The 57,549-nt window shown below is 67.0% G+C and carries 54 protein-coding genes (1 of these 54 cut by a window edge); 33 read left to right on the top strand and 21 right to left on the bottom strand.

Annotated elements, in window-relative coordinates:
* Nucleotides 1–6: 6 nt before the first annotated feature.
* On the bottom strand, nucleotides 7–867 hold the full coding sequence (locus FB459_RS11910) for a class I SAM-dependent methyltransferase (RefSeq protein WP_141928665.1): 861 nt from the start codon (nucleotides 865–867) through the stop codon (nucleotides 7–9).
* A gap of 164 nt (nucleotides 868–1,031) precedes the next feature.
* Here FB459_RS11910 and rpsA point away from each other — a divergent pair, with 164 nt between their 5' ends.
* The gene (gene rpsA / locus FB459_RS11905) at nucleotides 1,032–2,486 is read left to right on the top strand and encodes a 30S ribosomal protein S1 (protein WP_129625085.1); all 1,455 of its coding nucleotides are present in this window, start codon (nucleotides 1,032–1,034) and stop codon (nucleotides 2,484–2,486) included.
* 172 nt (nucleotides 2,487–2,658) lie between these two features.
* On the opposite strand, the gene FB459_RS11900 is transcribed toward rpsA, so the two are convergent.
* Entirely contained in the window at nucleotides 2,659–3,420 is a 762-nt protein-coding gene (locus FB459_RS11900; protein WP_141928664.1) for an SDR family NAD(P)-dependent oxidoreductase, read from the bottom strand.
* 42 nt (nucleotides 3,421–3,462) lie between these two features.
* Here FB459_RS11900 and coaE point away from each other — a divergent pair, with 42 nt between their 5' ends.
* Nucleotides 3,463–4,680: a dephospho-CoA kinase gene (coaE, locus tag FB459_RS11895; protein ID WP_141928663.1), complete on the top strand. Its 1,218-nt coding sequence runs from the start codon at nucleotides 3,463–3,465 to the stop codon at nucleotides 4,678–4,680.
* On the opposite strand, the gene FB459_RS11890 is transcribed toward coaE, so the two are convergent.
* Nucleotides 4,677–5,990: a cation:proton antiporter gene (locus FB459_RS11890; RefSeq protein ID WP_141928662.1), complete on the bottom strand. Its 1,314-nt coding sequence runs from the start codon at nucleotides 5,988–5,990 to the stop codon at nucleotides 4,677–4,679. The genes coaE and FB459_RS11890 overlap by 4 nt on opposite strands.
* Before the next feature lie 222 nt (nucleotides 5,991–6,212).
* Between FB459_RS11890 and uvrB the strand changes: the two genes are divergently transcribed.
* Both uvrB and FB459_RS11880 read left to right on the top strand, forming a co-directional pair.
* A complete protein-coding gene (gene uvrB / locus FB459_RS11885) occupies nucleotides 6,213–8,318 on the top strand; it encodes an excinuclease ABC subunit UvrB (RefSeq protein WP_141928661.1) in 2,106 nt (701 codons plus the stop codon).
* Between the two features lie 230 nt (nucleotides 8,319–8,548).
* A complete protein-coding gene (locus FB459_RS11880; RefSeq protein ID WP_141928660.1) occupies nucleotides 8,549–8,893 on the top strand; it encodes a DUF3817 domain-containing protein in 345 nt (114 codons plus the stop codon).
* On the opposite strand, the gene FB459_RS11875 is transcribed toward FB459_RS11880, so the two are convergent.
* The 4 genes from FB459_RS11875 to FB459_RS11860 are packed head-to-tail and all read right to left on the bottom strand — an operon-like array spanning nucleotide 8,894 to nucleotide 13,081.
* Nucleotides 8,894–9,784, bottom strand: a complete 891-nt coding sequence (locus FB459_RS11875) for an EamA family transporter (RefSeq protein WP_141928659.1) — start codon at nucleotides 9,782–9,784, stop codon at nucleotides 8,894–8,896.
* Nucleotides 9,781–10,509, bottom strand: coding sequence for a C40 family peptidase (locus tag FB459_RS11870; RefSeq protein WP_141928658.1), 729 nt, complete (start codon nucleotides 10,507–10,509; stop codon nucleotides 9,781–9,783). The genes FB459_RS11875 and FB459_RS11870 overlap by 4 nt, the downstream gene beginning before the upstream one ends.
* Nucleotides 10,499–11,161, bottom strand: a complete 663-nt coding sequence (locus FB459_RS11865) for an MBL fold metallo-hydrolase (RefSeq protein ID WP_141928657.1) — start codon at nucleotides 11,159–11,161, stop codon at nucleotides 10,499–10,501. Before FB459_RS11865 ends, FB459_RS11870 begins: the two co-directional genes overlap by 11 nt.
* Nucleotides 11,162–11,218: 57 nt before the next feature.
* On the bottom strand, nucleotides 11,219–13,081 hold the full coding sequence (locus FB459_RS11860) for a glycoside hydrolase family 15 protein (protein WP_141928656.1): 1,863 nt from the start codon (nucleotides 13,079–13,081) through the stop codon (nucleotides 11,219–11,221).
* A gap of 263 nt (nucleotides 13,082–13,344) precedes the next feature.
* Between FB459_RS11860 and uvrA the strand changes: the two genes are divergently transcribed.
* The 11 genes from uvrA (at nucleotide 13,345) to FB459_RS11805 (ending at nucleotide 26,026) form a co-directional block, all read left to right on the top strand.
* Nucleotides 13,345–16,389, top strand: coding sequence for an excinuclease ABC subunit UvrA (gene uvrA, locus FB459_RS11855; RefSeq protein WP_425472350.1), 3,045 nt, complete (start codon nucleotides 13,345–13,347; stop codon nucleotides 16,387–16,389).
* Between the two features lie 81 nt (nucleotides 16,390–16,470).
* Nucleotides 16,471–16,953: a Rieske (2Fe-2S) protein gene (locus FB459_RS11850; protein ID WP_211345185.1), complete on the top strand. Its 483-nt coding sequence runs from the start codon at nucleotides 16,471–16,473 to the stop codon at nucleotides 16,951–16,953.
* A gap of 90 nt (nucleotides 16,954–17,043) precedes the next feature.
* Nucleotides 17,044–19,041, top strand: a complete 1,998-nt coding sequence (uvrC, locus tag FB459_RS11845; protein ID WP_129625100.1) for an excinuclease ABC subunit UvrC — start codon at nucleotides 17,044–17,046, stop codon at nucleotides 19,039–19,041.
* 15 nt (nucleotides 19,042–19,056) lie between these two features.
* Nucleotides 19,057–19,983: an RNase adapter RapZ gene (gene rapZ, locus FB459_RS11840; RefSeq protein WP_141928655.1), complete on the top strand. Its 927-nt coding sequence runs from the start codon at nucleotides 19,057–19,059 to the stop codon at nucleotides 19,981–19,983.
* Nucleotides 19,980–20,918, top strand: coding sequence for a gluconeogenesis factor YvcK family protein (locus FB459_RS11835; protein ID WP_129625102.1), 939 nt, complete (start codon nucleotides 19,980–19,982; stop codon nucleotides 20,916–20,918). Before rapZ ends, FB459_RS11835 begins: the two co-directional genes overlap by 4 nt.
* Before the next feature lie 87 nt (nucleotides 20,919–21,005).
* The gene (gene whiA, locus FB459_RS11830; protein ID WP_129625103.1) at nucleotides 21,006–21,989 is read left to right on the top strand and encodes a DNA-binding protein WhiA; all 984 of its coding nucleotides are present in this window, start codon (nucleotides 21,006–21,008) and stop codon (nucleotides 21,987–21,989) included.
* Nucleotides 21,990–22,165: 176 nt separating this feature from the next.
* A complete protein-coding gene (gene gap, locus FB459_RS11825) occupies nucleotides 22,166–23,173 on the top strand; it encodes a type I glyceraldehyde-3-phosphate dehydrogenase (protein ID WP_141928654.1) in 1,008 nt (335 codons plus the stop codon).
* Between the two features lie 4 nt (nucleotides 23,174–23,177).
* Nucleotides 23,178–24,377, top strand: coding sequence for a phosphoglycerate kinase (locus FB459_RS11820; RefSeq protein ID WP_141928653.1), 1,200 nt, complete (start codon nucleotides 23,178–23,180; stop codon nucleotides 24,375–24,377).
* Between the two features lie 77 nt (nucleotides 24,378–24,454).
* Nucleotides 24,455–25,255: a triose-phosphate isomerase gene (tpiA, locus tag FB459_RS11815; protein WP_141928652.1), complete on the top strand. Its 801-nt coding sequence runs from the start codon at nucleotides 24,455–24,457 to the stop codon at nucleotides 25,253–25,255.
* Nucleotides 25,256–25,409: 154 nt separating this feature from the next.
* Nucleotides 25,410–25,655 (top strand): preprotein translocase subunit SecG, encoded by a 246-nt coding sequence (gene secG, locus FB459_RS11810; protein WP_129625107.1) that lies wholly within the window; start codon nucleotides 25,410–25,412, stop codon nucleotides 25,653–25,655.
* A 20-nt stretch (nucleotides 25,656–25,675) separates the two neighbouring features.
* The gene (locus tag FB459_RS11805) at nucleotides 25,676–26,026 is read left to right on the top strand and encodes an RNA polymerase-binding protein RbpA (RefSeq protein ID WP_141928651.1); all 351 of its coding nucleotides are present in this window, start codon (nucleotides 25,676–25,678) and stop codon (nucleotides 26,024–26,026) included.
* Between the two features lie 103 nt (nucleotides 26,027–26,129).
* Here the strand turns inward: FB459_RS11805 and pgl are convergent, their stop codons facing one another.
* From pgl to tkt, 6 genes are read right to left on the bottom strand one after another with little or no spacing between them, the layout of a single operon-like run.
* Complete coding sequence (pgl, locus tag FB459_RS11800) at nucleotides 26,130–26,894, bottom strand: 6-phosphogluconolactonase (RefSeq protein WP_141928650.1); 765 nt, start codon at nucleotides 26,892–26,894, stop codon at nucleotides 26,130–26,132.
* A gap of 32 nt (nucleotides 26,895–26,926) precedes the next feature.
* Complete coding sequence (locus tag FB459_RS11795; protein ID WP_141928649.1) at nucleotides 26,927–27,880, bottom strand: glucose-6-phosphate dehydrogenase assembly protein OpcA; 954 nt, start codon at nucleotides 27,878–27,880, stop codon at nucleotides 26,927–26,929.
* A complete protein-coding gene (zwf, locus tag FB459_RS11790) occupies nucleotides 27,877–29,421 on the bottom strand; it encodes a glucose-6-phosphate dehydrogenase (RefSeq protein WP_141928648.1) in 1,545 nt (514 codons plus the stop codon). Before zwf ends, FB459_RS11795 begins: the two co-directional genes overlap by 4 nt.
* Nucleotides 29,418–31,055, bottom strand: a complete 1,638-nt coding sequence (locus FB459_RS11785) for a glucose-6-phosphate isomerase (protein WP_141928647.1) — start codon at nucleotides 31,053–31,055, stop codon at nucleotides 29,418–29,420. The genes zwf and FB459_RS11785 overlap by 4 nt, the downstream gene beginning before the upstream one ends.
* On the bottom strand, nucleotides 31,052–32,167 hold the full coding sequence (gene tal, locus FB459_RS11780) for a transaldolase (protein ID WP_141928646.1): 1,116 nt from the start codon (nucleotides 32,165–32,167) through the stop codon (nucleotides 31,052–31,054). The genes FB459_RS11785 and tal overlap by 4 nt, the downstream gene beginning before the upstream one ends.
* A gap of 59 nt (nucleotides 32,168–32,226) precedes the next feature.
* Nucleotides 32,227–34,437, bottom strand: coding sequence for a transketolase (gene tkt, locus FB459_RS11775; RefSeq protein ID WP_141928645.1), 2,211 nt, complete (start codon nucleotides 34,435–34,437; stop codon nucleotides 32,227–32,229).
* Between the two features lie 223 nt (nucleotides 34,438–34,660).
* On the opposite strand from tkt, the gene FB459_RS11770 reads away from it, so the two are divergent.
* On the top strand, nucleotides 34,661–35,623 hold the full coding sequence (locus FB459_RS11770) for a heme o synthase (RefSeq protein ID WP_141928644.1): 963 nt from the start codon (nucleotides 34,661–34,663) through the stop codon (nucleotides 35,621–35,623).
* 18 nt (nucleotides 35,624–35,641) lie between these two features.
* Here the strand turns inward: FB459_RS11770 and FB459_RS11765 are convergent, their stop codons facing one another.
* The 4 genes from FB459_RS11765 to FB459_RS11750 form a co-directional block, all read right to left on the bottom strand.
* Nucleotides 35,642–36,130: a hypothetical protein gene (locus tag FB459_RS11765; RefSeq protein WP_141928643.1), complete on the bottom strand. Its 489-nt coding sequence runs from the start codon at nucleotides 36,128–36,130 to the stop codon at nucleotides 35,642–35,644.
* 150 nt (nucleotides 36,131–36,280) lie between these two features.
* Nucleotides 36,281–37,255: a COX15/CtaA family protein gene (locus FB459_RS11760; protein ID WP_141928642.1), complete on the bottom strand. Its 975-nt coding sequence runs from the start codon at nucleotides 37,253–37,255 to the stop codon at nucleotides 36,281–36,283.
* Nucleotides 37,256–37,285: 30 nt separating this feature from the next.
* On the bottom strand, nucleotides 37,286–38,029 hold the full coding sequence (locus FB459_RS11755) for an ABC transporter permease (protein ID WP_141928641.1): 744 nt from the start codon (nucleotides 38,027–38,029) through the stop codon (nucleotides 37,286–37,288).
* Nucleotides 38,026–38,751, bottom strand: a complete 726-nt coding sequence (locus tag FB459_RS11750) for an ABC transporter ATP-binding protein (protein ID WP_342771350.1) — start codon at nucleotides 38,749–38,751, stop codon at nucleotides 38,026–38,028. The genes FB459_RS11755 and FB459_RS11750 overlap by 4 nt, the downstream gene beginning before the upstream one ends.
* Nucleotides 38,752–39,002: 251 nt before the next feature.
* On the opposite strand from FB459_RS11750, the gene FB459_RS11745 reads away from it, so the two are divergent.
* The 11 genes from FB459_RS11745 to FB459_RS11695 all read left to right on the top strand — a co-directional run bounded on the left by FB459_RS11745 (nucleotide 39,003) and on the right by FB459_RS11695 (nucleotide 47,869).
* Entirely contained in the window at nucleotides 39,003–39,728 is a 726-nt protein-coding gene (locus FB459_RS11745) for a helix-turn-helix transcriptional regulator (protein ID WP_141928640.1), read from the top strand.
* Entirely contained in the window at nucleotides 39,725–41,143 is a 1,419-nt protein-coding gene (sufB, locus tag FB459_RS11740; protein ID WP_141928639.1) for a Fe-S cluster assembly protein SufB, read from the top strand. Before FB459_RS11745 ends, sufB begins: the two co-directional genes overlap by 4 nt.
* Nucleotides 41,144–41,191: 48 nt before the next feature.
* Entirely contained in the window at nucleotides 41,192–42,376 is a 1,185-nt protein-coding gene (sufD, locus tag FB459_RS11735; RefSeq protein ID WP_141928638.1) for a Fe-S cluster assembly protein SufD, read from the top strand.
* On the top strand, nucleotides 42,373–42,690 hold the full coding sequence (locus FB459_RS11730) for a non-heme iron oxygenase ferredoxin subunit (protein ID WP_141928637.1): 318 nt from the start codon (nucleotides 42,373–42,375) through the stop codon (nucleotides 42,688–42,690). Before sufD ends, FB459_RS11730 begins: the two co-directional genes overlap by 4 nt.
* A gap of 37 nt (nucleotides 42,691–42,727) precedes the next feature.
* The gene (gene sufC / locus FB459_RS11725) at nucleotides 42,728–43,486 is read left to right on the top strand and encodes a Fe-S cluster assembly ATPase SufC (protein WP_141928636.1); all 759 of its coding nucleotides are present in this window, start codon (nucleotides 42,728–42,730) and stop codon (nucleotides 43,484–43,486) included.
* Nucleotides 43,487–43,491: 5 nt separating this feature from the next.
* The gene (locus tag FB459_RS11720; protein ID WP_141928635.1) at nucleotides 43,492–44,802 is read left to right on the top strand and encodes an aminotransferase class V-fold PLP-dependent enzyme; all 1,311 of its coding nucleotides are present in this window, start codon (nucleotides 43,492–43,494) and stop codon (nucleotides 44,800–44,802) included.
* Nucleotides 44,802–45,287, top strand: a complete 486-nt coding sequence (gene sufU, locus FB459_RS11715; protein WP_141928634.1) for a Fe-S cluster assembly sulfur transfer protein SufU — start codon at nucleotides 44,802–44,804, stop codon at nucleotides 45,285–45,287. The genes FB459_RS11720 and sufU overlap by 1 nt, the downstream gene beginning before the upstream one ends.
* Complete coding sequence (locus tag FB459_RS11710) at nucleotides 45,284–45,610, top strand: metal-sulfur cluster assembly factor (protein WP_141928633.1); 327 nt, start codon at nucleotides 45,284–45,286, stop codon at nucleotides 45,608–45,610. Before sufU ends, FB459_RS11710 begins: the two co-directional genes overlap by 4 nt.
* A gap of 10 nt (nucleotides 45,611–45,620) precedes the next feature.
* On the top strand, nucleotides 45,621–45,908 hold the full coding sequence (locus tag FB459_RS11705) for a hypothetical protein (RefSeq protein ID WP_141928632.1): 288 nt from the start codon (nucleotides 45,621–45,623) through the stop codon (nucleotides 45,906–45,908).
* A 62-nt stretch (nucleotides 45,909–45,970) separates the two neighbouring features.
* On the top strand, nucleotides 45,971–46,756 hold the full coding sequence (locus FB459_RS11700) for a YidC/Oxa1 family membrane protein insertase (protein WP_170221893.1): 786 nt from the start codon (nucleotides 45,971–45,973) through the stop codon (nucleotides 46,754–46,756).
* A gap of 207 nt (nucleotides 46,757–46,963) precedes the next feature.
* Nucleotides 46,964–47,869, top strand: coding sequence for an intradiol ring-cleavage dioxygenase (locus FB459_RS11695; protein WP_141928630.1), 906 nt, complete (start codon nucleotides 46,964–46,966; stop codon nucleotides 47,867–47,869).
* An 81-nt stretch (nucleotides 47,870–47,950) separates the two neighbouring features.
* On the opposite strand, the gene ypfJ is transcribed toward FB459_RS11695, so the two are convergent.
* A complete protein-coding gene (ypfJ, locus tag FB459_RS11690; RefSeq protein WP_141928629.1) occupies nucleotides 47,951–48,883 on the bottom strand; it encodes a KPN_02809 family neutral zinc metallopeptidase in 933 nt (310 codons plus the stop codon).
* A 155-nt stretch (nucleotides 48,884–49,038) separates the two neighbouring features.
* Between ypfJ and abc-f the strand changes: the two genes are divergently transcribed.
* Nucleotides 49,039–50,637, top strand: coding sequence for a ribosomal protection-like ABC-F family protein (gene abc-f / locus FB459_RS11685; protein WP_141928628.1), 1,599 nt, complete (start codon nucleotides 49,039–49,041; stop codon nucleotides 50,635–50,637).
* Between the two features lie 82 nt (nucleotides 50,638–50,719).
* The gene (locus tag FB459_RS11680; RefSeq protein WP_141929518.1) at nucleotides 50,720–52,573 is read left to right on the top strand and encodes an ABC transporter ATP-binding protein; all 1,854 of its coding nucleotides are present in this window, start codon (nucleotides 50,720–50,722) and stop codon (nucleotides 52,571–52,573) included.
* Between the two features lie 29 nt (nucleotides 52,574–52,602).
* Here FB459_RS11680 and FB459_RS11675 read toward each other — a convergent pair whose 3' ends face one another.
* Nucleotides 52,603–53,400, bottom strand: coding sequence for an SURF1 family cytochrome oxidase biogenesis protein (locus FB459_RS11675; protein ID WP_141928627.1), 798 nt, complete (start codon nucleotides 53,398–53,400; stop codon nucleotides 52,603–52,605).
* Between the two features lie 110 nt (nucleotides 53,401–53,510).
* Here FB459_RS11675 and moaA point away from each other — a divergent pair, with 110 nt between their 5' ends.
* Complete coding sequence (gene moaA / locus FB459_RS11670) at nucleotides 53,511–54,512, top strand: GTP 3',8-cyclase MoaA (protein ID WP_141928626.1); 1,002 nt, start codon at nucleotides 53,511–53,513, stop codon at nucleotides 54,510–54,512.
* Between the two features lie 13 nt (nucleotides 54,513–54,525).
* On the opposite strand, the gene FB459_RS11665 is transcribed toward moaA, so the two are convergent.
* Together FB459_RS11665 and FB459_RS11660 are read right to left on the bottom strand one after the other, a co-directional pair.
* Nucleotides 54,526–54,729, bottom strand: a complete 204-nt coding sequence (locus tag FB459_RS11665; protein ID WP_141928625.1) for a hypothetical protein — start codon at nucleotides 54,727–54,729, stop codon at nucleotides 54,526–54,528.
* Entirely contained in the window at nucleotides 54,726–55,034 is a 309-nt protein-coding gene (locus FB459_RS11660) for a DUF3099 domain-containing protein (RefSeq protein ID WP_141928624.1), read from the bottom strand. Before FB459_RS11660 ends, FB459_RS11665 begins: the two co-directional genes overlap by 4 nt.
* A 114-nt stretch (nucleotides 55,035–55,148) precedes the next feature.
* Between FB459_RS11660 and fabG the strand changes: the two genes are divergently transcribed.
* The 3 genes in view from fabG to FB459_RS11645 are tightly spaced (at most 48 nt apart) and all read left to right on the top strand, a layout consistent with a single transcriptional unit that may run on beyond the window.
* Nucleotides 55,149–55,874 (top strand): 3-oxoacyl-ACP reductase FabG, encoded by a 726-nt coding sequence (gene fabG, locus FB459_RS11655; RefSeq protein WP_141928623.1) that lies wholly within the window; start codon nucleotides 55,149–55,151, stop codon nucleotides 55,872–55,874.
* Nucleotides 55,875–55,918: 44 nt separating this feature from the next.
* The gene (gene fabI, locus FB459_RS11650; protein WP_141928622.1) at nucleotides 55,919–56,680 is read left to right on the top strand and encodes an enoyl-ACP reductase FabI; all 762 of its coding nucleotides are present in this window, start codon (nucleotides 55,919–55,921) and stop codon (nucleotides 56,678–56,680) included.
* Nucleotides 56,681–56,728: 48 nt separating this feature from the next.
* A protein-coding gene (locus tag FB459_RS11645) for a tetratricopeptide repeat protein (RefSeq protein ID WP_141928621.1) crosses the window boundary here: on the top strand, nucleotides 56,729–57,549 show its beginning. The gene runs 1,354 nt beyond the window's last position; the window shows 821 of its 2,175 coding nt (coding positions 1–821); it begins with the start codon at nucleotides 56,729–56,731; its stop codon lies beyond the right edge, outside the window.

The following is a 57,549-nucleotide window of genomic DNA, read 5'->3' as shown; positions in this document are numbered from 1 at the left end:
TGTGCGTCAGGCGGTCCCGGCCTTCTTCGCGACGTAGATCGCGGTGCCCGGGATGACGCGTCCACGGGTGGGGCTCCATCCACCCCAGTTCTGATCGTTGCGTTCCGGCCAGGTGGGTTCGACCACGTCCTGCACCTGGAGGCCGGCGGCGACCAGTTCACGTATCCGTCCGCCCAAGGTGCGGTGGTGTTCGACATAGGTCACCAGGCCGCCGGCACGCTCGACGTACGGCGCGGTGTCGAAGTAGTCGTACTGCGCGACCAGGCCGGCCTCGTCCGGGACGTCGGGGAAGGCCCAGCGGGTCGGGTGCGTGGTGGAGAACACCAGTCGGCCGCCGGGCCGCAGCACGCGCGCCAGTTCGACCATGAGCGCGGCGGTGTCGCTGATGAACGGCACCGCGCCGTAGGCGGAGAACGCCAGGTCGAAGGACGCGTCCGCGAAGGGAAGTCGAGCCGCATCGGCCTGGACGAGGGGGAGTGCGCGCTCCTGACGTTCGTCGATCCGGCGGCCGACCTCGAGCATGCCCGCAGAGATGTCAGAGGCCACGACGCGGGCGCCCTGGTCGTGCATCCACCGCCCGCCCTGCGCGGCGCCGGCCCCGAACTCCAGGACGTCGAGCCCGTCCACGGGACCGATGATCCGAAGTTCCTCCTCGGTCCAGCCCTCCGGTCCCCAGACGAGGTGTTCGTCGCGCAGGAAGGCCCCGTGCTCGCGGTAGTAGTCGTCCGCTTCGCCGTCCCACCAGGCACGTTGGGCGCGGGCGCTCTCCCGGTCATCGACCGTCCGGGTGCCGTCGCGGCCCGCCGCCTCGGACGTCGTAGCGTCGTCTGTGTTGGTCCGGTCGTCGGTCGGGTCGTTGCTGCTCATGGGTCCTTTCGGAGTCGAAATCTGTGGTTTTGCCCACTTCTTGCACAGCCGGTAGGGTAGAGGTGCACTTTCTTGTGCGTGCTCGACCTGTTCGCTCGCCTCGGTGAGTGGCCAGGGATCCAATCATTGTCCAACTCAACCGTCCACCAAAGGTTTCCTACTACATGACTACCGCCACCACCTCCCAGATCGCGATCAACGACATCGGATCCGAGGAGGAGCTGCTCGCCGCGATCGACGCGACGATCAAGCACTTCAATGACGGCGACATCGTCGAAGGTGTCATCGTCAAGGTCGACCGTGACGAGGTTCTCCTCGACATCGGTTACAAGACCGAGGGCGTCATTCCCTCGCGCGAACTCTCCATCAAGCACGACGTCGACCCGACCGAGGTCGTTTCCGTGGGCGATGAGGTCGAGGCTCTCGTTCTCCAGAAGGAGGACAAGGAGGGCCGTCTGATCCTGTCCAAGAAGCGTGCGCAGTACGAGCGCGCCTGGGGCACGATCGAGAAGATCAAGGAAGAGGACGGCGTCGTCACCGGTACCGTCATCGAGGTCGTCAAGGGTGGCCTCATCCTCGACATCGGCCTGCGCGGCTTCCTGCCCGCCTCGCTGGTCGAGATGCGTCGTGTCCGCGACCTGCAGCCGTACGTCGGCAAGGAGGTCGAGGCCAAGATCATCGAGCTCGACAAGAACCGCAACAACGTCGTTCTGTCGCGCCGCGCCTGGCTGGAGCAGACCCAGTCCGAGGTCCGCACCACGTTCCTCAAGGAGCTGCAGAAGGGCCAGGTCCGCTCGGGCGTCGTGTCCTCGATCGTCAACTTCGGTGCGTTCGTCGACCTCGGTGGCGTCGACGGTCTGGTGCACGTCTCGGAACTGTCCTGGAAGCACATCGACCACCCGTCCGAGGTTGTCGAGGTCGGTCAGGAAGTCACCGTCGAGGTGCTCGACGTCGACATGGACCGCGAGCGCGTCTCGCTGTCGCTGAAGGCGACCCAGGAAGACCCGTGGCAGCACTTCGCCCGCACCCACGCAATCGGTCAGGTCGTCCCGGGCAAGGTCACCAAGCTCGTTCCGTTCGGTGCGTTCGTGCGCGTCGAGGACGGCATCGAGGGTCTGGTCCACATCTCCGAGCTGGCCGAGCGCCACGTGGAGCTGCCGGAGCAGGTCGTCACCGTCGGCACCGAGTTGTTCGTCAAGGTCATCGACGTCGACCTGGAGCGCCGCCGCATCTCGCTGTCGCTCAAGCAGGCCAACGACGACGCCGCCGGTGCGAACGACTTCGACCCGACGCTGTACGGCATGGCCGCCGAGTACGACGACCAGGGCAACTACAAGTACCCCGAGGGCTTCGACCCGGAGACCAACGAGTGGCTCGAGGGCTACGAGAGCCAGCGCGAGACCTGGGAGGCGCAGTACGCCGACGCCCACGCTCGCTACGAGGCTCACCAGGCTCAGATCGAGGCTGCACGCAAGGCCGACGCGGAGGCTGTCGCCACCGCGCAGACCGCGCCGACCTCGTACTCCTCCGGTGGCGAGCAGGCCGAGGTTCCGGCCGAGGGCACGCTTGCTTCGGACGAAGCACTTGCTGCTCTGCGCGAGAAGCTCACCGGCAACTGAGGCTGATCAACAGCTGGAAGCCACGAAGGCCCGCTCACCGTTTCGGTGGGCGGGCCTTCGCCTTCCCCGAAAGTCCGCAACCTTGTCGAGCTGACCCGCGAGTTTCGCGGACAGTCGATGGCGGGTGTCCGCGCGATGGCGGCGCTTACCCGCGTCCTGCGGACTTTCGGGGTCAGCCGCGGCCGAAGAGGGTGCCGCCGTTGACCTGGAGGATCTGTCCCGTGGTCCACCCGGAGTTGGGGGAGGCCAGGTAGGCGACAGCCTCGGCCACCTCCTCGGGAGTTCCCGGGCGCCTCATCGGGATCGGGGCGGTGCGGTTCTGCACGATGTCGGGATCGCGGGCGATGCGTCCGGCCCAGAACGGCGTTCCGGGAACGAACCCGGGCGCGACCGAGTTCACGGTGATTCCGTCGGCTGCGACCTGCGCCGCCAGGCTCAGCACCCAGGCGTTGACAGCGGCCTTGGCAGCGCCGTACGCACCCGAACCTCGAAGTGCGGCAATGGAACTCATCGCGATGATCCGTCCCCCTGGACGCGGCATGTGGTCGAGGAGCGCTTGGGTGATCAGGACGGCGGAAAGGACGTTGCCGTCGAAGTCGGCCCGCCACGCCTGTGCGGTCTCGGTGAGGGTCTTCGCGCCGAGCCCGTAGTTGCCGCCGGCGTTCGCGACCAGCACGCCGATCGGTGCTCCGGTCTTCAGTTCGTCCGCGAGCTGCTCGACCTGTTCGGGAACAGTCAGATCGCAGGTGCGGGTCGCGATGCGCGCTTTGGGTGCGGCAGATCGCAGTTCGGCTGCGGCCGCGTCCAGAGGTTCTGCGCGGCGTCCGACGAGCACGAGGTCGGGATCCTCCTGCAGGAAGCGCTGCGCGATGGCCTTGCCGATGCCGGTGCCTCCACCGGTGATGACGATGCGTCGAGACGAGCCAGAAGTCATGCCACCAACCTAGAACCTGAACAGCGTCGATAACCTCGGCCCATGCGAATCGGGCTGACCGGCGGGATCGGATCGGGTAAATCGACGGTGTCGAAACTGCTCGCGGAACATGGTGCCGTGATCGTCGACGCCGACGCGATCGCTCGCGAGGTGGTCGAGCCGGGGACACCGGGGCTGGGCCTGATCCGTGAAGAGTTCGGGGACGAAGTCATCACTGCGGACGGGGTACTCGACCGTCCTGCGCTCGGCGCGATCGTGTTCGCCGACAGCGAACGGCGTCGAGCCCTGGAGGCCATCACGCACCCGCTCATCGCGGAACGGACCGCCGAGCTGTTCGCCCGAGCGCCGGCGGATGCGGTGGTCGTCCACGATATGCCGCTGTTGGTCGAACTCGGTCAGACGGACGGCTATCACCTGATGGTGATCGTCGACGTGCCCGAGGAGGTCCGACTGGACCGGCTGGTGGAGCAGCGTGGGATGAATCGCGAGGACGCGCAAGCCCGGGTCGACGCGCAGGCCACCGATGCGCAGCGTCGCGCGGCGGCGGACGTGTTGCTCGACAACTCCGGTTCCCCCGAGGAGCTGCACACGACCGTGAATTCGCTGTGGGAGAACCGGATTCGGCCCTACGCAGACAACCTCACCGCCGTACGCGGCGTGCGGCGTCCGGACAGCGTCACCATCCGCGAACCGGATCCCGAATGGGCCGAGCAGGGGCGCCGCTGGTGCGCCCGCCTCGCGCACCAACTTTCGGCAGCAGGGATGAGCGAGGTGCAGGTCGATCACATCGGGTCGACGTCGGTGCCCGGGCTGGCCGCGAAGGACGTCATCGATCTTCAGATCCAGGTGCCGGATCTTGCTGTGGCACAGAGCGATTCGTTCGTTGGAGCACTCTGGGGAGCAGGCGTCGTCGAGGTGCGTTCGAACCACGATGCGCCCCAACCGTGGGCGCCGGATCCCGAGCAGTGGCGCAAGTTCTACGCCAACGGCGCCGACCCGGCGCAGGTCGTGCACGTCCATATCAGGACCAACGGCGGTCCTGCTGCGACGGCGGCCTTGCAGTTCCGTGACTGGCTTCGCGCGAACGACGAGGAGCGGGACGCGTACGCCGAGATGAAGCGAGCCGTGGCCGCTGAACACCCAGGCGGCACGCAGGAGACCAAGCAGGACTACGTCCAGGCCAAGGAGCCGTGGTTCGCCGAAGCACTGCCGAAGGCGCGGGCGTGGGCGCAGACGTCCGGATGGACGATGCCCGGCTAAGCCGGCTTGGCGCGCCGCGTGCGGTCGAGCCACTGCACGATCGGCGTGGCCGCCATGCCGTGCACGATCACCGACAGAGCCACCGTGAAGCCGGCGATCGACCAGAGTTCGGCCCCGTTGTCGACCTTGGCGTGCGAGGACGCGTAGGCGAGGTAGTAGAGCGTGCCGATGCCTCGCACGCCGAGGAAGGCAGTAGCCAATCGTTCGCGCGGCCCGAGCACTCCGTCGCCCGCTCGATCGACCTTGTGCGGACTCCACAGCGCTACCCAGGCGGTCACCGGCCGGATGACGAAGATGAGCAGCACCCCGACGAGCGCCCCGGCCCAGGTCAGGTGCGCCAACATCCCGTCAGTCAGTGCGGCCCCCAGCATCAGCAGCACGAGCAAAGTGAACAGGTGTTCCAGCCGGTCGATTACGCCGTGCATGTGTTGGTGGTACTCGTGCGTTCGATCGCTCGCGCGCATGCACAGCGCGCACACGAAGACCGAAAGAAAGGCCCAGCCGTGCACCAGTTCGCCCAGGCCGTACGCGATCAGTGGGGCGGCGACGATCAGCAGCGGATCACCGATGTCGGCGAATCGGACGCTTCGCGGTGCCCGAAAGGCCAACTTGCCGAGCAGCGTGCCGACGACCCATCCCACGAACACTCCGATGAGCGTTCGCCCCACCAGTTCCCACGCGATCCAGGACGGCGCCCATGACCAGACCGACCCCGCCCCGAGCAGGGAGAGTCCGGCGACGACGAACGGGAAGGCGGCACCGTCGTTCAGGCCGGCCTCGGACGTAAGCGCGAAGCGCATCTCGTCGTCCTCGTCCAGACGTTCCTCGTCGTCGACGTCGACCGTCGGACCTTCGACCTGAACGTCCGAAGCCAACACCGGGTCGGTGGGTGCAAGTGCGGCGGCGAGCACGAGCGCGGCGCCCGGCACGAGACCGGCGAGCCACCAGCCCAGGACGGCCGTGACCGCGATCGCCAGTGGCATGGCGATGAAGATCAACCGCCAGGTGCTGTTCCACCTCTTCCACGTCTCACGACTGCGCTGCAACGGGCGGTCGAGGGCCAGGCCCACGCCGGTGAGTGCGATGACGATCGTGATCGTGGTGATCTGTTCGGTCAGCGCGGGGTGCTTCATCGGGTCCAGACTCACGCCGTCCGGCAGCGGGAGCATCCCGGCGGCCAGCCCGATCGTGAGCAACACGATCGGGCTGGAGATCGCCCGGTTGGCCGTGATGCGGGGGAGCAGCAGACCGACGAAGAGGGCGATTCCGATGATCAGATATGCAGCTGCGATGTAGGTGGACGCACTCATGCGGGACGCAGCTGATCGGTCATTGGATCAGTCTGTCAGGTATGCCTCCTGCGTCCGTTCGAACGGAGCGAGCAAACCGGTGTACGCCTTGGTTTTTGGGGGGTGGTGCGAGCTCTTCTGCCGTCATCCGCGCGACGCTCGGTGGGCCATCAGGTGGATGGTGAGGTCGGTGCTCAGGACGTTGTCATCCTGCTTGTCGGTGCCGCGTCGTACGGTTGTTCCATGCGCCCGACCACCGATCTGCAACGCAGAGTCGCCCCGTTCGAAGTCGTCTCCGAGTTCTCCCCGAGCGGTGACCAGCCGACCGCGATCGCGGACCTCACCAAGCGGATCAACGCTGGGGAGCAGGACGTCGTCCTGCTGGGTGCGACGGGCACCGGTAAGTCGGCCACCACCGCCTGGTTGATCGAGCAGGTGCAACGGCCGACGTTGGTGATGGCACCGAACAAGACGCTCGCCGCGCAGTTGGCCAACGAATTCCGAGAACTGTTGCCGCACAACGCAGTCGAGTACTTCGTGTCGTACTACGACTACTACCAACCTGAGGCCTACATCCCGCAGACCGATACCTACATCGAGAAGGACTCCTCGATCAACGACGAGGTCGAGCGGTTGCGGCACAGCGCTACCAACTCGCTGCTGACGCGTCGCGACGTCGTCGTGGTCGCGTCCGTCTCCTGCATCTACGGTCTGGGCACTCCACAGGAATACGTCGATCGCATGGCCCGGCTCAAGGTGGGTCAGCAACTCGATCGTGACGACCTGCTGCGACGGTTCGTGCAGATGCAGTACACCCGCAACGACCTCGCGTTCAGCCGTGGCACGTTCCGGGTGCGTGGGGACACCGTCGAGATCATCCCGGTCTACGAGGAGCTCGCGGTGCGCATCGAGTTCTTCGGCGACGAGATCGAGCGGCTTTACACGCTGCATCCGCTCACCGGCGAGGTGATGCGCGAAGAGGACGAGATGTACGTCTTCCCGGCTTCGCACTACGTGGCCGGACCGCAGCGGATGGAGCGCGCGATCGGCACGATTGAGAGCGAACTCGAACAACGCCTGGCGCAGTTCGAGAAGCAGGGCAAACTGCTTGAGGCGCAACGACTTCGGATGCGCACCACCTACGACATCGAGATGATGCGGCAGGTCGGTTCGTGCTCCGGGATCGAGAACTACTCCCGGCACATCGACGGCCGTGCGCCGGGCACCGCGCCGAACACGTTGCTCGACTACTTTCCCGAGGACTTCCTGCTGGTCATCGACGAGTCGCACCAGACGGTGCCGCAGATCGGTGCGATGTTCGAGGGCGACATGTCGCGCAAGCGGATGCTGGTCGACCACGGCTTCCGGCTGCCCAGCGCGATGGACAACCGTCCGCTGAAGTGGGAGGAGTTTCTGGAGCGCATCGGACAGACCGTCTACCTGTCGGCGACGCCGGGCGACTACGAGATGGCGAAGTCCGACGGTTACGTCGAGCAGGTGATCCGACCGACCGGATTGGTCGACCCGCAGATCATCCTCAAGCCGACCAAGGGCCAGATCGACGACCTGCTGCACGAGATTCGTGAGCGCACGGCAAAGAACGAACGCGTGCTGGTGACGACGTTGACCAAGAAGATGGCCGAGGACCTCACCGACTACCTGCTGGAGAAGGACGTCCGGGTGCGGTACCTGCACTCCGAGGTCGACACGCTGCGGCGCGTGGAGTTGCTGCGCGAGCTACGACTGGGTGAGTTCGACGTGCTGGTGGGTATCAACCTGCTCCGTGAGGGCCTCGACCTCCCGGAGGTTTCGCTGGTCAGCATCCTGGACGCCGACAAGGAGGGCTTCCTGCGGTCGACACGCTCACTGATCCAGACGATCGGTCGCGCGGCTCGCAACGTGTCGGGCCAGGTGCACATGTACGCCGACAAGATCACTCCGTCGATGCAGGACGCCATCGACGAGACCCAGCGACGGCGCGACAAGCAGGTCGCCTACAACAAGGAACACGGAATCGACCCGACTCCGTTGCGGAAGAAGATCGCCGACATCACCGACTTGCTGCAGCGAGAGGACGCCGACACCGATGCCCTACTCGGCAGCGGTCGTACTCAGTCGCGGGGCAAGGGCCGCGGTGGTCGCGGTGCTGCGGCCGCCGACGCCGAGGTCGCCGGTGCAGGCAAGGCGGCGAACATGCCGGCGGCGGAGTTGGCGCAATTGATCCAGGAACTGACCGAGCAGATGCACCAGGCAGCCTCCGACCTGCACTTCGAGCTGGCCGCACGGCTGCGAGACGAACTGTCCGACCTCAAGAAAGAACTGCGTCAGATGACGGCGGCGACCAGCTGAAGTCGATGATGACTTGGTGGCCGGCGGTGGTGGTGGAAGTCCGTCGATGACCACCAACTCACCGGCGGCCACCAACCTGAGCGGAAAACTCGGTGAGATGCATCTGCGAGGCTCAGACGGAATCGACAAAGGAGTTAGGTCGGGTTTCTGCTGAGGTCGTCAGCTGGTGGGGGAGCTACGCCGGCTACCCCATGGACCGCGCGGGCGGGACGATTTCATAGGGTGAGACCGTGTCCGAGAACCTCACCACCACGCACCCCTCCGCCAAACTCTTCAAGGTCGCAGCCGTCCTCGAAGCACTGTCCTGGATCGGTCTACTGACCGGGATGTTCTTCAAGTGGATCCTCGAGACCACGGAGAAGGGCGTGCAGATCATGGGACCGATCCACGGTGGGATGTTCGTGCTCTACGTGATCAGCTGCCTGTGGGTGGCGATGGTGCACAAGTGGACGCCCAAGCACCTGGTCCTCGGCCTGGTCAGCGCCGTACCGCCGCTGATGACGCTCTGGTTCGAGAAACACGCCGAGCGTCACGGCCTGCTGGGCGGCGCCGCAGCCGACACCCAGCGGGTCTGATCAACCGCCGTCCTGAGGCTCGGCGCAGCGACGGCGACTCATCACCGTCACGCTCGCGAGCACGACGAGCGACATCCCGACGAGTTGGATCGGGCTGAGCGTCTGCGACAACACCACCAGACCGGCGAGCGCAGCGACGGCGGGTTCGAGGCTCAGCAACACTCCGAACACCCCGGCCGACATCCGGCCGAGAGCCAGGAGCTCGAGGCTGTACGCGATCAGTGACGAGAGCATCGCGATGCCCAGACCCTTGAGCAGAATCGCCGGCTCCAACAACGTCGTGCCGGCCGTGGCGAAGCCGAGCGGCAGCAGCACGACGCTCCCGAGCGCCAGCGCGATGGCCAGTCCGTCCAACTGTGCGAAGCGCGCGGCCGTGCGTCCGCCGGCCAGGATGTACAGCGCCCACATGGCGCCGGCGAGCAACGCGAACACGATGCCGACGAGGTCGAGCTCCGACCACGGCGTCCACAAGGCCCCCGAGATCAGGACGACTCCGATCGCGGCGGCCAGGACGGCGATCAGATCGCGGCCCTTGCGGGACAGCACCGCCGCCAGCACGAGCGGTCCGACGAACTCGATCGTCACCGCCACACCGATCGGCAACCGGGCCAGCGACTCGTAGAAACTGAGGTTCATCAACGCGAGTGCGGCCGCGTACACGCCGACGATGCGCCAATCGGATGCCGTGCGTCCGCGCAAGCGTGGGCGCACAACAGGCCACAGCACCAGTGCCGAGATCACCATGCGCAGCGCAACCGTGCCCGGTGCTCCCACCTGCGGGACCAGCGTCGCGGCGAGCGCGCCGCCGAACTGCACCGACACGACCGCGGAGAGGACCAAGACGACCGGGGGCACCCGATCGACGGACGAGCCGATGGACGTTCGGCTCAACGGGTGATGCGTCCGGCTCCGACGAGGGTCCGCAAGCGATCCTCGCCGAGGTCCTCCTCGACGACGCGGGCACCCGACTCGGGGGCGTGCAACATGAAGCCGGGCCGGATCACGATGCCGACGTGGTGGACGTGCTTGCCGGGGTGGGCGAAGAAGTAGAGGTCACCCTCGCGCACCTGATCCAGGTCGACCGGTTCGGCCGCGAGTTGCTGGTCGCCGGCGTCACGGGGCACGACGACACCGAGGCTGCGCGCGCTGAAATGCACCAGACCCGAGCAGTCGAGGCCGGCGGGGGACAGGCCACCCCAGAGGTAGCCCAGGCCGAGGTACTTACGCGCCTCGGCGACGAACTCCTTCGCATCGAGACGGTCAGGGGACGCCGTTTGCGGCTGCTGCGGGGCGTCGTGGCTCAGGTGCGCGCGCCGTACCCAGCCCTCGTAAGGCTGCAGCGACTTGCCTGCCGGTTGGAGCGGACAGGTCACCCGCACCCACCCGTCGAGTTCCTCGCGAACCTCGACCGGTTCACCGTGCAGCACTTCGGAGTCGAGTCGGTCCAACAGCCCGACGCGACTGTCGTGATGGTCGACCGGGTGCTGATCCATCGCGGCGAGCCAGCCGGTGTGGTCCGGATCGTCCTGCAGCGCAGGGGTATCCACCGCTCTGGGTGCCTCCGGCGAACGCCACAGCCCGGCGACCGGGACGGCCACCCATGCCTCACCAGCCACGGTTCCTCCACTCGTCCAGGGACGGCCGCTCGGTGCCGATCGTGGTGTCGTCACCGTGACCGGGGTAGACCCACGTCTCGTCGTCGAAGCGTCCGAACAAACGCTCCTCGACGTCGTCGATCAACTGGGGGAATGACTGATAGTCATAGTGATTCGTCGCCCCGATCCCGCCCGGGAACAGCGTGTCGCCGGAGAAGAGGTGGCTGTGCCCGTCGGCATCGGTGAACGAGAAGGCGATCGACCCAGGGGTGTGCCCACGCAGGTGGGCGCAGTCGATCCTCAGGTCGCCGACCTCGATCGTGTCGCCGTCCGACAGACGGGTCGTCGTGGGTTGTTCGATCGCATCCGCATCGTCGGCGCCGGCGTAGGTAGGGACATCGAGTGCGGCGACGGCGTCGGCCAAGGCCCCGGTGTGGTCCTGGTGACGGTGGGTGGTCGCAATACCGACGACGTTGACCCATGACACCATCTGCTGCAGCTTGGGCCAGTCGGCTGCGGCGTCGATGAGCAGGGCGTCGCCCGTCGCTTTCGACTCGATCACATAGGCGTTGTTGCCCATCGATCCGACATTGCGTTTGTGGATGCGCGCATTGCCGACATCTCGGATCTGGACGTCGCCGCCCGGCTGTACCTTGCCGTCGTAACGGGTCATCGTTTCCTTCGCTTGCTGTCGATCGAACGGCTCTGCCCCGGGCCGCTCGAGATCACACTATGCCGGACGCGTGCCTGCCGTTGTGGCCGCAGCGCCCTTCTCCGCCCGGGCGAGTTCGACGGCGGCGCCGACGAGGGTGAGGTGACTGAATGCTTGCGGGAAGTTGCCGACCATCCGGTCGTTGTCGACGTCGTACTCCTCGGCGAGCAGACCGACGTCGTTGCAGAGGCCGACCAGTCGCTGCATCAATCGGTGTGCGTCGTCCAGGCGTCCCGCCTTGGCGTACGCCGACACCAGCCAGAAGGAGCAGGCCAGGAACGGGTGTTCGTCGCCGGGGAGTCCGTCGATGCCGGCTTCGGTGCGGTAGCGCAGCAACAGTCCATCCCGCATCAGGTCCTGCTCGATGCGCTCGATGGTGCCGAGCACCTTCGGGTCGTCGCCCGGCAGGAAGCCCACCAACGGGATCAGCAGCAGGCTCGCGTCGACCTCGGTGGTGTCGTAGTGCTGCACGAAGGAGTTGATGTCGCTGTTGAACCCGCGCTCCATGATCTCGGCACGAACACGGTCGCGCAGTTCGCGCCAGTGCTTCACCGGGCCATCGGCGCCGTGGTCCTCGACCGCACTGATCGCACGGTCGAACGCCGCCCAGACCATCACCCGCGAGTGAGTGAAGTGCCGTAGCGGACCGCGGATCTCCCACAGCCCGTTGTCGGCCTGGTCCCAGTGTTCGGCGAGGTTCTCCACCAGAGCGCGCTGGACTGCCCAGGACCGTTCGGACTCCGTTAGGCCCATCGTCCGGGCGTCCTCCAGCGCGATCATTACCTCGCCCAGGACATCCGTCTGGCGTTGGTCGACCGCGCCGTTGCCGATCCGTACCGGTTTGGAGTCTGCGTAACCGGGCAGGTGGTCGAGTTCTCGCTCGGGGAGTTCACGTCCGCCGTCGACCGCGTACATGATCTGCATGTCCTCGGGGTCACCGGCGATCGCGCGGATCAGCCAATCGCGCCACAGGTCGGTGGCCTCGACGAAACCGGCGGCGAGCAGTGCCTCCAGCGTGAGCGCTGCGTCGCGCAGCCAGCAGTAGCGGTAATCCCAGTTGCGTACCCCGCCGAAGTCCTCCGGCAGGCTCGTGGTCGGAGCGGCCACGATTCCACCGCGACGGGTATCGGTGAGCAGCCGAAGGACGAGCAGCGATCGCACGACCGCGTCTTCGTACGGGCCCTCGTAGGTGCAGGCCGAGGCCCACGCCTCGGAGGTGGCGAAGGTCTTCGCGACCCGCTTTTCGACATCGGTCGGGGGCGGGATCGGCTTCCACGACGCGTGCCAGTTCATGACGAACTCCTCGCGGTCACCGGCCCGCATCGTCCACCGGTCGCGGTGCGTGCCGTCCTCGGCCTGTGGGCCGCGCGAACTGCGCAGCACCAGCATGTCGGGGCCGGCGATCGCGATGAGCGCGTCCTGGTCGGGTTCGAGGTTGGGGTGGTGCGAGACCCAGGGGCGGGTGCGTCCGTAGTTGAAGCGGACGATCCACTCGTGCTGCATCTCGACCTCGCCCTCGATGCAGTCGACGATCCGGACGAGGTCGGCGCGTTCCATGCCGAGCGGCATGAGGTCGGTGATCTTGACGATCCCGGTCGCAGTGCGGTGTGTGGTCTCGAGGATCGAGGTGTTGCCGACGTACCGACGTGTGGCCTCGGACGGACCGAACGGTCGCAACAGCCAACGACCGTGTTCGGGGGTGCCGAGCAGATTGGTGAAGCAGGAGCCGCTGTCGAACCGGGGGAGGCAGAGCCAGTCGATCGAACCGAACCGGCTCACCAGTGCGGCGGTCTCGGTGTCGCCGATGATCGCGTAGTCCTCGATCGGGGTGTGAGCGGGTTCGCGAGCGCGTTCGACGCCCACCGGCAGGTCTTCGAGCATCGCGCCAGACTAGATCAACGGCGCGGCTGCCTCGGGAACCGCGCCGTTGCCTGTTCGTGCTCGTCAGCCGAGGCCCGCGAAGTCCTGGGTCTTGGCCGCACCGCAGGTGACATCGGTGATGGCCAATCCGTACTGCTGCGCCATGAGTCGCCCGGGGTTCACAGCGGAGCGCAAACACAGCGCGGCGCCATCAGTGAGAACGTGACGCAGTCGTTCGGCTCGCGAAGCGGAGGTTGTCGGTGGCGCGGCTTAGCATTGCGGTCGTGCCTGCACAGACCCCTTCGAACGCTTCCGCCCGCCCCACGCACGATCATCTTCGGATCAGTGGTGCGCGCGAGCACAACCTCAAGAACATCAGTGTCGACCTGCCCCGCGACAGTCTCGTCGTGTTCACCGGCCTGTCCGGCTCGGGCAAGTCGTCGCTGGCTTTCGACACGATCTTCGCCGAGGGCCAGCGCCGCTATGTCGAGTCCCTGTCGGCGTACGCGCGTCAGTTCCTCGGCCAGATGGACAAGCCGGACGTCGATTTCATCGAGGGGCTGTCGCCCGCGGTGTCGATCGATCAGAAGTCCACCAACCGCAACCCGCGCTCGACGGTCGGCACCATCACCGAGGTCTACGACTACCTGCGTCTGCTGTATGCGCGTGCCGGTCGCCCGCACTGCCCGATCTGCGGCGAGCCGGTCGGTCGCCAGACCCCGCAACAGATCGTCGACCAGTTGATGCAGCTGCCCGACCGCACCAAGTTCCAGGTGTTGGCGCCGGTGGTGCGCGAGCGCAAGGGCGAGTACCTCGACCTGTTCGCCGAACTGCAGGCCAAGGGCTACTCGCGCGCCCGGGTCGACGGCGAGGTGGTCATCCTCTCCGAGGCGCCGAAGCTGGAGAAGCAGAAGAAGCACTCCATCGATGTCGTCGTCGACCGCTTGGTCGCCAAGGGACCGGACGACCGCACCGGCAAGCAGCGACTCACCGACTCCATCGAGACCGCACTCGGTCTCGCCGGCGGCATCGTGCTCATCGAGTTCGTCGACAAGGAGGCCGGCGACCCGGAGCGCGAGCGCCGCTTCTCCGAGAAGATGGCGTGCCCGAACAACCACCCGCTCGGCATGGACGAGATCGAGCCGCGGTCGTTCTCCTTCAACAGCCCGTTCGGTGCCTGCCCTGCGTGCACCGGTCTGGGCACCGAACTCGAGGTCGACCCCGAACTGGTCGTGCCCGACGAGGACAAGTCGATCGCCGAGGGCGCGATCCTGCCGTGGACGACCAGCGGCACGTCGAGCGACTACTTCACCCGAGTGATCGGCGCGCTGGGCAAGGATCTCGGGTTCTCCCTGGACACGCCCTGGCGCGCGTTGCCCCAGCGGGCGCAGGAAGCGCTGCTGCACGGCCAGAACTACAAGGTGCACGTGAAGTTCCGGAACCGCTACGGCCGCGAGCGCTCGTACACGACGGGGTTCGAGGGCGTCGTCCCCTTCATCAAGCGCCGGCACAGTGAGACCGAATCCGACTGGAGCCGCGACAAGTACGAGGGCTACATGCGTGAGGTCCCGTGCCCGACGTGCAAGGGGTCGCGCCTCAAGCCCGAGACGCTCGCGGTCACCGTCGGCGGGCATTCCATCGCCGAGGTGTGTGCGCTGCCGATCTCGGAGTCCGCGACCTTCCTCGAGAGCGTCGACTTCACGCCCCGCGAGCGGCAGATCGCCGAGCAGGTGATCAAGGAGATCAACGCGCGGCTGGGCTTCCTGCTGGACGTCGGACTCGACTACCTGTCGCTCGACCGTCCTGCCGCGACGCTGAGCGGGGGTGAGGCACAACGAATTCGGCTCGCCACGCAGATCGGATCCGGTCTGGTCGGGGTGCTGTACGTGCTCGATGAGCCGTCCATCGGTCTGCACCAGCGCGACAACCACCGGTTGATCGAAACGCTCACCCGCCTACGCGACCTCGGCAACACGCTGATCGTGGTGGAACACGACGAGGACACGATCGCCACCGCCGACTGGGTCATCGACATCGGTCCGGGGGCGGGCGAGCACGGCGGCGAGGTCGTGCACGCCGGATCGGTCAAGGATCTGCTCGCCAACAAGAAGTCGATCACCGGCGACTACCTGGCCGGTCGCCGCCAGATCGAGACGCCCGCAGTGCGTCGTCCGCAGGACGGCCGCACGGTCGTCGTCCGAGGCGCCCGCGAGCACAATCTGCAGAACGTCGACGTGTCGATCCCGCTCGGCAATCTCGTTGCTGTCACAGGCGTTTCGGGCTCCGGCAAGTCCACGTTGGTCAACGAGATCCTCTACAACGTCCTGGCCAACCAACTCAACGGAGCGCGCCACGTCCCGGGGCGTCACCGCACGGTCGAGGGCCTGGACGAACTCGACAAAGTGGTGCACGTCGACCAGAGCCCGATCGGCCGCACGCCGCGCAGCAACCCGGCCACCTACACCGGTGTGTTCGACAACATCCGCAAACTGTTCGCCGAGACCACCGAGGCGAAGGTGCGCGGCTACATGCCCGGCCGGTTCTCCTTCAACGTCAAGGGCGGTCGCTGCGAGGCTTGCTCGGGTGACGGCACGCTCAAGATCGAGATGAACTTCCTGCCCGACGTCTACGTGCCGTGCGAGGTCTGCCACGGGGCGCGGTACAACCGCGAGACGCTCGAGGTGCACTTCAAGGGCAAGACGATCGCCGAGGTGCTCGACATGCCGATCGAGGAGGCGAAGGACTTCTTCGCCGCGGTGCCCGCCATTGCCCGGCACATGAACACGCTGGTCGACGTGGGACTCGGTTATGTCCGTCTCGGACAGCCGGCACCGACGCTGTCCGGCGGTGAAGCACAGCGCGTAAAGCTCGCCTCCGAACTGCAGAAGCGATCGACCGGCCGCACGATCTACGTGCTCGACGAGCCGACCACCGGTCTGCACTTCGAGGACATCCGCAAGCTGCTGCTCGTGCTGCAGGGTCTGGTCGACAAGGGCAACACGGTGGTGGTCATCGAGCACAACCTCGACGTCATCAAGTCGGCCGACTGGCTCGTCGACATGGGTCCCGAGGGCGGTTTCCGCGGTGGCACCGTCGTCGCCGAGGGCACGCCCGAGGACGTCGCCGAGGTCGCCGAGAGCCACACCGGCCGATTCCTCAAGCCGCTGCTCGCCGCGTCCGGCGCTGCTCGTCCGTCGCAGACCCGGTCGGCCAGTTCCTCGAGCAAGGTCCTGACCAAGCCGGCGACGAAGAAGGCTGCGCCCAAGAAGTCACCGGTGAAGAAGGCGGCCACGAAGAGGACGACCACGAAGGCCACCTCGAAAAAGTAGGTGAATTCACAGGTCGCGCGTGCTGTTGCCCGGTCAACCTTTTGTCAGGATGGGCAAACACCCCGACGACTGGAGGTAGCGATGACCGACAAGAAGCCCTTCGACGCGGACCGACGCTCGGTTCTTCGCGGTATGAGCATCGTGGCTGCAGCCGGCGGCCTGGCCGCGTGCAGCAAGGAGGACCAGGAGGCGGCGAAGTCCACCGCGTCCGATCTCGGCGCGAAGGCGAGTTCCGGCGCCGGAGAGGTTTCGCAGAGCGCGTCCTCGGTCGTCGCCGACGCAGCGGTGATCCCGAATTCGCAGGTGCCGGTCGGCTCCGGATTCGTCGACAAGGCGAAGTTGGTCGTCGTCAGTCAGCCGACCGAAGGCCAGTTCAAGGCGTTCAGCAACATCTGCACGCACCAGAAGTGCCCGATGACCAAGATCGACGGTGACCAGATCAAATGCGCCTGCCACGGCAGCGCCTTCTCCCTGGCCGACGGCTCGGTGAAGAACGGTCCGGCCGAGAAGCCGTTGGACGAGAAGAAGGTCAGTGTGGAGGGCGACGACCTCAAGGTGACCTGAGACCTCCTTGTTCGGCAGACCACCCCACCGACGCGCAGACGCCTCGGTGGGGTGGTCTGCGATGTCGGTGGCCCTCCTTAGAGTGGATACGTGGCCAACCCCTCCTCCTACCGACCGAAACCGGGCGACATCCCGATCGACCCGGGTGTCTACCGCTTCCGCGACAAGGACGGACGGGTCATCTACGTCGGCAAGGCGAAGTCTCTGCGTAGCAGGCTGTCCTCCTATTTCCAGGACATCACCGCTCTTCACCCGCGCACCCGGACGATGGTCACCACCGGCGCATCGGTCGAGTGGACGGTCGTCCGCAACGAGGTCGAGGCCCTGCAACTGGAGTACTCCTGGATCAAGGAGTTCGACCCGCGGTTCAACGTCAAGTACCGCGACGACAAGTCCTACCCCTATCTCGCGGTGACGATGGGCGAGGAGTTCCCGCGTGCTCAGGTGATGCGCGGCGCCAAACGCAAGGGCACTCGCTACTTCGGTCCGTACGCCCACGCCTGGGCGATCCGGGAGACCCTCGACCAGCTGCTGCGGGTCTTTCCGATCCGCACCTGCAGCAGCGGTGTGTTCAAGCGGGCCGGCCAGGTGGGTCGTCCGTGCCTGCTGGGTTACATCGAGAAGTGCTCGGCGCCGTGTGTCGGCGACGTCAGCGCCGAAGAACACCGGGAGATCGCGGAAGAGTTCTGCGACTTCATGGACGGCAACACCACGCGCTTCGTCAAACGCCTCGAGCAACAGATGAACCAGGCGTCCGCCGACCTCGACTACGAGACCGCCGCGCGGCGCCGCGACGACATCATGGCGTTGCGAAAGTCGTTGGAGCACAGCGCGGTTGTGCTCGGCGACTCCACCGACACCGACGTCTTCGGCATGGCCGACGACGACCTCGAAGCAGCCGTCCAGGTCTTCCACGTGCGTGGTGGTCGCGTCCGCGGCCAGCGCGGCTGGGTCGTCGACAAGGAGGCCGAGGGCGATGTGGGGCTCGCGGACGTCGTCGAGCGCCTGCTGCAGCAGGTGTACGGCGAGGAGAGCGGCCAAGGTCTTCCGCGCGAGGTGCTCGTGCCGGTGTTGCCGACCGACGCCGACGCGATGAGCGAATGGCTCACCGAACGACGCGGCGCGCAGGTCTCCCTGCGGGTGCCGCAGCGTGGCGACAAGAAGACGCTGATGGAGACGGTCACCCGCAACGCCACCCAATCGCTGGCCAGGCACAAGGTCGCGCGCGCCGGCGATCTCACCGCGCGCAGCAAGGCGCTGGAGGAGTTGCAGGAGTACCTCGATCTCGGTCAGGCGCCGCTGCGCATCGAGTGTTACGACATCAGCCACGTCCAGGGCACGAACGTCGTCGCCGGCATGGTCGTGTTCGAGGACGGTCTGCCGCGAAAGGGGGAGTACCGCAAGTTCCTGGTGCGCGGCACGCCCACCGAGTCCGGCGAACTCCGCCTCGACGACACCGCCGCCATGGACGAGGTGCTCACCCGCCGCTTCAAGCGTTACCTGTCCGATCGGCAGGATGCCGGCGACGTCGAGCTCGGTGACGTGGACGACGAGGAAATGACCTCCGGTCCGATCGACGAGATGACCGGCAGACCGCGACGGTTCGCCTACCCGCCCCAACTCGTGGTCGTCGACGGCGGAAAGCCGCAGGTGACCGCGGCCGTCCGCGCCCTGCGCGCCCTCGGCATCGACGACATCCCGGTGGTCGGGTTGGCCAAACGACTGGAGGAGGTCTGGGTCGAAGGCGATGACTTCCCGGTCATCCTGCCGCGCACCAGCGAGGGTCTCTACCTGCTGCAACGGGTCCGCGACGAGGCTCACCGGTTCGCGATCAGCTTCCATCGGCAACGCCGCAGCAAGTCGATGACCGTCTCCGCGCTCGATGAGATTCCCGGGCTCGGTGAAGTGAAACGCAAGGCGCTGCTGAAGAAGTTCGGGTCGGTGAAGAAGATCCGTGCGGCCACCACCGCCGAGATCGAACAGGTTGAGGGGATCGGTCCTCGACTTGCGGAGGCAATCTCCTCCCGTCTGCGCCAAGATGAGAGTGCGCCGTCGGTCAACGTGACCACGGGCGAAGTCCTGGACTAGGAGCAGTAGGAACGCATGCCTGACTCGACCGCACCCACGGCCGACCACGACGACGTCGGCGAGAGACCTGCCGACAAGAACGAGTTCCTGATTCTCACCGGCATGAGCGGCGCAGGACGCACCTCCGCGGCGAACGTCCTGGAGGACGCCGGCTGGTACGTCATCGACAACCTCCCGCCGCAGATGCTGTCCGCGATGGCCGAGCTCCTGGCCGGCGGTCAGGCCCGCAAGCCGGCCAAGCTGGCGGCCGTGGTCGACATCCGAGCCCGCACCTTCTTCACCGATTTCCGAGACGGGCTCGACCGGCTGCGCGACGGCGGATGGCGTCCGACGGTGATCTTCCTCGACGCGACCGACGAGGCGCTCGTGCGCCGCTTCGAGTCGGTACGCCGTCCCCACCCGTTGCAAGGGGAGGGACGTCTGCTCGACGGCATCCAGTCCGAGCGTGAGGCGCTAGGGGAGTTGCGCGCCACCTCCGATGTTCTGATCGACACCAGCGGCCTCAACGTGCACCAGCTGACTGCGAAGGTGAAGCAGTTCCTCGGTCCGGACGGCACCGAGGTCAGGATGCGCGTGGCCGTCCTGTCGTTCGGGTTCAAGTACGGCATCCCGCTGGATGCCGACATCGTCCTGGACATGCGCTTCCTGCCCAACCCGTTCTGGAACCCCGACCTGCGGCCGTTCACCGGTCAGGACGCGGTCGTCTCCGACTTCGTGCTGTCCCAGCCGGGTGCCGCCGAGTTCCTCGACCGCGCGGAGGCGATGCTCGAGCCGATGCTGCAGGGCTACCTGCGAGAGGGACGCAGCTATGTGACGATCGCGTTCGGCTGCACCGGCGGAAAACACCGTTCGGTCGCGATGGCCGAGGCGTTGCGCGGCCGGTTGGACGACGTCCCCGGGCTGCGTGCCGTGGTGGTGCACCGCGATCTGGGGCGCGAGTGAGCGGCCGCCCCAGGGTCGCCGCACTCGGCGGGGGCCACGGCCTGTCGGCTTCGCTGCAGGCGCTGCAACTGGTCACCGACCGGATCACCGCGATCGTGACGGTCGCCGACAACGGTGGCTCGAGCGGACGCTTGCGCGAGGAGTTCGACATCCTTCCGCCCGGTGACCTGCGCATGGCACTCACTGCCTTGTGTGACTCCACCGAGTGGGGCCTGCAGTGGCGGGACGCGTTGCAACACCGGTTCGCCGGCGACGGTCCGCTCGGCGGGCATGCCCTCGGCAACCTGATCATCGCCTCGCTGTGGGATTTGCGCGGCGACCCGGTCTCCGGTCTCGATTTCGTCGGTCGCCTGCTGGGAGCGCGTGGCCGCGTGCTGCCGATGTCGACCGAGCCCCTCGAGATCCGCGCGATGGTGCAGGGCGCCGAGCCGGGTTCGGACGAGGTCACCGAGGTCGTCGGTCAGGTGCAGGTCGCCACGACACCGGGACGCGTTCAGTCGATCCGGCTGTTGCCCGACCCCCCGCTGGCGTGCCGCGAGTCGCTCGACGCCGTTCATGACGCGGACTGGGTGGTGCTCGGTCCGGGCTCCTGGTTCACCTCTGTGATGCCGCACCTCGCGGTGCCCGATCTGCGCGAGGCGCTGGTACAGACCCGCGCCCGCCGGTTGCTGACCCTCAACGTCGTCAACAGTGGTGAGACCGAGGGCTTCACCGCCGCCAACCACCTCGAGGTGATGGTCGCTCACGCCCCCGAACTGCACTTCGACGCCGTGCTCGCCGACGCCGAGGCGGTGGTGGGTCAGGAAGACCTCCTACGCCGCGCGGCCGAGTCCGTCGGGGCGGAACTGATCCTCAAATCGGTTGCCAACCGTGACCACTCGAGCACACACGACGTACTGTTGCTCGCTGCTGCCTATCGAGACATCCTCGGTTGACCTTGCCGACGGACCTGAATCGAACCTGAGGGACGCTGCCCAGTTCGGCCACGAGCCGGTCTGGACAGCGGTGAGAGGATTGCCGCCATGGCGATGACATCCGCGGTCAAGGACGAACTGAGCCGGTTGCCGGTCACGAAGACCTGCTGCCGCAAGGCGGAGGTCTCCGCGATCCTGCGTTTCGCGGGAGGTCTGCACATCGTCGGTGGTCGCATCGTCATCGAGGCGGAGCTCGACACCGCGAATGCCGCCCGCCGGTTGCGCCGCGACATCGCCGACCTCTACGGGCAGGTGCCCGACGTCGTCGTGATGAGCGCCGGCGGCATCCGGCGCACCAGCCGCTACGTGGTCCGGGTCAGCCATGACGGTGAGGCCCTGGCCCGCCAGACTGGGCTCATCGACAACCGGGGCCGCCCCGTTCGGGGCCTGCCGCCGCGCGTGGTCAACGGCGCGATCTGCGACGCCGAGGCGGCGTGGCGCGGGGCGTTCCTGGCTCACGGTTCGCTTACCGAACCCGGACGCTCGTCGGCGCTCGAGGTCACCTGCCCTGGGCCGGAGGCCGCGCTGGCGCTCGTCGGGGCCGCTCGCCGGCTGGGTATCGCCAGCAAGGCACGCGAGGTTCGCGGCGTCGACCGCGTGGTGATCCGCGACGGCGACGCGATCAGCCAACTTCTGACCCGCCTGGGCGCGCACGACTGTGTGCTGTCCTGGGAGGAGCGCCGGATGCGCCGCGAGGTGCGCGCGACCGCCAACCGCCTGGCCAACTTCGACGATGCCAACCTGCGTCGCTCGGCGCGTGCCGCGGTCGCCGCCGGGGCACGGGTGGAGCGGGCGCTGGAGATCCTCGGCGACGAGGTGCCCGAACATCTCGCACATGCGGGCCGACTGCGGCTGGAGCACAAGCAGGCCAGTCTCGAGGAGTTGGGCCAACTGTCCCAGCCCACGATGACCAAGGACGCCGTCGCCGGACGCATCCGCCGTCTGCTGGCCATGGCCGACAAGAAGGCCGAGGAGATGGGCATCGAGGGCACCGAGGCCGGCTTGACCCCGGACATGCTCGACGGCGAGTGAGTGCGTCTCACGACTCGTTCCGCCTGCTGATTTCCGGTGCGGCCTGATTGCAGTTACTTCCCGGTCATCCCATAGGGTCGAAGGTGACACCTCGTGAGGTTCTCGCAGCACTGGATCCTCTCGGGGGAGCCCGTCCGTAAGTTCGGATACCGCCTCCCAGAAAGGGATGTTTCACTGTGACCGTCCGCGTAGGAATCAATGGCTTCGGCCGCATCGGCCGCAACTTCTTCCGGGCCGTGGTGGCCTCGGGTGCTGACGTCGAGGTGGTGGCCGTCAACGACCTCACCGATAACAAGACGCTCGCCCACCTGCTCAAGTACGACTCGATCCTCGGACGCTTCGACGGCGAGGTGACCTACGACGACGAGTCGATCACCGCCGATGGCAAGAAGATCCGTGCCTTCGCCGAGAAGGACCCGGCCAACCTGCCGTGGAAGGACCTCGGAGTCGACGTCGTCGTCGAGTCCACCGGCTTCTTCACCGACGCCGAGAAGGCCAAGGCGCACCTGGACGCAGGCGCCAAGAAGGTCATCATCTCCGCCCCGGCGAAGAACGAGGACATCACGATCGTGATGGGTGTGAACGACGACAAGTACGACCCGAAGTCGCACAACATCATCAGCAACGCCTCCTGCACCACCAACTGCCTGGCGCCGATGGCGAAGGCCCTGAACGACTCGATCGGTATCGAGAAGGGCCTGATGACCACCATCCACGCCTACACCCAGGACCAGAACCTGCAGGACGGCCCGCACAAGGACCTGCGCCGCAGCCGCGCGGCAGCCCTGAACATGGTGCCGACCACCACCGGTGCGGCCAAGGCCGTCGCCCTGGTGCTGCCGGAACTGAAGGGCAAGCTGGACGGTTACGCGATGCGCGTGCCGACCCCGACCGGCTCGGCCACCGACCTCACCTTCGAGGCTTCCAAGGAGGTCACCGTCGAGGAGGTCAACGCTGCGGTGAAGAAGGCCGCCGAGGAAGGCCCGCTCAAGGGTTACCTGGTCTACACCGAGGACGAGATCGTCTCCAAGGACATCGAGACCGACCCGGCGTCCTGCATCTTCGACGCCGGCCTGACCAAGGTCACCGGCAACATGGTCAAGGTCGTCGGTTGGTACGACAACGAGTGGGGCTACTCCAACCGCCTCGTCGACCTCGTCGAGCTCGTCGGCAAGGACCTCTGAGACTATGCGCACGATCGATGACCTGGGCGACCTCTCGGGCAAGAAGGTGCTGCTGCGCAGCGACCTCAACGTCCCGCTGGACGGCAAGAAGATCGGCGACGACGGACGCATCCGCGCCTCGGTCCCGACGATCAAGAAGCTGACCGAGCAGGGCGCTCAGGTCATCGTGTGCGCGCACCTCGGCCGCCCGAAGGGCGAGCCGGAGGACAAGTACTCGCTCGCACCCGTCGCCGAGCGCCTCGCCGAATTGCTCGGCAGCTCCGTCGAATTCGCCACCGACACGGTGGGGGAGTCGGCGAAGGAGAAGGTTGACGCGATGAAGGACGGCGACGTCGTCCTGCTGGAGAACCTGCGCTTCAATGCGGGTGAGACCAGCAAGAACGAGGCTGAGCGCGGCAAGTTCGCCGACGAACTCGCTTGCCTCGCAGACGTTTTCGTAAGCGATGGGTTCGGTGTGGTGCACCGCAAGCAGGCGTCCGTCTACGACGTGGCGCAGAAGCTGCCGCACGGCGCCGGCGACCTGGTGCAGGACGAGGTGAAGGTGCTCGAGCGTCTCACCAAGGACCCCGAGAAGCCGTACGCGGTCGTGCTCGGTGGCGCCAAGGTCAGCGACAAGCTCGGCGTGATCGACAACCTGCTCAAAACCGCCGACATGCTCGTCATCGGTGGTGGCATGGTCTTCACCTTCCTCGCGGCCCAGGGTCACGAGGTCGGCAAGAGTCTGCTGGAGAAGGACCAGATCGACACCGTGAAGGGCTACCTGGAGCAGGCGGAGAAGGACGGCGTCGAGATCGTGCTGCCCACCGACGTCGTCGCGGCCACCGAGTTCTCGGCGGACGCCGACCACGAGGTCGTCGCTGCTGACGCGATCCCGTCCGACCGGATGGGGCTGGACATCGGACCGGAGTCGGCGAAGGTCTTCGCCGAGAAGGTGAAGTCGGCCAAGACGGTCTTCTGGAACGGCCCGATGGGCGCGTTCGAGATGGAGCCGTACGCGGCCGGCACCAAGGAGCTCGCGGGCGCGCTCGTGGAGGCGACCAAGAACGGCGCGCTCACCGTCGTCGGTGGCGGCGACTCTGCGGCTGCCGTCCGTCAGCTCGGTTTCGAGGACTCCGACTTCACGCACATCTCCACCGGTGGTGGCGCGAGCCTGGAGTACCTCGAGGGCAAGGAACTGCCCGGCCTGTCCGTGCTCGAAAGCTGAGAAACCCGAACCAAAACGCCTGAGGCGGTGGGCGATTCGATCGTCCGCCGCCTCATGCTTCTACCGAAGGAATCGAAGTGGCAGATACCCGCACTCCGCTCATCGCCGGCAACTGGAAGATGAACCTCGACCACCAGCAGGGCACCGTGCTGGTGCAGAAGCTGGATTGGACGCTGCGCGACGGCAAGCACAACTACGAGGAGGTCGAGGTCGCGATCATCCCGCCGTTCACCGACCTGCGCTCGGTGCAGACGCTGATCGACGGCGACAAGCTCAAGCTGAAGCTCGGGGCACAGGATCTCAGCCCGCACGACGAAGGCGCCTACACCGGCGACATCGCCGGGGTGTTCCTGAAGAAGCTCAGCTGCACCTACGTGGTCGTGGGCCACTCCGAGCGTCGTGAGTACCACGACGAGACCGACGAGGTCGTGGCAGCAAAGGTGAAGGCTGCCTACAAGAACGATCTGACCCCGATCCTGTGCGTCGGCGAGAAGCTCGAGACCCGCAAGGCCGGCGAGCAGGTCGAGTTCGTTCTCGGGCAGGTGCGTGCCGCCCTCGACGGGCTGGCCGCGACGTCCGCCCAGTCGATCGTCATCGCCTACGAACCCGTATGGGCGATCGGCACCGGCGAGGTCGCGACCCCGGCCGACGCCCAGGAGGTCTGCTCGGCGATCCGTGGTGAGCTGGCGAAGCTGTACGACCAGAAGCTGGCCGACGGCGTCCGCGTCCTTTACGGCGGCTCGGTGAAATCGGGCAATGTCGCCTCGATCATGGCGGAGGCCGATGTCGACGGTGCGCTCGTCGGCGGCGCAAGCACCGACCCGGTCGAGTTCGCCACCATCTGCCGGTACAAGCAGCACCACGGCGGCGGCAACTGAGCACCGTTGGCTTGCGGTAACGCGTACGCCGACCCGGCCATCACGGCGGGTCGGCGTACGGCTGCTCGGAGCGGCCTGGTCCATGCCGTAAAGTTGGACGGGTTGTCGCCGTTCGGCGACTGCCGAATGTTCCCGACGAAGGTGAGTTCCCGACGTGGATGCGGTGCGGATCGCGTTGCAGGCAGTGGTCGTGCTCAGCAGCCTGTTCCTGGTGCTGTTGATCCTCATGCACAAGGGCAAGGGCGGTGGCCTGTCCGACATGTTCGGCGGCGGTGTCAGCAGCAACCTCGGCGGCTCCTCGGTCGCCGAGAAGAACCTCAATCGCCTCACGGTGATCGCCGGTCTGACCTGGATCACGGCGATCGTCGGGCTGGGGCTCGTCGCGCGCTTCAGCGCCTAAGCACCAGAAGGAGAACGATCGTGGCAGGTGGAAACGCAATCCGGGGTAGCCGAGTCGGCGCCGGACCCATGGGCGAAGCGGAGCGCGGCGAGTCCGCACCCCGAGTCGTCATCTCGTACTGGTGCTTCAACGGGCACGAGACCAAGCCGAGCTTCGCGCAGGAGCCGGGCATGGTCGTGCCGGAGCAGTGGGACTGCCCGCGCTGCGGTTTTCCGGCCGGTCAGGACCAAGAGAACCCTCCTTCTCCGCCGAAGGCCGAGCCGTACAAGACGCACCTGGCCTACGTGAAGGAGCGTCGTAGCGACGCCGAAGGGGCCGTCATCCTGGACGAGGCGCTGGAGACCTTGCGCAACCGCGGTCTGATCAAGTAGCTCGAACGAGGTTGCCGCCCGAACCACGGTTCGGGCGGCCCCGTCGTTTCCGGGGCCTCTCATGACCGGTTGCAGCGCCGGCGCACCTACTCGACCACCGGGATCAGCTTTGCTCGACCTTCGAGGCTGCTGCGGTGTCGAGCCACCAGGTCGTGCTCACCTGGCCGCCGACGACGGAGGCCGGGCACTCCACCGGGTCGCTGGAACTGAAGGCAGTCGCGACGGCGTCCGCCTTGTCTTCGCCGGCCACCATGAGCCAGACCTCGCGCGCCTCCGCGAGCGCGGGGAAAGTGAGGCTGAGGCGAGTGGGCGGCGGCTTCGGGGCATCCTGCACCGCAACGACCGTGACCCGGTCCACCAACTGGTCGCGGTGGCCGGGGAACAAGGACGCGACGTGACCGTCCGGCCCGACACCGAGCATCAGGACGTCGAAGGTCGGCATCTGAGGCTTCTCCGGCAGACCGACCGCAGTCACGTCGGTGAACACCGCCAGCTCCTGAGCGTATGCCTCGGCTCCCGCGGCAGCGTCACCGTCGTCGCTCGAGGGCATGCGGTGCACGTTGTTCGCCGGGACGCCCAGCTTCTTCAGACCCGCGTCGTCCGCCTGCTTGTCGTTGCGGTCATCGTCGCCGGCGGGCACGAAACGTTCGTCGCCCCACCAGATGTGCACGCGCGTCCAGTCGCGCTCGTCGTCGGCCCGGGCGACCCAGGCCTTCATGAGTGCCTCACCCATCGACCCGCCGGTCAGCGCGATGTGCGCGTTCCGTCCGCGTTGCAGTGCCGCGTCGACCGCCTGCTCGAGGGCTTCGGCGACCGCTGCTGCCAGTTCGTTCTTGTCGGGACGAATCTCGATCGTGCGGTCGCTCACGGCGCTCCTCGTTGTGCGTGCGGGGGAGAGGGTTACGTGCTCTTGCTCGATGATGTCTGCTTCGCCGCCGGAGTTGTTCTCATCAGCCCGATGTTCTGCAGCGCGAGTCGGTAGACCTCGTCCTTGTCCAGGTGCCGCAGTTCCTCGCTGAGCGCCTGGGCCGTGGTCGGCCGGGGCAACGGGAACGGACGCGGTTGGTGACCCGGTTGGGTGAGCGTCGCCTGGTCGTCGCTCGCGCGTTCCAACACGATCGGTCCACTCTCACGCTCCATCCGGACGCTGACCAACCCGCGACCGGCCGCAGCAGACACCCGTCGGACCGGGCAACGCAACCGGACGGCGAGCCACGCACCGAGCAGGTCGGCACTGGCTGAGTCGGACGCACCCGTCACCGTCACCGAATCGACCGATTCGAACGGAGGGTGGTCCAATGCCGTCGCGAGCAGCGCCCGCCACCTGGTCGTGCGCGACCACGCCATGTCGGTGTCACCGGGTGTGTAGTTCTCGGCTCGACGGGCCAATGCCCGACGTGGGTTCTTGTCCAAGGACACATCGGTGATCCGTCGTCCGGCCAGCGAGCCGACGGACGAGCCGGCCAGGTCGGTCTCCCCGGCACCCGGCCACCACGCGACGACCGCCGAGTCGGGCAGCAGGAGCGGAGTGACGATGCTGCCGCCGTGTCGAGCGAGTTCGCCGTGCATCCGCATCACCACAAGCTCGCTGACACCGGCCTCGCCGCCGACGCGCACCTGCGCGTCCAGCCGGCTGGCGGCGCGACGGTGTCCGCGGACCAGAGCGAGGATGCGGCTCGGGTGCTCCCTGCTGGCCTCCGCGGCGGCGTCGATCGCGGCGTCCGCGTGGGCCTCGTCGGTGACGACGATGAGCGTCATCACCCGACCGAGAGTCACCGCACCGACCTGCGAACGCAGCCTGAGGAGTTGCTTGGAGATGTCGCGGGTGTTGCAGCTGGGCAGGTCGACGATCACGGGATCCTCCAGGAGCGGCCGTCGAGTTTCATCATCGTGTCGGCCGTCGTCGGTCCCCACGTACCGGCCTCGTACGGTGCGGGCTTGCCATGCCGTTCCCAGTACCGCTCCACCGGGTCGAGGATCTGCCAGGACAGGTCGACCTCCTCGTGTCGCGGGAACAGCGGCGGGTCACCGAGCAGGACGTCGAGGATGAGTCGTTCGTAAGCCTCGGGGCTCGACTCGGTGAACGCGGTGCCGTAGCCGAAGTCCATCGTGACGTCGCGCAGTTCCATCGAGCCCGCGCCGGGCACCTTCGACCCGAAGCGGATGGTGACGCCCTCGTCGGGCTGCACACGGATGACGATCGCGTTCTGGCCCAGTTCCTCGGTCGAGTTGTCATTGAAGGGTAGGTGCGGGGCACGCTTGAACACGACGGCGATCTCGGTCACCCGCTTGCCGAGTCGCTTGCCGGCGCGCAGATAGAACGGCACGCCCGCCCAGCGGCGGGTGGCCAGTTCGAGCTTCATCGCGGCGTACGTCTCGGTTGTGGAACTTTTCGCGATGCCGTCCTCGTCGAGATAGCCGATGACCTTCTCCGAGCCCTGCCAGCCCGCGGTGTACTGACCCCGCGCGGTGTGCTTGCCGATGTCGGCGGGCAGCTTCACCGCGGCGAGGATCTTCTCCTTCTCGGTGCGAAGAGCCTTGGCGGAGAACGAGTTCGGCTGCTCCATCGCGGTGATTGCGAGCAACTGCAGCAGGTGGTTCTGGATCACGTCGCGGGCGGCGCCGATGCCGTCGTAGTAGCCGGCGCGACCTCCGATGCCGATGTCCTCGGCCATCGTGATCTGTACGTGGTCGACGTAGTTGCCGTTCCAGACCGGTTCGAACAACTGGTTGGCGAAGCGCAGCGCCAGGATGTTCTGGACGGTCTCCTTGCCCAGGTAGTGGTCGATCCGGAAAACAGAGTCGGTGGGGAAGACCGCACCCACGATCTCGTTCAGCTTCCGGGCGCTTTCGCGGTCGTGACCGAACGGCTTCTCGATGACCACGCGACGCCAGGTGTCCGGCTTGGGCGTCGACAGGCCGCAGCGTTCGAGTTGCTGGCAGACGGTGCCGAACGCGGCCGGTGGGATCGACAGGTAGAACGCGTGGTTGCCGCCCGTACCGCGCTCCTGGTCGAGTTCCTCCACGGTGCGGGCCAACTTGTCGAAGGCTTCGTCGTCGTCGAAGGCACCGGGCACGAATCGCAGGCCCTTCGACAGGTCACGCCAGACGTCCTCGGAGAAGCCCGTGCGGGCGCCCTGCTTGACCGCGTCCTTGACGATGCGTCCGAAGTCCTGGTCCTCCCAGTCACGCCGGGCGAAGCCGACGAGGGAGAAGCTGGGGGACAGCAGACCGCGGTTGTAGAGGTCGTAGATCGAGGGCAGCAGCTTCTTGCGGGCGAGGTCTCCGGTGACACCGAACATCACCAGACTGCACGGACCCGCGATGCGCGGGAGGCGGCGGTCGGCCGCCTCCCGCAACGGGTTGATCCCGCGTGCGACGCGAGCAGTGGTCACGAGCCGCCCTGCGAACCCGCGTGCGAACTCGTCGCGGTGCGGATCGCCTGAGTGAGATCGCTCATGCCCTGCTCGGTGTCGGTGAGGTGCACACGCAGCACCGGACGTCCCTTGTCGGCCAACACCTTGGCGTCGCCGGCGGCCTGCGCTGCGACGAAGTCACCGAAGGTGAAGTCGCGGCCGGGCACCGACAGATCCTCGCGGGGCTCGGTGGTGATCTGCAGGTACACACCGAACTCCGGTCCGCCCTTGTGGTACTGCCCGGTGGAGTGCAGGAAGCGCGGGCCCCAGCCGAACGTGACCGGACGGTGCAACGAACGGACGAACAGTTGCCGGACGTCGGCCAGCGACCGGTCGGCGATGCGGTCGAGGTAGGCCATGATCGCCAGGTAGCCGTCCTTCGGCACCTCGCGCAACAAGGCTGCGATCGCGTCCGCTGCCGTCGAAGCGCTGCCCAGGAAGTCGCCCGAAGCGCGCACCTCGATGGAACCGTCGGTGAACGCCGGGTCGTCCACCGCACCGGTGCCCGACTCGAGCATCGAGCGGGCCGCTTCCTTCGCCGATTCCACATCGGGCTGGTCGAACGGGTTGATGCCGAGCAACCGCCCGGCGACCGCCGTGGCGACCTCCCACAACAGGAACGTGGCGCCGAGCGTGCCCGAGACGGCGACGGCGTCGCCGCTCAGCGTGCCGGGGTCACCGGAGGTGAGGTGGACTACCAACTCGTCGTCCGTCTGCCCGTCGGTGTCGACCGATGCCTGACCGGCGACCACCGGAAGCAGACCCTTGCCCTGCTTGCCGGTGCTCTCGGCGATCAACTGCTCGACCCAGTCGCCGAACCCGACGGCTTCGGTACCGGCATCGACGAAGACCAGCTTGTCGCGCAACGGCTGCGTGCCACCGATCGCGGCGCCCAGACGTAGGCCCGGGTTCGAGTCGTCGTCGGCACCCAATCGCTCTGTAACAGAAGCAGCTTCGTCCAGCAGTGTTGAGATGTCGGCACCGGCCAGACCGCTCGGCACCAGTCCGAACGCGGTGAGAGCCGAGTAGCGACCTCCGACGTCCGGGTCGGCGTTGAACACCCGGTAGCCGTCCTTGCGGGACTGCTCGTCGAGCGGGCTGCCCGGGTCGGTGACCACGACGATGCGTTCGGTCGGGTCGATGCCCGCCTTCTCGAACGCGTCGACGAACGCCCGGCGCTGGGAGTCGGTCTCGACCGTGCCGCCCGACTTCGACGACACGACGACGACGGTCTGGTCGAGCTGCTCCTGGACGGACGCGCGCACCATGTCCGGCTGCGAACTGTCCAGAACGGTGATCGGCACCCCGGCCGTTGCGCAGATGACCTCGGGAGCCAGCGACGATCCGCCCATGCCGCACAGCACGACTCGACTGACGCCCTTGTCTTGCAGCGACTTTCGCAGGTCCTCGATCTCGGCGACCAGCGGACGCGAGGACTCGGCGAGCCCTACCCAGGCCAGTCGCTTGGCCGATTCGCTCTCGGCGTCCTTGCCCCAGAGCGTCGCGTCCTGCGCGAACAGGCGGCTCGCGACATTGTCCTGGACGAGTTCGGGCAGGTGCCGTTCGATCGCGTCGGCGGCAGCGCCCACCGGCAGCACCTCGAGGTTGCTCATTTGGCGGCCGCCTTGTCGAGCTCGCCCTTCACCGAGTCGAGCAGCTCGCCCCAGGAGCCCTCGAACTTGCTGACGCCTTCGTCCTCGAGCACCTTCACGACGTCGTTGTAGTCGACGCCCACGGCGTCGAGCTGGGCGAGCACTTCGCGGGCACCGTCGTAGCCACCGGTCACCTGGTCGCCCGCGACCTCACCGTGGTCGGCGAGCGCGTCGAGCGTCTTGGGCGGCATCGTGTTGACCGTGTCGGCGACGGCGAGGTCGACGACGTACATGGTGTCCTTGTACTCCGGGTTCTTCACACCGGTCGAGGCCCACAACGGGCGCTGGACGTGGGCGCCGTCGTCGGCGAGCGACTGCCAACGCGGGGTCGAGAAGACCTCTTCGAAGGCCTGGTAGGCCAGCCGGGCGTTCGCCACACCGGCCTTGCCCTTGAGCGCCTTGGCCTCGTCCGTACCGATCTCGTCGAGGCGCTTGTCGATCTCGGAGTCGACGCGGCTGACGAAGAAGGACGCGACCGAACGGATCTTGGACAGGTCGTGTCCGTTCTTGTCGGCCTGCTCCAGACCCTCGAGATAGGCGTTCATGACTGCGCGGTAGCGATCGAGGGAGAAGATCAACGTCACGTTGACGCTGATGCCCTCGGCCAGAACGGCGGTGATGGCCGGCAGGCCTGCCTGCGTCGCAGGGATCTTGATCATCGCGTTCGGGCGGTCGACGCTCTTCCAGAGTTTCTTCGCGCTCTCGATGGTGCCGTCGGTGTCCTTGGCCAGTCGCGGGTCGACCTCGATCGACACGCGTCCGTCCTTGCCGTCGGTGCTGTCGTAGACCGACATCAACTGGTCGCACGCGTTGCGGACGTCGTCGGTGGTGATCAGGAAGACCGCCTCGTCGACATCTGCTCCGTCGGCAGCGAGCAGTTTCACCTGCTCGTCGTAGGCAGCGCCGTCCGACAGTGCGGTGGCGAAGATCGTCGGGTTGGTGGTGACGCCGACGACGTTCTTCTCCTCGACCAGCTTGGCCAGCTCGTCCTGCTCGAGCATCGTGCGGTTCAGGTCGTCCAGCCAGATCGAGACTCCGACCTCGGACAGTGCCTCGGTGTTGCTGTTGGTCATGTCATTCCTCTCGGGAATCAGCTGTATGTGCTTGTGACGGAACGAAGTTCAGGCGGCGCTCAGTGCCGCTTCGACAGCGGCCAGACGGGCACCTCGACGTCGACCCCGGGGACAGCGTCACCGCTCGTGGCGTCCTTGATCGACTCCTGCGCCGCCGAGACGACGTGGTCGGGAGTGATGCCGAAGTTCTTCAGCACCAGTGCGCCGTCGGCGGACGAACCGAAGTGCTCGATCGACACGCAGCGGCCGGCATCGCCGACGTAGCGGTGCCAGGGCATCGAGATCCCGGCCTCGACGCTGACGCGCGCCTTGACGGACGGCGGAAGCACCTGGTCGCGGTAGCTCTTCGGCTGCTTCTCGAACCATTCGAGGCAAGGAGCGGAGACGACTCGGGCAGCAACGCCCTTGCCCTCCAACGCCTTTCGCGCCTGGATGGCCACGGACACCTCGGAGCCGGTGGCAATGAGGATCACGTCCGGCGTGCCGTCGGTGTCGGCCAGCACGTACGCACCCTTGGCGACGTTGTCGGCAGACGCGTACTCGCTACGGTCGAGCGTCGGCAGCGCCTGACGCGACAGCGCCAGACCGGCGGGGTGGTCGGTGGTCTCCAGGATCGTGCGCCATGCGACGGCGGTCTCGTTGGCGTCGGCCGGGCGGACGACGTCCAGCATCGGGATCGCGCGCAACGCGGCGAGGTGCTCGATCGGCTGGTGGGTCGGACCGTCTTCGCCCAGACCGACGGAGTCGTGGGTCCAGACGAACGTGACCGGGATGTTCTGCAGGGCAGCCAGGCGCACCGCCGGACGCATGTAGTCGGAGAACACCAGGAAGGTGCCGCCGTACGGACGGGTCAATCCTTCGAGGGCGATTCCGTTGAGTGCCAGGCCCATTGCGAATTCACGAACACCGAAGTGCAGTGTGCGTCCGTACGGGTTGCCCTTCCACTCCTCGGTCTGCCGATCGGCCGGGATGAACGAGGGCTGGCCGCCCATCGTGGTGTTGTTCGACTCGGCGAGGTCGGCCGAACCGCCCCACAGCTCCGGCATGATGTCGGCCAGCGCGGTGAGGATCTTGCCGGACGCCGCACGGGTGGCGATGCCCTTCTCGTCGGCCTCGAAGGTGGGGAACGCCTTCTCGAAACCTTCGGGCAGCTTGCGGTCGACCAGGCGGTCGAGCAACGTTGCGTTGTCCGGGTTGGCCTTGCGCCAGGCTTCGTACTTGGCGTCCCAATCGGCGCGCGCCTTCTTGCCGCGCTGCACGACACCGCGGGCGTGGTCGATCACGGCGTCGCTGACCTCGAAGGTCTTGCGGCCGTCGAAGCCGAGCAGCTTCTTCAGACCGGTGACCTCTTCGTCGCCGAGTGCCGAACCGTGCGACTTGCCCGTGCCCTGCTTGGTGGGCGATGGCCAGGCGATGACCGTGCGCAGAATGATCAGGCTCGGCTTGTCGGCCTGCGTCTTGGCCTTCAGCAAAGCGGCGTAGAGGGCGTCGACGTCCTCGACGTATCCGGGGTCGGTGGTGCCGTGCTGCTTGCGCCACGGGACCTCGATGACCTCCCAGCCGTAGGACTCGTAACGGCCCTTGACGTCTTCGGTGAAGGAGACGTCGGTGTCGTCCTCGATGGAGATCTGGTTCTGGTCGTAGATCGCGATCAGGTTGCCGAGCTTCTGGGTGCCGGCGAGCGAGCTGGCCTCGCCGCTGACGCCCTCCATCAGGCAGCCGTCACCGGCGACGACGTAGATGTGGTGGTCGAACGGGCTCTCGCCCTGCGGTGCGTCGGGGTCGAGCAGACCGCGCTGACGGCGCTGGGCCATCGCCATGCCGACCGCTGAAGCGAAGCCCGAGCCGAGCGGACCGGTCGTGATCTCGACACCGGTGGTATGCGTGGTTTCCGGGTGGCCGGGCGTCGCCGACTCCCAGGTGCGCAGTGCCTCCAGGTCGGACAGCTGCATGCCGTAGCCGCTGAAGTAGAGCTGGATGTACTGGGTCAGGCTGGAGTGTCCGGCCGACAGCACAAACCGGTCCCGACCCAACCAGTGCGGGTCGGACGGGTCGTGGGTCATCACGTTCTGGTAGAGCAGGTACGCCGCCGGCGCGAGGCTGATCGCGGTGCCGGGGTGACCGTTGCCGGTCTTCTGCACCGCGTCGGCCGCGAGGAGGCGCGCGGTGTCGACTGCGCGGACGTCGAGGTCGGTCCAGCCGACCGCGTCGGCCTTCGGCAGGGTCAGGCTGTCGTCTCGACCGGCGATGGGGGAGGCGTCCGTGGTCACGTGTGAGGGCTCCTTCGAAACGGAGGTTTGGGTTCGTGTTCGAGCCTAGACCTGACGCACGCGTCGGTGTCGGCTGCGTGCGGGTCGACTGGGGCGCCGTGGGATGGCGAGTCTCACTCGCGTCGGTCGCCGGCACATCGGGTGAGCGTTCGGGCGGCCGGAACCGAAGGGATAGACTTGAGTTCGTGCGCGTTCACCGCACGAACCATCGTCAAGGAGCATCGTGACCACGATCGAGCCGCGTACGGCCGGCCGTACGAACGACGCCGGATCGACCGATCGCTCCACCCGCCAGGTGATTGCCGACTACGTCGCCCTCACCAAACCGCGGATCATCGAACTGCTGTTGGTGACCACCTTCCCGGTGATGTTCCTGGCCGAGCGCGGTATCCCGAATGTCTGGCTGATCCTGGCCACCCTTGTCGGCGGCGCGTTGTCGGCCGGTTCCGCGAACGCGTTCAACTGCTACCTCGACCGTGATATCGACAAGCTGATGCACCGGACCGAGGGTCGCCCGCTGGTCACCGGCGCGATCTGCCCGCGCAACGCGCTGATCTTCGCGTCCGTGCTTGGTGTGACCTCGACGCTGTGGCTCGGTCTGCTGGTCAACTGGCTGTCGGCTGCACTGTCGGTGGGCGCGATCGTGCTCTACGTCGGCTTCTACACGATGCTGCTGAAGCGCCGCACCTCCCAGAACATCGTCTGGGGCGGCGTCGCCGGCTGCATGCCGGTGCTGATCGGCTGGTCCAGCGTCACCGACTCGCTGTCGTGGTCGGCGCTCGTGCTGTTCCTGGTCGTGTTCTTCTGGACGCCGCCGCACTACTGGCCGTTGTCGATGCGCTTCAAGGACGAGTATGCCAACGCCGGTGTGCCGATGCTCCCGGTCGTCGCGCAGGACACCGCGGTCGCCAGGCAGATCGTCATCTACTCCTGGGTGACCGTGCTGACCACGCTGGTGCTGATCCCGGTCGCCCCGATGGGATGGATCTACACCGTGCTCGCCGTGCTGTCCGGCGCACTGTTCCTGGTCGAGGCGCACAAGCTGCAGGCGCGCGCCAAGCAGGGAGTGCCGTACTCGGTGCTGAAGCCGATGCGGCTGTTCCACTACTCGATCAGCTACCTGACGCTGGTCTTCCTCGGTGTCGCCCTCGACCCGATCCTGTACGCCGCCCTCCCAGGTCTGTAGTCGCCACCGGCGACCGCCTCACAGGTAGCCGTTCTCCCGCAGCAGCGCCACGATCGGCGCAGCGCTCTTCGCCTGCCGACCTGCACCCATCAACTCCGGCGTACATCCGACGAAGACGTCGATCGACACAGCAGGACCGGAGGCGTAGTCGAAGACCAACGATCGGTTCTGCTGGGGTTTCGGCGCCCGGCCGCATGAACTCCAACCTTGTGCTGTGGTCGTCGGTAGGGCCCCCAGGACACGAATGACCTCGGTGCGCAGCGCTGCAGAGGGTGGGCGCATGGCGTTGCTCGCGTCGCAGACGGTGAATCCGATCGGGTCACCCGGGATGAGGTCACGGTCGCTTCCGACTCGTCCCGTCCCACGCGAACACCCCCCGTCCCGCGGCGGAGGCACCCATCTGGCCTGCTTCGCCGAATCAGTCAGCACGCGGCCGAACGCGGGGTCCGCCGTGAACGTGCCGTTCGACGTGGTGGAGCAGTTGTTCGGGTCGTCCTGAGCCGCCACCGAGACCGTCCCGGTCGGGTAGGTGAGTGCGATTCCGGACGAGACGAGCGCTCATGATTCCCCCTGGTGTGTGATGAATCACAGCATGGCCCGCCGGCGGCGCTCTGTCTGCTGCGTACGCCGAATCGTGACGATGCGTCCGGCGAGCGGCTACACGTCCTCGCGGACCCGAAGCGACAGCAGCGCCCAGGTCACGCTCGCCACGAGCAGCGACGCACCGAGCATGTGCAGCAGCACGAGCACCCAGGGCAGGTCGGTGAAGTACTGCACGTATCCGATCAGTCCCTGCAGCAGGGTCACGATCAGCAGTGCGGTCCAGGCGCGCGGGGCGTTGGTGCCGGGTGCAGTGAGGCGGACGGCGACCAGCACGCCGATCACGAGTCCGACGAAGAGCATGACGGCATCGGCGTGCAACCAGGAGATCGTGCGCGGGTCGAGTCCGAGACGGACGGGTTCGTCGGCGTCCCCGGAGTGCGGACCCGAGCCGGTGACCAGGGTGCCGAGAAGGAGCACGACCGCGGTGAACACGGCGACGCCTTGAGCAAGGCGCCAGATGCCCGGCCGGACGATGAGTCGCGCGGGCGCGTCACCTTCCCGGCCGCGCCACACCAGCCAGGCGGAGGCTGCGACCAGCAGCATCGAGATCATGAAATGCGCGGCGACGATCGCCGGGTTGAGGCCGGTCAACACCGTGATGCCGCCGACGATCGCCTGCAGTGCGATACCGAACAGCACCATCGCGGTCGGCAGTCGCAGCCCCTTGCGCTGCGGTGCGCCCTTGATGATCCCGATCAGCAGGGCGAGAGCCACGATGCTCAGCAGGCCGGTCAGTGTGCGGTTGCCGAACTCGACGTACTTGTGCCACGACTGTTCCTGGTGGCGCGTGGGCGTGATCGACCCCTCCACGCACTGCGGCCATTCGGGACATCCGAGACCGCTGCCGGTGAGGCGGACCAGTCCACCCGTCACCACGATGCCGATCTGGCAGGCGAGGTTCAACCAGAACAGCGTCGTCAGCCAGCGGGGAAGGGGACGCGAGGAGAGTGTGGGCAGGAGGAACCCGCGTCCGGCTGAACCCGCCGCCTCGCAGGTGCGCAGGTCGTGGTCGGTCCGGGTGCTCGTCATGTCAGGTGCCATTCGTCGTCATTCGTTGCTTCAGTCGCTCCAGTCGAAGGTGCCCAGGGCGAGCACGGAAGCCAGGGCTCCCCATGAGGCCAGGACGAGGAGGGGCAGGAGTGCGTCGCCGACGTGACCGGTCAGGGCATGACGCAGACCGTCGCCGAGAGCGCCCGACGGCAACCACGCGACGACGGAGCCGAGCACTCCGGGCAGCCGGTCGGACGGGAGCAGCAGGCCCCCGAGTCCTGCGACCAGTACCCAGATCAGGTTGGCGACCGCGAGGACTGCTTCGGCGCGCAGCGACCCGGCGAGCAGGAGAGCGAGGGCGACCCAGGTCCAGGTGCCGATCACGAGGAAGAACAGCGCCACCGGCAGGCCCCCGACCGAGGGACGCCAGCCGAGTGCGAGGCCGAGTCCACCGAGCGCGACGGTTTGAATGCCGACGACCGCGAGGACTCCGATTGCTTTGCCCCACAACAGTCCTGAGCGACCCAGGGGAGTGGTGCCGAGGAAGCGCAGCACCCCGTAGCGGCGGTCGAAACCAGTGGCGATGGCCTGCCCGGTGAACCCGGTCGACACGACGGCGAGGGCCAGTACGCCCGGGACGATCAGGTCGATCCGCCGGCCGGCTCCGAGGTCGGGGACGTCGGTGAGGACCAGCGCAAGCAGTGCCAGCGCGGGGAGCACCAGGGAGACGAGCAGCTGCTCGCCGTTGGAGAGCAGGGTGCGGGTCTCGTACCCCGCCTGGGCCCGGACGCGGGCAGCGGTTGTGGAACTCATCGGGTCGCCTCGGTACGGCGGGTCAGTTCGAAGTAGCGCGCCTCCAGGCCGGTGGTGCCGGCCACCTCCGCGAGCGTGCCCGCTGCGCGGACCTGCCCGTGAGCGATCACGACGATGTCGTCCGCCAGGCGTTCGGCCTCCTCGAACGAGTGCGTGGTCACCACGACCGCGCAGCCCCGGTCGCGTTCGTCACGGATGAGGTCCCACACGTCCAGGCGTGCATGCGGGTCGAGGCCGGCCGTCGGTTCGTCGAGGAAAGCCACCTCGGGAGTGCCGAGCAGCGCGGCGGTCAGGGCGACGCGCTGCCGTTGGCCGCCGGACAGCCGGCGCATCGAGGTGTCCCAGAAAGCTTGCAGATCAAGCCGATTCGCGAGTTCGTCGAGGCGAACACGTCCGTCGACGAGAGTCGCCACGTGCTGCAGGAAGCGTCGTGCGCCGACTGCACCCGGAAGCCCGCCATCCTGCAACATGACACCGACCCGGCTGCGGTGCCGATCGTCGGCGCGCCAGGGGGAGTGGCCGAGCACGCGGACCGAGCCGGTCTGCGGCTGCTTGAGGCCCTCGGCGAGTTCCATCGCGGTGGTCTTACCGGCTCCGTTTGGCCCGAGGACGCAGGTCACCCGTCCGGCGTCGGCTGTGAAGGTGAGCGCATCGAGAGCGGTGTTGGTGCCGTATCGGTGCGTCACCTGATCGAACGCGACCGCCGGAGACTTCACGGTCACCCAGTCTAGGTTGCTTTCCGGACGGCGATGACAGCCGTCGTCAGCTCAGGCCGACGTCTGGGAGTCCGAGCACGCGCCGCTCGATTGCCGGGGACGCCGGACGGGAACGCGCGAGCCGGCGGCTGCGGACGTGGTTGTCGGACGGGATCGACAGCATGTCCGCCTGATCGCCGAGGCCTCGCCGGAGGCACGTGAGCGGGTTAGGTCTACCTGAGTTTCCAAGGCTTTTCGAATAAGGACATACTGGTGTTGTGTTTATTGCTGACCGTGCTGTGCCCGCAGCCGACCGTGCCGAGTCCGGCACGCGTCGCCGCGTGCTCACGCTGGTCAGCGAGCGCGGTCCGATCACCGCTGCGCAAGTCGCCGAGATTCTCGGTCTGACCACTGCCGGCGTCCGACGTCACCTCGACGTGCTCGCCGAGGAAGGCGCGGTCGAAGAATCCGATCACGCGCTGGCCGGCGCCCGTAAGCGGGGACGTCCGGCCCGCGCGTATGTGCTGACCGAACGGGGCCACCAGAGCCTGCGCGGCGACTACGACGAACTCGCCACCTCGGTGCTGCGCTTCCTGCGTGACAACCAGGGCGAGGAGGCCGTGGGTGCCTTCGCGCGTGCGCGAGCCCTGAAGCTCGCCGAGCAGATCCGCCCCGCCGTCGAGGCGGCGGGCGACGACCCGCAGGCGCGCGCCGCGGCACTCGCCGAAGCGTTGCGTATCGAGGGCTACGCCGCATCGTCCCGGCCGGTCGGGAAGGGAACGCCACTCGCAGGCGTTCAACTGTGTCAAGGGCACTGCCCGGTGCAACATGTGGCCGCCGAGTTCCCGCAGTTCTGCGAAGCCGAGACCGAAGTCTTCTCCGACCTGCTCGGAGCACACGTCCAAAGGCTTGCGTCGCTCGCATACGGCGACCACGTCTGCACGACGTTCATCCCCGCCAACCAACTTGCCAATTCGCCACAGAAGAGAAGGGATCCGCGATGAGCACCATCGAAGAGCTCAACCCGGGACTGAAGGACATCGGCCGTTACGAGTACGGCTGGGCCGACAGTGACACCGCGGGCGCCAGCGCTCGCCGCGGCCTGAACGACGAGGTCGTCCACGACATCTCCGACCGCAAGAGCGAGCCGGCCTGGATGAAGGAGCGGCGCCTCAAGGCGCTCAGCCTGTTCTACAAGAAGCCCATGCCGCAGTGGGGCTCCGATCTCACCGGCATCGACTTCCAGAACATCAAGTACTTCGTGAAGTCCACCGAGAAGCAGGCCACCAGCTGGGAGGACCTGCCCGAGGACATCAAGAACACCTACGACCGACTCGGCATCCCCGAGGCGGAGAAGCAGCGCCTGGTCGCCGGCGTCGCCGCCCAGTACGAGTCCGAGGTCGTCTACCACCAGATCCGCGAAGACCTGGAGGAGAAGGGTGTCATCTTCGTCGACACCGACACCGGCCTGCGCGAGCACGAGGAACTCTTCAAGGAGTACTTCGGTTCGGTCATCCCCAGCGGCGACAACAAGTTCGCGGCGCTGAACACGGCCGTGTGGTCGGGTGGCTCGTTCATCTACGTGCCCAAGGGCGTCCACGTCGACATCCCGCTGCAGGCCTACTTCCGCATCAACACCGAGAACATGGGCCAGTTCGAGCGGACGCTGATCATCGCCGACGAGGACTCCTACGTCCACTACGTCGAGGGCTGCACCGCGCCGATCTACAAGTCGGACTCGCTGCACTCCGCCGTCGTCGAGATCATCGTGAAGAAGAACGCCCGCGTCCGGTACACGACCATCCAGAACTGGTCGAACAACGTGTACAACCTGGTCACCAAGCGCGCCACCTGCGACGAGGGCGCGACGATGGAGTGGATCGACGGCAACATCGGCTCCAAGGTCACCATGAAGTACCCGGCCGTCTTCCTGCTCGGTGAGCACTCCAAGGGCGAGACCCTGTCGATCGCGTTCGCGGGCGAGGGTCAGCACCAGGACGCCGGCGCCAAGATGGTGCACGCGGCTCCGCACACGTCGTCGACGATCGTCTCCAAGTCTGTCGCCCGTGGTGGCGGACGCACCTCCTACCGCGGCCTGGTCCAGGTGCTGGAGGGTGCCGAGCACTCCAAGTCCAGCGTCGTGTGCGACGCGCTGCTGGTCGACCAGATCAGCCGCAGCGACACCTACCCGTACGTCGACGTCCGCGAGGACGACGTGCAGATGGGTCACGAGGCCACCGTGTCCAAGGTGAGCGAGGACCAGCTGTTCTACCTGCGCTCGCGCGGTCTGTCGGAGGAGGAGGCCATGGCGATGATCGTGCGTGGCTTCGTCGAGCCGATCGCCCGTGAGCTGCCGATGGAGTACGCGCTCGAACTCAACCGCCTGATCGAGCTGCAGATGGAAGGTGCCGTCGGATAACCCCCGACGCACCCGCAAATCCATCAACGACAAGGAGATTCAACTTTCATGACGCTCATCACGCCAGAGCGCAACCAGGCCCAGGGGCACACCGACTCGTCCGCGGCCTTCGTGCCCGACCAGTCGCGCGCCGAGCGCAAGACCTCGTTCGAGTCGGCCGACTTCCCCGTGCCGCACGGCCGCGAGGAGGAGTGGCGCTTCACCCCGATCGACACGCTGACCAACCTGTTCAGCGACGCCGCGGGCGACGACGGTGCGGTCACCGTCGACGTCAGCGGGGCGCAGGCGGTCGTGGCCGACACGCTGGACATCGGTGAGGCCCCGCGCGGCACCGTGCTCACGCCGGCCGATCGGGCGGCAGTGGTTGCCTCGGCCAACACCGAGCAGGCGCTGCACCTGAAGCTGGACAACGACACCGAGTACGCCGAGCCGCTGCGCGTCCGCGTGCACGGTGAGGGTGCCGGACGTCGTTCCAACGCGCACTACGTCATCGAGGCCGGACGGCACTCGAAGGCCCTGGTGATTCTGGAGCACACCGGGTCGGCCGACCACACCGGCAACCTCGAGGTCGTCGTCGGTGACGGCGCCAACCTCACGGTCGTCTCGCTGCAGCAGTGGGACGACGACGCCAATCACCTCGGTCAGCACGACGCGATGGTCGGACGCGACGCCACCTACCGTCACATCGTCGTGACGCTGGGAGGCAACGTCGTGCGGCTGAACAGCAACGTGAAGTACGCCGGCCCCGGCGGCGACGCGACGCTGCTCGGTGTCTACTTCGCCGACGCCGGTCAGCACCTGGAGCACCGCTCCTTCGTCGACCACAACGCGCCGCGCTGCCGGTCGCTGGTCACCTACAAGGGTGCGCTGCAGGGCGACACCGCCCGCACCGTCTGGGTGGGCGACGTGTTGATCCGCGCCGAGGCCGAGGGGATCGAGACCTACGAGCTCAACCGCAACCTGGTGCTCACCGACGGGGCGCGCGCCGACTCGGTGCCCAACCTTGAGATCGAGACCGGCGACATCGAGGGGGCGGGGCACGCGTCCTCGACCGGCCGCTTCGACGACGAGCAGTTGTTCTACCTGCAGGCTCGCGGCATTCCCGAGGCCGAGGCCCGTCGCCTGGTCGTGCGCGGCTTCTTCGCCGACATCGTCGCCAAGATCGGTGTTCCCGAGGTAGTCGACGGCCTGATGGAAGCCATCGAGGACGAACTGGCGGCGACCGAGCAGTGAGCGAGTACGTCAAGGTCTGCACCCTGGACGACCTGCCCGAGGTCGGCGCAGTGGTCGCCGATTTCGACGGTCGTCGGGTCGCCATCGTGCGCGACAGCCTCGGCGAGGTGCACGCGATCGACGACACCTGCACCCACGCGAACGTCTCGTTGGCCGAGGGTGAGGTCGAGGGCTGCACCATCGAGTGCTGGCTGCACGGCTCCCGTTTCGACCTCAACACCGGGGCGCCGACAGGCCTGCCGGCCACCGTCCCGGTCGTCGTCCACTTCGTGAAGATCGACGGCTCCGACGTCAACGTCGCCCTGAACAACTGAACTTTTCGAACCTGCTTCAAGGAAAGAGAACACTGATATGACGACTCTCGAGATCAAGGATCTGCATGTCTCGGTCGACACCGAGCACGGCGAGAAGGAGATCCTCAAGGGCGTGAACCTGACCATCAGGTCGGGTGAGACCCACGCGATCATGGGCCCGAACGGCTCCGGCAAGTCGACCCTGGCGTACTCGATCGCCGGGCACCCGAAGTACACGATCACCTCCGGTGAGGTGCTGCTGGACGGCGAGAACGTCCTCGACATGGAGGTCGACGAGCGCGCTCGCGCCGGCATCTTCCTGGCGATGCAGTACCCGGTCGAGGTTCCGGGCGTGACCGTCTCGAACTTCCTGCGTACCGCCAAGACCGCCATCGACGGCGAGGCGCCGAAGCTGCGCACCTGGGTCAAGGACGTCAAGAGCGCCATGGAGAACCTGCGCATGGACCCCGCGTTCGCCGAGCGCAACGTCAACGAGGGCTTCTCCGGTGGTGAGAAGAAGCGTCACGAGATCCTGCAGATGGAATTGCTGCAGCCGAAGATCGCCGTGCTCGACGAGACCGACTCCGGCCTCGACGTAGACGCGCTGCGCATCGTCTCCGAGGGCGTCAACCGCGCCAAGGAAACCTCGGAGGTGGGCGTGCTGCTGATCACCCACTACACGCGCATCCTCAATTACATCAAGCCCGACTTCGTGCACGTCTTCGTCGACGGCAAGGTCGCCGAGGAGGGTGGCCCGGAGCTGGCCGAGCGCCTCGAGGCCGAGGGCTACGACCGTTACCTGACCGCCAAGGCCTGAGCCGGATGAGTTCTTTCGACGTGAAGCGGCTGCGGGAGGACTTCCCGCTGCTGCGCCGTACCGTGCGAGGTGACCAGCCACTGGTCTACCTCGACTCCGGTGCGACGTCGCAGAAGCCGCTCACCGTGCTGGACGCGGAGCGCAGCTACTACGAGCAGCAGAACTCCGCCGTCCACCGCGGTGCACATCAGCTGGCCGAAGAGGCCACGGACGCCTACGAGCAGGCGCGGGCCAAGATCGCCGCGTTCATCGGTAGTTCGGTCGACGAGATCGTGTTCACCAAGAACGCGACCGAGTCGATCAACCTGGTGACCAACGCGTTCGCCACCTCGCCGCATCCGCGGATCGAGGGCAGCGAACGCTTCGAGATCGGTCCGGGTGACGAGGTGCTCGTCACCGAGATGGAGCACCACGCCAACCTCGTCCCCTGGCAGGAGCTGTGCCGTCGGACCGGCGCGACCCTGCGCTGGATCGGGATGACGCCGGACGGCCTTCTCGACCTGTCGAACCTGGACGAGCTGCTCACCGAACGCACCAAGGTCGTCGCCTTCACGCACGTGTCCAACGTGCTGGGCACGATCAATCCGGTGCGCGAGATCGCCGACCGGGCACACGCCGTCGGTGCCCTGGTCGTGCTGGACGCGTGCCAGTCGGTGCCGCACATCCCGGTCAACGTGACCGCTCTCGGTGTCGACTTCCTGGCTTTCAGCGGCCACAAGATGCTCGGCCCGATGGGCATCGGTGTGCTATGGGGACGGGCAGAACTGCTCGAAGCCATGCCGCCGTTCATCACCGGTGGCTCGATGATCGAGACCGTCTACATGGACCACTCGACCTACGCGGCCCCGCCGCAGCGGTTCGAGGCCGGTGTCCCGATGGCCGCTCAGGCCGTCGGTCTCGGCGTCGCCTGCGACTACCTGTGCGACATCGGCATGGACGTCGCCGCCGCCCACGATCGTGAACTCGTCCAGGCCACACTCGACGGTCTGGCGAAGCGTCCGTGGGTCCGGGTGCTGGGTCCGCTCGACGCCGCCTCGCGAGCCGGTGCGGTCGCGTTCGTCGTCGACGGCGTGCACCCGCACGACGTCGGCCAGATCCTGGACGACTCCGGAGTTGCCGTCCGTACCGGGCACCACTGCGCGTGGCCGTTGCACCGGGCGTTCAAGGTTTCGGCCTCGACGCGGGTCAGCTTCGGGGTGTACACCACGCTGGACGAGGTGGACGCGTTCCTGAACGCTCTCGATCGCGTGCCGGCAGTGTTCGGTCTCGATGCCGAGATCGCACAGGCGCCCGATGCGAAGGCGGAGGCCTCCTGATGGACCTGTACCAGCAGTTGATCCTCGACCACTCCAAGCACCCGCAGCACGCGGGCCTGCGCGAGCCGTTTGACGCCGAGACACACCACGTCAATACCTCGTGCGGCGACGAGGTCACCCTTCGAGTTCACCTCGAGGGTGAGGGTTCGGACGCCAAGGTCGCCGATGTTTCCTACGACTCGATCGGTTGCTCGATCTCTGTCGCCTCGACCTCGATCCTGGCCGAGGAGGTGATCGGCCACAGTGTGACCGAGAGCCTGGAAACCTTCGAGGCGATGCGTTCCATGCTCACCAGCCGTGGCCAGGACCCGGGGGATGAGGAGATGATCGGTGACGGCGTCGCCCTTGCCGGTGTCTCCAAGTACCCGGCCCGGGTGAAGTGTGCGCTGCTGGGGTGGACCGCCTACACCGACGCGCTGGCACGAGCCGGCGCCGACATCTCAAGTACTTCTTCGCAGGCCCGATCTCAGGGAGGCAACTCATGACCGACGTACAGACCCCGCCCAACGTGGCGGACGTGGAAGAGGCGATGCGCGACGTCGTCGACCCCGAGCTCGGCATCAATGTCGTCGACCTCGGCCTCGTCTACGGCATCACCGTCGACGGCGACAACAACACCGTCATTGACATGACGTTGACCTCGGCGGCCTGCCCGCTGACCGACGTCATCGAGGACCAGACCCACCAGGCGCTTGAGGGGCTCGTCTCCTCGACCCGGATCAACTGGGTCTGGATGCCGCCTTGGGGCCCGGACAAGATCACCGACGACGGGCGCGAGCAGCTTCGCGCCCTCGGCTTCAACGTCTAGCCTGGACCGCATGAGTGACGACCGGCGAGCTGGCACCCTGTGGGTGGTCGGCTGGCCGGTCGTTGTCGTTGTCGCGGCGGTCTGTCTGGCCGGGCTACCCGACGGTGGCGTGCTGCCTGCCGTGCTGGCGGTGCTCGTCGGCGTCGTCGCGGTCGCTGTTGGTCAACGCTCGTACGGCCCGCGCGCGACCGCAGGTCTGCACGCTCCGGCATCCGTGCTCACCGCCCCGACACGATGCTCGGTGGCACAGATCGTGCTGCGGCACCCGATCCAGCCACGCGCTCCCGGGCTGGTCTGAGCCCGCACAACTCAGACTCGACCCGAACGAATCCCCGTGTGGGGGAAACGGAGCACCTTGCCATGCCTGACTTCTTCTCGCCCCTGACCGCCCTGCTGGGCACACTCCTGGCCGGCGCCCACGCGTTGGCCACCACCATCGGTCTATCCGGCGCTGCCGACTGGGTCGTGGCGATCGCGCTGCTCACCTGTGCAGTCCGTCTGGTCCTGCTCCCGCTTGCCATCTCCGGGGCCAAACACGCCCGGGCCGCGGCGAAGGCCGCACCCGCCATGCGCGAGTTGCAGGCGAAGTACGCCGGCAAGCGGGACCAGGAGAGCATCAAGGCGATGATGCAGGAGCGCAAGGCCATCCAGGTCGAGCACGGCATGTCGGCCGCAGGCTGCCTGCCGGTGCTGCTGCAGATGCCGGTCTTCCTCTCCCTGTACCACCTGATCATGAAGGTGACCGACGGCAAGCGGGTCGGCGCCTTGAGCAACCAGGCGGTCGGATCAGCGATGGCCGTATCGCTGTTCGGCGTCGGTCTCGACTCACGGCTCAACGCGGTGAGCGGCACTCAGTTCGTAGTGATCCTGCTGATCGCGCTGGTCGCCGGCGGGGCAACCTGGGCCACCCAACGATGTTTCAACTTCAGCACCCCGGCCGAAGGTGACCCGATGGCCGGCGTGCTGAAGGTGATGCCCTGGTTGTCCCTGGTGGGCGTGGTCTTCGGTGCCTTCTTCGTTCCGGCGGGCCTGGTCCTGTACTGGATGTTCTCCAACCTGTGGACGCTCGGCCAGCAGGCCGTCCTGGTGCGCAAGTACGGCCAGGACGCGCCGCTGACGTCACCGATGATTCCCGACAACGCGTAAAGCACTCGTGGACCGGAGCCGGTCCGGACGGAGCACGAGCCGGTCAGTCCGAAGATGACCCGTCGGTGCCCTTTCGGCAGACCTCTCGGGCCCGGTGATAAGCGGCACGTGACCGACCGGGCGCTCACAGACAGTGCACAGTGACCCGACAGGACGACGCCGGCAAGCAGGTGTCGACTGACGGTCATGTCAACGAGGGAGAAGACCATGACCGACCGACTGCGCACCTACGAGGGCCGCGTGCTGCCGAAGCAGGACGAGGAGGTCGTGGATCAGGGCTTGCAGTTCGACCTGACCACGCTCAGCCGCCGTCGCGCGCTCAAGGTGTTCGGCTTCGGTGCGGGCACTGCGGTACTGGCAGCCTGCGGTTCGGGCGGTGACTCAACCGGTGCGTCGACGAGCAATGCAACCGACTCCTCGGGCAGCGCCGCCACGTCGTCCGCGAGTCTGTCCGAGATCCCGGACGAGACCGCCGGGCCGTACCCCGGTGACGGCTCCAACGGACCGGACATCCTGCAGGAGTCCGGCGTCGTGCGCCGGGACATCCGCAGCAGCATCGGTTCGGCCAGGGGCACCGCGCAGGGCGTGCCGATGACTCTGGAGCTCACCGTGCTCGACATGGCCGACTCCGGCGCCGCGTTCAAGAACGCCGCCGTCTACGCATGGCACTGCGACCGAGACGGCAACTACTCGATGTACAGCTCCGGGGTCGAGAACGAGAACTACCTGCGCGGCGTGCAGATCGCCGACGCCGACGGCAAGGTCACCTTCACCTCGATCTTTCCCGCCTGCTACTCGGGGCGCTGGCCGCACATCCACTTCGAGGTGTACCCAGACCAGGACGCCATCACCGACTCGTCGAAGGTCATCGCCACCTCCCAGGTCGCGTTGCCGAAGAACGTCTGCGATGCGGTGTACGCCACCTCGGGGTACGAACGGTCGGTCACCAACCTGGCCCAGCTGAGCCTGGACAGCGACAACGTGTTCGGGGACGACGGCGGCAAGTCACAGATCGCCACGGCCACAGGCAGTCCGAGTGTCGGCTACCAGGTCGCACTGACGGTTCCGGTCGACACGCGCACCGCCCCTTCCGGTGGCGGTACGGGTCGGTGATCCAGGTCTGCAACCCCGGACCCTCGTTGGTCTGAGGACGCGATGGTGGCTGGACCCACTCGTTGTTGGGTGGTGCTAGGACTACTCCACAGTGGCCGGCGCGAACGTGTCGCACTGGCGGATGTCGCCGGTTTCGTACCCGACCATGAACCACTTCTGGCGAGCGGCTGCGGAGCCGTGGGTCCAGTTCTCCGGGGTCACACGCCCCTGGGACTTCTCCTGGATCCGGTCGTCACCGACAGCTGCGGCAGCTGACAGCGCGGACTCGATGTCCTGCTCGGTCGGCTTCTGCAGCAGCGTGTTGCCGTTCGCGTCCTTGGTGTTGGCCGCGTGGTGCACCCAGAGCCCGCCGTAGCAGTCGGCCTGCAGTTCGGTGCGAACCGCGGCGGAGTTCGGACCCTGCGGGTCCTGCTGCGAGCGGCCGAGGATGCCAAGCAGGTTCTGCACGTGGTGGCCGTACTCGTGCGCGACGACGTACATCTGCGCGAGGTTGCCGCCGTCGGCGCCGTACTTGCTCGACAGCTCCTGGAAGAAGGAGACGTCGATGTAGACCTTCTGGTCCAGCGGGCAGTAGAACGGGCCCATCGCCGAGCTACCGGTACCGCACGCGGTCTGGGTGGAGCCGCTGTACAGGACGGTCTTCGCGGGCTCGTACTGCTTGCCGTACTCGGGCAGGTAGTTGGTCCAGAAGTCCTGGACACTGTTGACCGTGCCGATCACGCGGCAGGTGTCGTCGCGGTTGGCGTCTGCGCCGGTCTTGCACTGGGAGATCGACTGGTCGACCGAGCTGTTGCTGCCGGCGACATTCTGGGTGCCCAAGTCCCACGGGTTGGCGCCCCCGCCGGCACCTCCACCGCCGCCTCCACCGCCGCCTCCACCGAGGCCGTTCAGCAGGACCATGATGACCGTCAGGATGAGACCGCCGACACCGCCGACGGCGATGCCACCGGGCGCCATACCGCCGCCACCCTCCACCTGTGAGGTGTCGAGCTGGGCATTGTCGTTGAACGTCACTTGGGACCTCCGTGTCCGTCGGCGCCCTGGTCAGGTCGCCGCTCTACTGCCTGCGTAGACTATCCAGTCGCGCGCGCCACTCGTCGCATGCGCGCCACCCAGTTGCCGCGGTCGATCCGCAGTGCACCCGCGATCTGTCCGAAGGACTTCTGAAGATGATCACCGCTCAAGGCATCGAGCTGCGCGCCGGCTCCCGACTCTTGGTGGAGAACGCCACCTTCCGCGTCGCTCCCGGAGACCGGGTGGGCCTGGTCGGACGCAACGGTGCCGGCAAGACGACGCTCACCAAAGTCCTTGCCGGACAAGGCATTCCGGCCGCCGGCACGGTCACGAGTTCCGGCGAGGTGGGCTACCTGCCGCAGGACCCGCGCACCGGCGACCTGGAGATCCTGGCCCGGGACCGCATCCTTTCGGCGCGTGGACTCGATTCGATCATCCGCGACCTGCGCAAGGCCGAGGCAGGTATGGCGGACGAGGACGAGGAGTTGCGCGAGAAGGCGATGCGTCGTTACTCCCGGCTGGACGCCGAGTTCACCGCGCAGGGCGGGTACGCCGCCGAGTCCGAAGCGGCGTCCATCGCCTCCAGCCTCAGCCTGCCGGAGCGGGTACTGGGCCAGCCGTTGAAGACGCTCTCGGGAGGTCAGCGTCGCCGCGTGGAACTCTCCCGCATCCTGTTCAGCGGTGCGCAGACCCTGCTGCTCGACGAGCCGACCAACCACTTGGACGCCGACTCGATCATCTGGCTGCGCGATTACCTGAAGGCCTACCGGGGCGGTCTGATCATCATCAGCCACGACGTGGAGATGCTCGACACCGTCGTCACCCGCGTCTTCCATCTGGACGCCAACCGGGCCGAGCTCGACATCTACAACGTCGGCTGGAAGCCCTATCTGCAGCAGCGCGAGACCGACGAGAAGCGCCGCAAGCGCGAGCTGCAGAACGCGCAGAAGAAGGCGGCTGCGTTGCTGACCCAGGCTGACAAGATGCGCGCAAAGGCCACGAAGGCGACCGCTGCGCAGAACATGGCACGACGCGCCGAACGGCTGTTGGCCAGTGTCGAGGGCGAGCGTCAGCACGACAAGGTCGCCAAGCTGCGCTTCCCGACCCCGGCCGCCTGTGGCAGGACGCCGCTGCGGGCCGAAGGACTGTCGAGGTCGTACGGATCCCTGGAGATCTTCACCGATGTCGACCTGGCGATCGACCGGGGGAGCAAGGTCGTCGTCCTCGGTCTGAACGGTGCCGGCAAGACGACCTTGCTGCGTCTGCTGGCCGGTGTGGACACGCCCGACACCGGTGAGGTGCAGCCGGGCCACGGACTCAAGCTCGGTTACTACGCGCAGGAGCACGAGAACCTCGACGTCGAGCGCAGTGTGCTGGCCAACATGAAGTCGGCAGCGCCGGACCTCGGCGAGACCGAGGTGCGCAAGGTGTTGGGTTCGTTCCTGTTCAGCGGCGACGACGTCGACAAACCGGCCGGAGTGCTGTCCGGCGGGGAGAAGACGCGTCTGTCGCTGGCGATGCTGGTCGTCTCCGCGGCGAACGTGCTGCTGCTCGACGAACCGACCAACAACCTCGATCCGGCATCCCGAGCGGAGATCCTCGGTGCGCTGAACGGCTACGAGGGCGCCGTCGTCCTGGTGACGCACGACGAGGGAGCCGTGGACGCGCTGCAACCCGAGCGGGTCCTGCTGTTGCCGGACGGGGTGGAGGACCACTGGGGTCCGGACTACCTCGACCTGGTCACTCTCGCCTGACCCCGGGCATAGAACGCCGACCGATCGGGTTGGCGCAAGTGGCGATCGAGAGAGGCTCCCGGTGACCGGAAACTGGCAGGTCATGCAGTCGCTGACGAAGGACTCGTCGGTGAAGGGCAACAAGCTCAAGAAGGGCACCACGAAGCGGGTGCTGTCGTACGCGACTCCGTACAAGCGACGGATCGCGGTGTTCCTCGTCCTTGTGGTGCTCGACGCCTTGCTGGTGATCGCAACGCCGTTGATCCTCAAGGAGATCATCGACAAGGGCGTGGTGCCGCAGGACAAGGAGCTGATCGTCTGGCTGGCGGTCGCGGCCGCCGTGGTGGCGGTCCTGGACGCCGCGCTCGGGATCGTCCAACGCTGGTTGTCGGCCGGGCTCGGCGAGGGACTGATCTACGACCTGCGCCGTGAGGTGTTCGGGCACGTGCTGCGTCAGCCGATCGCGTTCTTCACCCGCGCCCAGACCGGTGCGCTGGTCACCCGACTCAACTCCGACGTCATCGGCGCCCAGCAGGCGTTCACGTCCGTGATGTCGAATGTGGTCTCGAACGCCGTCAGTCTCGTCGTCATCATCATCGCGATGGCGCTGCTGTCCTGGCAGCTCACGCTCGGTGCCCTTGTGCTCGTGCCCTTCTTCCTCATCCCGACCCGCATCATGGGTCGCCGGTTGGCGGGACTCACCCGCTCGCAGATGGTCGAGAACGCCGATCTCGGTGCTCGGATGACCGAGCGCTTCAACGTCGCCGGCGCATTGCTGGTCAAGCTGTTCGGCCGCCCGGCCACGGAGGACGAGGAGTACGCGGAACGCGCGGCGAAGGTGCGCGACATCGGCGTGAGCATCGCCGTCCAGCGCGCCATCCTGCTCATCGGCCTCACCTTGCTGGCGTCGTTGGCCACCGCGATGGTTTACGGCATCGGTGGCGTCATGGCCGTCGAGGGTGCCCTCACGATCGGCACCTTGCTCGCTCTGGCCGCGCTGCTCGGCCGCCTGTATACACCGCTCACCGCATTGTCGAACGTCCGCGTCGACGTGATGACGGCGCTGGTCTCCTTCGAGCGGGTCTTCGAGATCCTCGACCTGAAGCCCCTGGTCGAAGAAGCCGAGAACCCCCGAGAACTGCCGTCCGGCGCGCTCGAGGTCGAACTGCAGGACGTGACCTTCGCCTACCCGACGTCCGACAAGGTGTCGCTGGAGTCGCTGGAGATGCGAAGTGCCGACAAGGGCGGCGGTTCGGCTGTGCTGCAAGACATTTCACTGTACGCCAAGGCCGGAGAAGTCGTCGCGCTCGTCGGTCCTTCCGGCGCCGGCAAGACGACGATCACCGGCCTGGTCGCTCGCCTGTACGACCCGACCAGCGGCACCGTCCGCGTCGGCGGCGAGGACCTGCGCGATGTCAGCTTCGAGTCGCTGCGCGACCGCGTGGGCGTGGTCACCCAGGAAGCGCACATGTTCCACGACTCGATCCGCGGCAACCTGCTGTACGCCAAGCCCGACGCGACCGACGCACAACTCCAGGACGCCCTGCGCGCCGCGAACGTGTGGGGGCTGATCGAGCGGTTGCCGCACGGTCTGGAGACGGTGGTCGGTGACCGCGGCCACCGGTTGTCAGGTGGGGAGAAGCAACGCCTGGCGATCGCCCGGCTGCTGCTCAAGGCGCCGTCCGTCGTGATCCTGGACGAGGCGACCGCGCACCTCGACAGCGAGAGCGAGGTGCTCGTGCAGCGAGCCCTCGACAACGCCCTCGCCGGACGCACCGCGGTCGTCATCGCTCACCGCCTGTCGACGGTACGCAATGCCGACCAGATCCTGGTGATCGACAGCGGTCGAGTGGTGCAGCGCGGCAAGCACCAGGAACTGCTCGCCGCCGGTGGCCTGTACGCCGACCTGTATCGCACGCAGTTCTCCGACGACACCGCTCGGGTCGACCAGGCCTGAGCGCAGACCGCCGACTGCAGGTTGGTGGATCAGTCGTCTTCCTCGTCCCAGATCCGCTGCTTGGTCGGTTTCGGAGGTTCAGCCCGTCCGGTTGCATCGAGATGCTCCCGGCGGGCGCGCAGCAGCACGAAGGCGATGACACCGGCGGCCGCCAGCCACCACTGGAAGGCGTAGGAAAAATTGATCCACGCCGAGCCGCCCGGATCGGGCTTCGGCAGCGCTTGCGGGCGAGCCTGGGTGACCCCGGGGCCGGATTCGGAACGCATCAGGACGTAGCCGTCGGCGGCGCCGGCCTGACCGGTCAACTGACGCAACTGCGCGATGTTGATGGACGCGGCCTGACCCTGAACGCCGGCACGCTCGAGATTCGGCTCGCCGGATCGCAACCACCCGATCACCTCGACCCGCCCCGTCGGCGTCGCCGGAACGGAGTCGGGGCCCGCTGCGGTACGACCGTTGGGTACCCAGCCGCGGTCGACGAAGACGACCTCACCGCGCGTCGTGCGGAACGGCACCAGTACCTCGAACCCGTAGTTCTTGTTCAGCGGACGGTTGCGCACCAGCACGCGATCCGGGTCGAGGTAGTCACCGGTCATCCGCACCTGACGCCATTGCTGATCGGCCGTCGGGGCGACCGCAGGATCGGGGTGGGCCTGCCGGATGTCGACCGGTTCGCCGTTGTAGTTGGCCTCGAGGTGTCGCTCGGTGGCGATCCGATCCTCGTACCGGCCGAACTGCCAGCGCCCGAGCAGAGTGCAGGCCAGGGCGACAACGAGTGCCGCGGCCAACCAACCCAGCCAGCGGCGGGTCATCAACTGGCGAAGCACCCCGTCACCGTACTCGCCCCCTGACCGGCGCTGATTTTCGCCCGTGGTTCAGGCGGGGCGACCTTCTACGGGACGAACGTCCCATGACGCAACCCGCTCGGCGGCTTAGCATGGAGAGCATGTCTGTTCCCACCGCCGGCCCGCTCGTCGACACGTTCGGTCGTGTCGCCTCGGATCTGCGGGTCTCGGTGACCGATCGGTGCAATCTTCGATGCACCTATTGCATGCCGGCCGAGGGACTGCCGTGGATGGCGAAACCGGAGATGCTGGACGACGACGAGATGGTCCGGTTGATCCGATTGTTCGTGGCCCTCGGCATCGACCAGGTGCGGTTCACCGGCGGCGAACCGCTGCTGCGCCGTTCGCTGATCGATGTCGTGCGACGAGTGGGCGAATTGCCCAACCGTCCGCGAATGGCATTGACCACCAACGGGATCGGTCTCGATCGCTTGGCGCAACCGCTGGCCGATGCCGGGCTGGACCGGATCAACGTGTCGCTGGACACCGTCTCCTCGCAGCGGTTCATCGAGCTCACCCGGCGTGACCGCTTCGCCGACGTCGAGCGGGGTCTGAAGGCTGCCGCCGATGCCGGACTGACACCGGTCAAGGTGAACGCCGTCGCGATGCCGGGCGAGGACCCGTCCGATCTGCTCGCCTGGTGCCTCGACCGCGGGTATGAGTTGCGGTTCATCGAGCAGATGCCGCTGGATGCACAGCACTCCTGGGACCGCTCCACGATGATGAGCCGCCAGGACCTGCTGGACGCCCTCGGCGCGCGATTCCGGCTGAGCCCGGTGGAGCAGCGCGGATCTGCTCCCGCCGAACGCTTTTACGTCAACGGCGGACCCGCCACCGTCGGTGTCATCGCCAGTGTGACCGCGCCGTTCTGCGGCGCGTGTGACCGCGTCCGGCTCACCGCCGACGGACAGGTGCGCAACTGTTTGTTCGCCCGTGATGAGAACGACCTGCGCGGTCCGATGCGCGCGGGCGCCTCGGACGAGGAGTTGGCCGACCTGATCCGGTTGAACATGTGGGGCAAGGCCCCCGGCCACGGCATCGGCACGCCCAACTTCCAGCAGCCGGATCGCCCGATGTCCGCCATCGGCGGCTGAGAACGGCTGCTGCTCAGTCGAGGTCGGCCACCGGGACGACGTCCATCGGGAACGTACGTAGGGCGAGGAACTCGGTCAGCGTCACCCGATGCTCACCACAGGCAAGCCAGACCTTGCGACGGGTTGCGTCGTGGATTTTCGGGTTGCGCCACCGGATGCCCCACACCGCGTCCGCCGGACAGCCCTTCGCGCTGCAGCGCAGGGGCTGCCCGCTCACTTGGGTTTGTCCAGGTGCAAGATCGGGTCGGACGGACGCACCGAACCCAGCACGTCGATGCGTCGCTTGTTCGTCGCGTTGGCCAGCACGACCGCGAAGTAGGGGAGCAGCACCGCGCCCACCATGCAGATCACGGACGCCCACCGCAACGGGCCCCACAGCACGACCGCGAGCACGAAACAGACCGTGCGCAGGCTCATCGAGATCAGGTAATTGCGGATACGGGTGTCGCGGTCGTCCTTGACGGGCTTGGGCAGATTGGTCGCCGAGGGGACCTCGTCGTGGGGAAGCGTGCGCCGAGCCATGAACCCCACCGTACGCCTGTGCCGGCCCGGTGCTCGCGGCCGCCGTGGACGGTTCGTTTCGGGCTTACCGAAAAGTAGTGGATACGGTCGACCCACCCTATTCAAGGAGAGTCAATGACTGAGCCCACGACCAGCCCGCGCAATGTCCTGGTGACCGGTGGAAACCGCGGCATCGGCGCGGCCATCGCGCAGGCCTTCCTCGATGCCGACGACAACGTCGCGATCACCTCGCGGGACGGTTCCGGGCCCGAGGGCGCGATTGCGATCGCGGCCGATGTCACCGACAGTGCAAGCGTCGACGCCGCGTTCGGCGAGGCCGAGGAGAAGCTCGGTGGTCCGGTCGAGATCGTGGTCGCCAACGCCGGCATCACCAAGGACACCTTGCTGATGCGGATGACCGACGAGGAGTTCGACCAGGTGCTCGACACGAACCTCGCCGGTGCCTTCCGATGCGCACGGCGCGCGAGCAAGGGCATGCTCAAGCTCAAGCGCGGCCGGTTGATCTTCATCTCCAGCGTGGTCGGCCTGTACGGAGCGCCGGGCCAGGCGAACTACGCGTCCAGCAAGGCCGGTCTCGTCGGACTGGCCCGATCGATCACCCGCGAACTCGGCAAGCGCAACATCACCGCCAATGTCGTCGCTCCTGGGTTCATCGACACCGACATGACCCGGTCCCTGCCCGAGGCGCAGCAGCAGCAGTACCTCGCCGCGGTCCCCGCCGGTCGCTTCGCCCAGCCGGACGAGGTCGCCGAGGTCGTGCGATTCATCGCTTCACCCGAAGCCGGTTACATCAGCGGTGCGGTCATCCCGGTCGACGGTGGCCTTGGCATGGGTCACTGACCCCAGCCGTCACCACACACGAATCACCAACAGAGAGAACGAGAATGGGCATCCTCGAGGGTAAGAAGCTGCTGATCACCGGTGTCCTGATGGACTCTTCGATCGCATTCCATGTCGCCAAGCTGGCGCAGCAGGAAGGCGCGACGGTGGTACTCACCAGCTTCGGGCGCACGATGAAGATCACTCAGACGATCGCCAAGCGCCTGCCCACCACGCCCCAGGTGATCGAACTCGACGTGACCGACAAGGAGCATCTCGACTCGCTCACCGAGCGTCTCGGCGAACACCTCGACGGGCTGGACGCGGTCCTGCACTCGATCGGTTTCGCACCCCCCGGCGCCTTCAACTTCATGGAGGGGGAATGGGACGACGTCGCCACAGCCGTCCACGTGTCGGCGTACTCGCTGAAGGCTCTGGCCGCTGCGACCGCGCCGATGATGACCGACGGCGGCTCGGTGGTCGGATTGACCTTCGACGCCAAGTTCGCCTGGCCGGTGTACGACTGGATGGGCGTGGCGAAGGCTGCGTTCGAGTCGACCAACCGGTACCTGGCCCGCGACCTCGGCCCGAAGAACATCCGCTGCAACCTGGTGTCGGCGGGTCCGATTCGCACCACCGCGGCCAAGTCGATCCCGGGGTTCGAGACCTTCGAGAACACCTGGAACGAGCGAGCACCGCTCGGCTGGGACGTCCGCGACCCCGAGCCGGCCGCGAAGGCCTGCGTCGCGCTGATGTCGGACTGGTTCCCAGCGACCACGGGTGAGATCGTCCACGTCGACGGCGGCGTGCACGCGATGGGACAGTGAGCCCCCGCGACGACAACGATCGACGGTCGGAGCCCTAGGCTGGTCGGCATGAATTCACCGGTCGAGATCACCGAGGTGCGGGTCCTGGAAGGGCCGAATCTGTACTTCCCCCGCCCGGCAGGAAAGATCTCGATCGAACTGCCCGGCTATCACCTCGCCGAGCGGGAATCATTGCAGCAGTTGGGTGCTGCGCTGTCGATCCGCCGCCGGTCGGCGGGCGAACCTGGCAGTGTCGAACGACGCCAGTACGTCGCGTCCCTGGTGGAGCGCATCGTCCGGTCGATAGCCCGCGAAGCGGGTATCGCACGCCTCGGTCTGAGAGTGCGCCAGACGGGGGACGACTGCCTGGTCGTCGCGTTCGCCTTGCGCCACCGTGGAAGGGCTCAACTGTTGGCCGACGCCCTCGGCGGGGCATTGCCCGATCTGCTCGACGGCGCTGACGTCACCACGACGCTGTCGCAGGCGGCAGCACTTGTCCGGGGTGGCGACCAGGGCGCCCGGCTCAAGCCGCTGCGTCCGAAAGTGCCGATCGTCGCGATCACCGGCACCAACGGAAAGACCACGACAACCCGTCTCATCGCGCACCTGGCGATGACCGCCGGCCGCACGACCGGATGGAGTTCCACCGACGGGGTCCTGGTGCAGGGCGAGCAGATCGAACACGGCGACTACTCCGGGCCAGCCGGCGCCAGGGCTGCCCTGCGCGACGACGTCGACTTCGCAGTCCTCGAGACCGCGCGCGGCGGGATGCTGTTGAAGGGCCTCGGCACCGCATACAACGACGTCAGCGTCGTTACGAACGTCAGCGCAGATCACCTGGGGCAGAACGGTATCGACACCGTCGACCAGCTCGCCGAGGTGAAGGCGAT

Source organism: Yimella lutea (assembly GCF_006715095.1).
Lineage (GTDB): Bacteria > Actinomycetota > Actinomycetes > Actinomycetales > Dermatophilaceae > Yimella > Yimella lutea.
Note: the sequence above shows the minus strand (reverse complement) of the source record. Positions and strands in the feature narration are given on the sequence as shown.

Excerpts from the sequence above, each read along its gene's own strand:
- FB459_RS11910 (WP_141928665.1), bottom strand. The coding sequence starts at position 867 with ATGAGCAGCAACGACCCGACCGACGACCGGACCAACACAGACGACGCT.
- rpsA (WP_129625085.1), top strand. The coding sequence starts at position 1,032 with ATGACTACCGCCACCACCTCCCAGATCGCGATCAACGACATCGGATCC.
- FB459_RS11900 (WP_141928664.1), bottom strand. The coding sequence starts at position 3,420 with ATGACTTCTGGCTCGTCTCGACGCATCGTCATCACCGGTGGAGGCACC.
- coaE (WP_141928663.1), top strand. The coding sequence starts at position 3,463 with ATGCGAATCGGGCTGACCGGCGGGATCGGATCGGGTAAATCGACGGTG.
- FB459_RS11890 (WP_141928662.1), bottom strand. The coding sequence starts at position 5,990 with ATGAGTGCGTCCACCTACATCGCAGCTGCATATCTGATCATCGGAATC.
- uvrB (WP_141928661.1), top strand. The coding sequence starts at position 6,213 with ATGCGCCCGACCACCGATCTGCAACGCAGAGTCGCCCCGTTCGAAGTC.
- FB459_RS11865 (WP_141928657.1), bottom strand. The coding sequence starts at position 11,161 with ATGACCCGTTACGACGGCAAGGTACAGCCGGGCGGCGACGTCCAGATC.
- FB459_RS11860 (WP_141928656.1), bottom strand. The coding sequence starts at position 13,081 with ATGCTCGAAGACCTGCCGGTGGGCGTCGAACGCGCTCGCGAACCCGCT.
- FB459_RS11850 (WP_211345185.1), top strand. The coding sequence starts at position 16,471 with ATGACCGACAAGAAGCCCTTCGACGCGGACCGACGCTCGGTTCTTCGC.
- rapZ (WP_141928655.1), top strand. The coding sequence starts at position 19,057 with ATGCCTGACTCGACCGCACCCACGGCCGACCACGACGACGTCGGCGAG.
- whiA (WP_129625103.1), top strand. The coding sequence starts at position 21,006 with ATGGCGATGACATCCGCGGTCAAGGACGAACTGAGCCGGTTGCCGGTC.
- FB459_RS11820 (WP_141928653.1), top strand. The coding sequence starts at position 23,178 with ATGCGCACGATCGATGACCTGGGCGACCTCTCGGGCAAGAAGGTGCTG.
- FB459_RS11785 (WP_141928647.1), bottom strand. The coding sequence starts at position 31,055 with ATGAGCAACCTCGAGGTGCTGCCGGTGGGCGCTGCCGCCGACGCGATC.
- tal (WP_141928646.1), bottom strand. The coding sequence starts at position 32,167 with ATGACCAACAGCAACACCGAGGCACTGTCCGAGGTCGGAGTCTCGATC.
- FB459_RS11760 (WP_141928642.1), bottom strand. The coding sequence starts at position 37,255 with ATGACGAGCACCCGGACCGACCACGACCTGCGCACCTGCGAGGCGGCG.
- FB459_RS11755 (WP_141928641.1), bottom strand. The coding sequence starts at position 38,029 with ATGAGTTCCACAACCGCTGCCCGCGTCCGGGCCCAGGCGGGGTACGAG.
- sufB (WP_141928639.1), top strand. The coding sequence starts at position 39,725 with ATGAGCACCATCGAAGAGCTCAACCCGGGACTGAAGGACATCGGCCGT.
- sufD (WP_141928638.1), top strand. The coding sequence starts at position 41,192 with ATGACGCTCATCACGCCAGAGCGCAACCAGGCCCAGGGGCACACCGAC.
- sufC (WP_141928636.1), top strand. The coding sequence starts at position 42,728 with ATGACGACTCTCGAGATCAAGGATCTGCATGTCTCGGTCGACACCGAG.
- FB459_RS11720 (WP_141928635.1), top strand. The coding sequence starts at position 43,492 with ATGAGTTCTTTCGACGTGAAGCGGCTGCGGGAGGACTTCCCGCTGCTG.
- sufU (WP_141928634.1), top strand. The coding sequence starts at position 44,802 with ATGGACCTGTACCAGCAGTTGATCCTCGACCACTCCAAGCACCCGCAG.
- FB459_RS11710 (WP_141928633.1), top strand. The coding sequence starts at position 45,284 with ATGACCGACGTACAGACCCCGCCCAACGTGGCGGACGTGGAAGAGGCG.
- FB459_RS11705 (WP_141928632.1), top strand. The coding sequence starts at position 45,621 with ATGAGTGACGACCGGCGAGCTGGCACCCTGTGGGTGGTCGGCTGGCCG.
- FB459_RS11700 (WP_170221893.1), top strand. The coding sequence starts at position 45,971 with ATGCCTGACTTCTTCTCGCCCCTGACCGCCCTGCTGGGCACACTCCTG.
- FB459_RS11695 (WP_141928630.1), top strand. The coding sequence starts at position 46,964 with ATGACCGACCGACTGCGCACCTACGAGGGCCGCGTGCTGCCGAAGCAG.
- abc-f (WP_141928628.1), top strand. The coding sequence starts at position 49,039 with ATGATCACCGCTCAAGGCATCGAGCTGCGCGCCGGCTCCCGACTCTTG.
- FB459_RS11680 (WP_141929518.1), top strand. The coding sequence starts at position 50,720 with ATGCAGTCGCTGACGAAGGACTCGTCGGTGAAGGGCAACAAGCTCAAG.
- moaA (WP_141928626.1), top strand. The coding sequence starts at position 53,511 with ATGGAGAGCATGTCTGTTCCCACCGCCGGCCCGCTCGTCGACACGTTC.
- FB459_RS11660 (WP_141928624.1), bottom strand. The coding sequence starts at position 55,034 with ATGGCTCGGCGCACGCTTCCCCACGACGAGGTCCCCTCGGCGACCAAT.
- fabG (WP_141928623.1), top strand. The coding sequence starts at position 55,149 with ATGACTGAGCCCACGACCAGCCCGCGCAATGTCCTGGTGACCGGTGGA.
- fabI (WP_141928622.1), top strand. The coding sequence starts at position 55,919 with ATGGGCATCCTCGAGGGTAAGAAGCTGCTGATCACCGGTGTCCTGATG.